The following is a 57,201-nucleotide window of genomic DNA, read 5'->3' on the forward strand; positions in this document are numbered from 1 at the left end:
ACCCAGCCCCGGGACCCAAGCTTCTTGCTGAACTCGGCGCTGAAGCCCATCCAGGATTGAGCACTCAAGGTCGGCGGGTAATCGGCCAGCGTGTCATGGATGAACGCCCGCACTTCTGCACGAAGCGCTTCAGCCTCGGGGGGGATGTTGCTGTAGGTAAATTGACTGATGGCCATATGCGCTCTCTAACGCTGAACACAGGCGCAATCGCCTCGAACGAAGCGACCACAGAACGGCAACCGCTCCTGCAGTCGCCGATGGCCGGCGACTGCAGGAACAGCGGCAACTTACAACGCGGTTTGCGCGTCAGCCTGGGCGAACATCGCATTGATGTCGCCGGAGGTAACCGGCTTGTTGTCGTGGCGACCATGATCGGCACCACCCAGGCCCAGGGCCGGCTCGATGCTGACGTGGGTAGCCTGGGCCCGCAGCGCGCCGACTGTGCAGTTTTCTCGACCGTGAATGGAGAACGGATCGAAGGAGAATTCACGCATCGCGTTCAAGTGAGTGACCTTGTCGATCATCTCTTTTGGCAGGTGCTGCAACCCTTCCCACGCTGTTTCCGGCGAGTTTGGCCAAGTGCAGTCAGAATGCGGGTAGTCGCTTTCCCAGGTGACCATGTCGGCGTTCAAGTAGTCGAGGTTCTTCAGGCCGAAGTTGTCTTCGATAAAGCAGGTGATGAAGTGCTTGTTGAAGATGTCACTTGGCATCTTCCCGCCGAAGTTGGAGTTGGTCCACGCGTTGTGATGACGGTGGGTGAAGTCCGCGCGCTCCAACAGGTAAGGAATCCAGCCGATGCCGCCTTCGGAAAGCGCCATGCGCAGGTCCGGGAACTTCTTCCACATCGGTGCCCAGATCCAGTCCGCCGCGGAGTTGGCGATGGAAATCGGCATGGAGGTAATCCAGGCGTCGATTGGCGACATATCCGATGCGTGTTGGGCTTTCACACCGGTACCGATATGACAGCAGATAACCACTTTATTGTCGCTGCAGGCCTTCCACAGTGGATCCCAGTAATCGCTATGGATCGACGGGTAACCGTGAATCGCCGGGTTATCCGACAGCGACAGCGCGTGCACGCCCTGTTTCGCCAGACGCGCCACTTCGGCAGCGGCGGCTTTCATGTCCCACCACGGCACGATCATCAGCGGAATGAAGCGGCCAGGCGCTGCGTTGCACCAGTCGTGCAAATGCCAGTCGTTGTAGGCCTGGATGGCTGCCATCGACACATCGCGGTCAGCGTGGACCTGGAAGCGTTGCCCGGCAAAGCCCGGGAAGGTTGGAAAGCACAATGAACCGAGCACGCCGTTGGCGTTCATGTCGTCGACACGGTCCTTGATGTTCCAGGTACCACGGCGCATTTGGTCGTAGCCCAACGGCTCCATGCCGTATTCCTCTTTCGGTCGACCGACCACGGAGTTGAGGCCCATGTAGCCAGTGGCCTGCTCCTCGAAGACCCACACGTCACGATCGCCTTTCTTGACCACATGAGGTTCACGCCCCTTGAAGCGCGCAGGCATGTGGCGAGCAAAAGCATTCGGTGGCTCGATCGCGTGGTCATCGACACTGACGAGAATCAGATCTTCAACTTTCATTGTTTTCCCCTTCGCATTCGGGCTTGTTGTTGTGCCTGAATCATAGTGCACATCTCGACTTAATTAAACACATTTTTTGAATGTGTTCATATTAATTCCGTTGCGCGGGAAAACCCTTGAGGCAGAATGCGTTGAACCGCGGCAGGCGCAAGACCTGTCGCGGTTCAACCAGACGATTTACAAGAGGGTTATGGACGCCGTTCAGTCCCATAACACATGCAGGTAATGCGGACCGCGCAGCTGTGCACCGACGATCTGGGGCCCCGGCTTGTCTGGGTCAAGGCGGATATTGGGCATCAAGTCGAGGATCGCATTCAGTGCGCAATTGATCTCGGTCTTGGCAACGAATTGACCGATACACATGTGTGGGCCGAAGCCGAAGCCAAACGAAGGTTTTGGTTTGCGGTCGATGTCAAATTTATCGGCGTTTTCGAACGCGTCTTCATCGCGGTTGGCGGAGGTAACGATACATTGCACCATTGCCCCTTTGGGGATCGGCACACCGCGAATCTCCAGATCCTTGGCGGCCTGGCGCACCTTGAAGGTGGCCACGGGCTCAAAACGCACCGCTTCATCAATGGCCTTGTTTACAAGGCTACGATCATTGCGCACCCGCTCCAGCACATCCGGATTTTGCAAAAGCAATGTCATCAAGGTTCCGAAGGTGCGGGTCGTGGTTTCGCTGGCAGCCGGGAGCAGTGAGCGCACGAAGGTGGTGATCTCATGATCGTCCAGGGAACGTCCCTGGTACTCGACGCCGATCAGCCGGCTGATCAAATCATCCCCCGATGCACCCGCAGCCCGACGCTCCGCCACCACCACTTTCACTACGTCATACAGCGCTTGCGCGGCGTCCATGGCTGCGCCACGGGCGGCGGCGGCCTTCTGCGGGTCGACTTGCGGACCGGCCAGGATTGCCAATGCCCAGGCGGCGTATTGCTCGATTTGCTCAGGGCGATCCTCAGGAAAGCCGATCAAGGAGTAAATCACCCGGATCGGGAAATACAGGGCGAAGTCCATCAGGTCGGCGCCCTTGTTCGCCACCATCGGCTTGATGTATTCCTCGCGAATCACGCGGTCGATCCTGGTTTCTTTCCAGCGATTGACCGTCTCCGGCATGAATACCGGTTGCAGCAGATTACGCATGCTCTTGTGAGCATCACCATCCATTGCCGTGAGGATCAGGCCATCGAAAAACGCCCCCAGCCCTTCGGCGATAAAACCACTGGTAAAAGTACCGGCGTCACGCATGACGGCCATGACATCGTCGTATTTGAACAGGGTAAAGGTTGGTCGATTGGCATCCAGGCCGGCAATCGATGGCACGCCCAGACGGGCCATGAAGTTGTCCTGGAGCACAGGCGAATTGGCGCGCATCTCGCTGTAGGTCGCGTGAAGATCGATATCACTGGTGCCGCGATAATTGCTAGCGACGTCGGTAAATACCTTGGTCAGGTCGCTCTGTACCGGTGTGGACATGATCGTCTCCGTTGTTATTGTCATTATTTTTTGAGTCAGCCTGCAGAAGGCTATACCTTTCGGCTAATAATAGGCCTGAGCAGGACAGTATTAGACACTTCTCAATAATTCGATCAACTATTTTAGATGAGCGACCTGCTCAGTAGGCCTGCTGCACCAATGTCATGCGGCCACCCGCCAACATCAGCGCGCAGTACATTCCAAGCTCTACCACTTGGGCGGTGGAGAAAAACGCGCCCAGTTGAGTAAATTGCTCGTCATCGATGCTCAGGTAATCGCTGGCAAACAACTCGGCGTAGCGCAGCGCTGCACGCTCGGCTGGCGTGAAGTACTCGCTGTCCGTCGCCATGCATGCAATATCCTCATCCGTCACACGGTCGGATTTGCGCGCCAGCTGGCAGGCCTTGCAGGTGGTGATGCTGGCAATTTTCAGCCGCACCAGTTCGCGCAAGCGCTCATCCAGCAGACTGTCGCTGTGCAGGCTCTCCATTAAGCCCAGCCAGGCCAACGCCACCTTTGGTCGATGTGCCCAGACCTGCACCGGCGTCGTAGAGCTGAGCATGCGACTGCTCTGACCACGCTCGACCGCGTCTTGCAACGCGGCAGGCATGGCATCCAGGGGAATCAACGGCAAGCGAGCCATCTCAATCGAGCCGTTCGATGATGGTCGCCGTGCCCATGCCACCGGCGCAGCAAATGGCTTGCAACCCATAACGCCCGCCACGGCGCTCGAGCTCATTTAACATCGTGGTCATTAAGCGAGCGCCGCTGGCCCCCAATGGGTGTCCGAGGGCAATGGCGCCACCATTGACGTTCAACTTACTGTGCGGCACACCGGTCTCCTGCATCCAGGCCAGCGGCACGGAGGCAAAAGCTTCGTTGACCTCAAACAGATCAATGTCATTGATACTCAGTCCTGCCTTGGCAAGTACCTTTTGAGTAGCGGCAATCGGGCCGGTGAGCATCAATGTCGGGTCAGAGCCGACTGTGGTGAAGGCCACGACACGCGCTCGTGCTTTGAGGCCGAGCTTTTTCGCTGTGTCGGCACTCATCAGCAGCAACGCTGCCGCACCGTCGGAGATCTGCGACGAGTTACCAGCGGTGATGCGCCCGGTGTCCGGACGAAAACTGGTTTTAAGTGTCGACAGTTTTTCCCGCGACGTATCACGACGAATGGTTTCATCTTGACGCAACACACCAGCGGGTTCCGACAGCTCTTTTTCGCGGAGTTCTTCAACCACCACCGGTATGGTTTCATTATCGAAATAACCGGCATCGCAGGCAGTCGCTGCACGCTGGTGACTGGCGAAAGCGAAATCGTCCAGCGCATCGCGGCTGAGCGCCCACTTGTCAGCCATACGCTCGGCCGCCTCCCCCTGACTGGTCAGCTCATAACGTTGCGCCGCCATCCAGCCAAACGCCGCGCCGTGGATCTCACGGTTACTGCCCATGGGCACGCGACTCATGTTTTCCGCGCCACCGGCCACCACAATATCGGCGGCACCCGCCGCGATGGCGCCAACGGCCATATGCACAGCCACTTCACCCGAACCGCATTTACGGTCGATAGTCAGCCCCGCAACGGTGACCGGCCAGCCAGCGCCGAGTAACGCCGTGCGGGCAATATTGGCGGACTGTTCGCCAATTTGCGTGACATTGCCGAAGATCACGTCATCGACCAACGTCGGCGAGACATCGACCCGCTCCAGCAAACGGCTGATCACCAACGACCCAAGGTGATCAGCGCGTACGCCGGCAAGGCTGCCGCGGAACTTGCCGATGGGCGTACGTACCGCATCAACAATGACGATGTCTTTCATAGCGCACTCGCCTTGAGCCCCGAGCCCGGTACTTGCTTACCCTCTTCATAGCGGTAAACCCCGTGTCCTGACTTGCGCCCCAGTCGTCCGGCGGCGACCATTTTGATGATCAGCGGGCAAGGTCGAAATTTTTCGCCCAAGGTCTGGTGCAAATAACGCAGTACCGACAGCCGCGTGTCCCAGCCGGTCAAGTCTCCCAATTCCAATGGACCCATCGGGTGGTTGAAGCCCAGGCGCAGCGCCGTGTCGATGTCCTCGGCGGTTGCGGTGCCTTCCTGCAGCATCCACATCGCCTCGTTGCCCAGCAGCGCAGACATGCGACTGGTGGTCAGTCCTGGCGACTCATTGACCACGATCGAGGTTTTACTGATCTGCTCGCACAGGGTGCGAGTGCGCGCCACCACTTCATCGCTGGTGGCCAAACCACGCACCAACTCCACCAGTTTCATTTTGTGCACGGGGTTGAAGAAGTGCATGCCGATCACGCGATCGGCACAGTCCACCGACGCCGCAATCTCGGTCACGCTGAGGGCCGACGTATTGGTGGCAATAATGGCATCCGCCGCCAGCAGCGGCGCCGCCTGGCCAATCACCGCCTTCTTCACCGCCAACTGTTCGGAGACCGTCTCCACCAGCCAGTTGGCCCCCATCGCAGCTTCGCTCAAGTCGCTACACGTCAGCAGATTGGCCAGCGATTGCTGCGCTTGTTCTTCGCTGACCTTGCCCAGACGCACGCCATCGGCAAGGATCTTTTCGATGCTTGCCCGGGCGTTCGTCAACGAGACGGCATTGGTATCGACCAACAGCGTATTGAAACCTGCGCTTGCGAACGCATGGGCAATACCGGTGCCCATCAGACCGGCACCCACCACGACTACTTTTTCTTTATTGGCGTTCATGTTTGGCTCTCGATTAGGCGCGGTTCTTTTTACTGACCACATTGCGCAACGTGCCAATGCCTTCGACGCTGGCTTCGACCACATCGCCTTCCTTGAGGAACAGGCCGGTGCCCATCCCCACTCCCGCCGGCGAGCCAGTGAACAGCACGTCGCCACTGGCAAAACTCGAACGCTGCTGCACGAAGCGAATCAGCTGGCCAACATCCCAGGTCATTTCACCGGTTGAGCCGTCCTGACGCACTTCACCATTCACTTTCAGGGTCAGGCGCAAGTGTGGTGAGCCCTCGGGAAACTCATCCTTGGTCACGATCCAGGGCCCAAGACCGGTGGTCTGGTCCTGGCTTTTGGCGGCGAAAAGGTCCATGCCTATACCTGCCGGCCCACTACGCTGCAGGTCGCGCGCGCTGACGTCATTGCCGACGGTGTAGCCGAGCACGCAAGCCAGTGGGTTTTCCAAGTCGATTTCTTCGGTGCCGATGACGGCCACCAGTTCAACTTCGTGATCGAGCTCTTCAGTTAACGGCGGGAAACGGATCGGGTCATTGGCGCCAATCAGCGCGCCATAGGCCTTGAGAAAAGCCACCGGCTGTACCGGCGCCTGCAATCCGAATTCCACCAGGTGCTTGGCGTAATTGGCACCCGCCACTACCACCCGATTGATCGGTTCAATCGGGGGCAGCAGGCGCACCTTCGACAACGGCAGCGATGGCCCGGCAAAACGCACCGAACTGATACCGCGCCCGGCGGCTACCGCCGGTGCCCAATCCTTGAAATCACCGGAAATGGGTGTCACTTGATCTTGAGCGACATCCACCACGGCCCAAAAAACGCCGGTAGAAAAATACTCACATCGCGCCAGTTTCATCAGCCACCTACCTTGCCCAACTTGGCAGGATCCAGGTGCAGCAAGCGGCATGCGTTTTCATAACGGATCTTGCGCATGTCCGCATCGGACAACTGCAGACCGTGTGTCAGATCGTGGCGCACGGCATCGCTGCCGCCGAAGTTGCTGCCGTACAGCACATGGTCCGCACCGATAATGTCGACCAGAGCCTGGCGCATCGGCACTTCATGCAGCTCTACGTCGAAGTAGAAGTTTTTCATGTACTCGAGCAGTGGCTTCTTGTTGTATTTAACGTCGAGGTTTTCATTGGTCTTGGCCAGGCGACCGAGCTGGTACGGGACATAACCGCCGCCGTGGGTGATGTAGACCTTGAGGTCAGGGAAGCGATCCAGAACGCCGCCGCAAATCAGGTTCCAGAAACAACGGGTTTCGTCGTATTGCATGCCGACGATAGCGGTGGTTTCGTAGCGGTCGCTGTTAGCGTTCTTGCCCCAGGTAACGGACTGGTTATAGCCGTGTACAAAAATCGGCAGATCCAGGTCACAGAGGGTTTTCCACACCACATCAAGTTCCGGCGAATCGAATTCCAGACCGCCGAAGTTGGCACCGCCAGCGACCAGGCCCTTGGCTCCCAGCTCTGTGCAAGCGTGACGTATTTCAGCCGCCGCCGCTTCAGGTGCATTGAGCGGTGCATGAGCCCAGAACATCAGGCGATCAGGGGCTGCGGAGCAGTATTCGGCCAGCGTGTTGTTGACGGTGCGGGCGAATGGCACGGCGAATTCGGCTTCAGTCCAATACATGTAGCAATGGGACGGGACGGAAACCACCTGCAGGTTCTGCCCTGCGGCATCCATACCGGCCAGGCGCACTTTTGGGTCAGCCCAGCGTGAAAAATATTCCTCAAGCTTGGGACCATTACCGGAGCGCACGGCAGCCTTACGCTCTGGCGACCCGAGACCAAGAATCCAATCACCTACACGCAGCTTGATATCGCCGTCGGCGTGTTGCTCGAAGAACGGCCCCCAGTGCGGGTGCTGGTTGTAATAGCCAGGGTGGGGTGCGTGGGCGTGTAGATCGATAAGCATGTCTAGGTACCTCGAAGTTGGCACTTTTTTATTGGTTATTGGCGCAGAGCCTTCACGTGACCAGGATCAAACTGCCGCGAAAGGGGAAGCCAGGGGCTCACTGCTAAGACCAGAGCTTAAATTTAAATTGAGCAGAAATCAAAAATCTGTTCAGTTTATTTTCAAGACGCGTGAAAAAGCCCGAGCCAGAGCCTTCGCCAGATGTCAAAAACACTTCGCAGAGTCAAAAAATGGACGCAGAAAGGAAAAATCGCGGCACGCAGGCGAGAGAAAATTATCAGGCGGAAACGAAAAGCCCCCGAAATACGGGGGCTTTGCCTATAGCGCAAGGGTGTTGGTCGGCAGTTAGCGACGAGTGCGGGAGGTGGAACCCATGATCAAGGCACCGAGCAGTTTTTTCACCCGTACCGGGAACAAACGTCGCCCCGCCGCTTCCGGCACCAGGATTTCACTCAACACGTATCGAATGATCATTTCGCAGATCAGCTCACGGTCAAGACGGACCCCGAGGCGCTCATCCCAATCGTCGAACACGATGCCCAGGCCATCCTGAAAGCGCACGATCGAATCGTGGAAAATCCGCCGAAAGAAGCCCAGTGCGTAGTCAGGTGCAACCACCAGCAACCGCCGGGCTCGACTCTGCTCGAGGTAGTTGTCGAGATAGGCAAACAGCGCGTTGAGGCGTGCTTCCGGGTCGCTGATATGGCCCAGCTCCTGGGACAGCGAACTGTGGAAACTTTCGCGTTTATGCCGGGAAAAGGTGTCGAGCAAGTCTTCCTGGGAGGCGAAATAGCGATAAAAGGTACCGCGCGAAACACCGGCCACCTGGCACACATCCAGGATCGAAATACGATCCGCACCCGACATCAGCACCACTTCTTCAGTGGCTTTAAGAATGTTGGCAATGGTCTCTTCCGAACGGCGGTTCGGCTTGACCTTGGGGCCTGCCACGCCATTGGCGGCGGTACGTCGCTCCACCGGTTTTACCGGAGTCATCCCTGCATCAGGCAGCGATTTTTTTTTCGTTTTGGAGGCTGGCGTCGGCGCTTCTGCTTTCTGGGATGCGGCTTTTGGCATGGATTGACGGGCTCATTGAGAGTAAAGATAGATCAACACTAGCACAGGATCTGTGCATAAATAAGATTTCATGTTCAACTTATTGCTAAAGACATTTCCATATTTTGTATTTAGAATCAAATTCTCTCATCAAAATAAAATCAGGCAAACCAGCAGCTTTAGGCGCCTAAAAGGAGAATATTCATGGGCAGCAGTGGCAATCCAGAAACCTGGGCAGTGGGAGAACGAGACACTGTCATCGAAGCGCTAAGTCGTGCAGTAGCAAGGCATCCAGACAAGATTTTGTTGGATTTCAGTGGTGAGTTATACACTTATGCTCAGGTTGACTCACTATCAACAAAGATGGCCAACGCCCTCGCTACCCTGGGCGTGAAAGCCGGTGAAACCGTGCTGACGATGCTCGATAACAACATCGACGCTGTCACCACCTGGTTGGCCATCAATAAGCTCTGCGCCGTGAGCGTGCCGATCAACACCGCGCTCAAGGGCGAGTTTCTGCGTCACCAGATCGCCGATACCGGCACTGCAGTGGTGATTTGCGAAGCAGCCTACCTGCCACGCATCACACCGCTCGCCGAGCAACTGCAGGACGTCCAGCACATCCTTCACCGAGGCACGGTCGATGCGATCCCCGAATGCCGAATTCGCATTGCGCCACTGGATGAATGGCGCGGCCATGACGCCACTCCACTCGTCAATAAACCGCAACCTTCAGACCTTGCCTGCCTGATTTACACCTCAGGCACCACAGGCCCTTCCAAGGGTTGCATGATCAGCTACAACTTCATGTGCAACCTGGCACGCTTGCAATTGCGTGCCGGTCCAGCCAGTGCCGATGACGTGACCATCACGCCATTGCCGCTGTTCCATATGAATGCGCTATGTGTATCGATCATCGCCAGCATTCTGGTGGGCGCGCGCGCCGCCATTCTCCCGCGCTTCTCCGTTTCCAATTTCTGGCAGGAAGTGGAACGCTCCGGCGCTACCATCGCCTCGATCCTGGGTGGCATGGGCGGTCTCCTCGCCCAGGCGCCGGATAACGAAGCGATGCTGCGTTGTGTCGGGCAGATCCATACCGCTCGAGGCAACCCTTACACCGAAGAAACCAAAAAGATCTGGCGCGAGCGTTTCGGTACCAAGCTGGTGGGCGGCAATGGCTATGGCCTCACCGAAGCCTGCGTTATCACCTCATTGGCTGCCGGCGAGTACGCCGCACCGGGCTCTTCGGGTAAACGCATTGCGGATTTCGATGTACGCATCGTAGACGACCTCGATCAGGAAGTTGCGCCAAACAGCGCCGGCGAAATTGTGGTTCGTCCGCTGCGTCCGGACATCATGTTCCAGGGCTACTGGCGCCGTCCGGAAGACACCCAGAAGCTGATGCGCAACATGTGGTTCCACACTGGTGACATTGGCAAGTTCGATGACGATGGCTTTTTCTACTTCGTCGATCGCAAGAAGGATTATCTGCGCCGCCGAGGCGAAAACATTTCCAGCTTTGAAATGGAAGCAGCCTTTGCTGTTCACCCGGCATTGGCCGAGGTCGCGGTACATGCAGTGCCATCGGATAAAGGCGAGGACGATGTGAAAGTCACAGCGGTGCTGCATGAAGGCGTGACCCTGGATCCGGAGCAGCTGTTCCATTGGGCCACCGAATCGGTGCCTTACTATGCCCTGCCCCGCTATATCGAATTTCGCAGCAGCTTGCCGAAGAACCCCCAGGGTCGGGTGTTGAAATATTTGCTGCGCGATGAAGGAAAAACCGCGACCACTTGGGACTTGGAAACCACATCGATAGTGGTCTCCAAAAAATAATAGTCTCTAGCTGGCTGCAGTTGGCCATCCAACATAGAAAAGCCCGCTTTGAAGCGGGCTTTCTCGTCCATTGGGCCTGGTGTCGCCGTTGTAGGAGTGAGCCTGCTCGCGATGAACTTAAGGACAACGCGCTCTACAGAACGTACACGTTATCGTTAACGTCCATCGCGAGCAGGCTCGTTCCTACATTGATCTGTTGAATTCAATACTCACGCACAGGAATGCCTTTGGGACGGGAGTTATAACCCGGCAGATGCAGGCCTCCGTCGACGTGAATGGTTTCGCCCGTGATGAAACGCGACATCTCGGACGCAAGGAATACCACCACTGGGCCAATGTCGGCTTCAGGCTCGCCACAACGGCCCAGTGGACGCATGGAAGCAGACATCTCGGCAAAGCCGGGGTTCTCTGCGGCGAGCTTGTGAAAGGTGGCACCCATTGCCGTAGGAGCGATGGCGTTGGTGCGGATGTTGAACCGCCCCCACTCGGATGCAGCACTGCGGGTCAGCCCGACAATGGCCGACTTCGCCGTGTTGTAGTCGCCATGCAACCAGGCACCGATTTCGATATCGATAGAGTAGAAGTTGATGATCTTGCCACCGCCCCGCGCCTTCATATGAGGCAGCGCGGCTTTCATCGCCCACCATGCAGCCCACACTGTAGAACCTAGGGTTTGCTCCAGCATGGCATCGGTTTTTTCTTCCAGGAGCACATTGGGGGTGGGCGCAAAGGCGTTGTTGACAAGGATGTCCAGCCCCCCGAATTGATCGACGGCCAATTGCACGGCGGCCTCGATATCCGTTTTGCTGCACACGTCTGTCTTGATGAATACAGCCTGGCCACCTAACGCTTTCAGTTCGGCGACTACGGCCTCTCCACTGGCGACATCCAGTTCGGCGACCACTACGGCAGCACCCTCTTTGGCAAAGTTCAGCGCAATACCGCGCCCAATCCCGCCGCCTGCACCGGTAATCAGCGCAACCTGTTCATTTAGCAGTGCCATAGCCACTCCGTTTTTTGTTTTTTTGTGAACATTATTGGTTATAGTGTCTAAATATAGCGTATTTTTTCAAGCTAAACAGTATTGGAACAAGGATATTGAGGATGACTGTATTTCGTCGGCGCATAGACATCATTGCTCACCCTGTCGATGGCACAGGTGAAGTCCGCGCGGCTCTGGAAGATGACTTTCACCACTTCCGTGTATGGGTTCGCCACCACGAAGGCGAAGTGACTGCCATTGGCGGTGAAGCGCTGCGCTACCCCTTTTCCATGTGCCCACAGGCTTGCGGCCCATTACAGCTGTTGTTAGGCATGAAACTGGACCGGATAGCCCACTCAGTCACCCGGCAGGCCGACGCCAGCCATCAATGCACCCACCTGTTCGACTTGGCGGGCCTTGCCATTGCAGCCGCCGCACGCGGCACCCACCAGCGACGTTATGACATCAACATCGGCCGACGCATCGCCAATCGCACCCGCGCAACCTTGATATGCGATGGCGTTGAAGATCTGGTCTGGGACGTCGATGGCACATTGATCGAAGGTCCGATGCCCTATTCCGGCATCAATCTTCGCGAAGGCATGGCTCGCTGGGCACTCAATACACTCAACGAAGAAGTCGCCGAAGCGGCCCTTTTACTTCGTCGCTGCACGCTGATCTCAATGGGGCGCGCCTTCAACCTTGATGAGGAGATTCACGCCGCAAGCACCGCGCTCTGCTACAGCCAACAGCCCGTACGCGCCGAGCAGGCACTGCGAATGAAGGGATCTACCCTGGATTTCACCCATGAACAACTCAAGTTGTGCGCCGAGGACCAGGATTGGTTGAGACAAAGGCCTTAACCAGGCTGCTTCTGGCGCAAGAGCTACACGACCGACAACTGCCAGGCCCGACGATCCGGGTTCGCCCCGGACCGCCGATATGACTTAGAGGAAGACGGCCAGGTTGGGTGTGCCGAGCACCGCCTGGTCGAGGATGACTTCACGCCGGGAAAGCTTGAACCCCGCCTCATGCAGACGCAGCACGTCACGTCGCTCACCACTGATGACGTCAACATGGTGATCGTTGAAACGGCTACGGGTCAGTAGCAGGTAACTGGTCACCACAAACTCATCGCTCTTGTCGGTTTCTTCGACAAACACGTTGGTCACCAAACGCCGGGTACGCGAGGGAGGATCTTCCGCCCAGGCGCTTTTACCGGACAGGCGCAAAATGCGGCCCATGATCGAACGGTAGTCATCGTGATAGTGCTGGACACTGCGCACAATGGTGGTTCTCAACTCGGACGCCACGCGAGTCTGGCGTAGCGGCACGGTGTACACCAGGTCGGTGTCCAGGCGTTCGGCCCACTCCTGCAGGCGAATCTGGTCGAGCAGCGTGGCTTCCTCGTAGAGAAAGGTCACCACATCGTTGTAGATTGGCGAGCCCACCGGCACCCGCTTTGTGCCGACTGGGGAACCCGGCTGGATATCCTCCACGCCGCGTTGTTGAACCTGAGCCATGAGTCACTCCTCACTTTTATTCTTGTGCTTGTAAATGCTGTATCCGGCGACTGCGGCCCGCGGGGGCCGCTTTCGAACCAGGCCTGGCGAACGCTTATTGGTCGTCCGAGGCGGTCATCAGTTCGTGCCAGTACAACCACCAGTGCCACTGGGTATCGTCCTTGGTAAACCCTTCATTGACGATGCCGGGGCCTGGCCAACCCTCAGGTGCTCCGGTTTCAAAGCATGCCTGGTATTTCAGCGTGCTCTTGCGGCCCATCGCGCCTTTGGCGGCCAGGGTCATGTGCGGCCAGGTATCGGAGTCATCCTGCTCGACCATGCCCGAGGTGCCGAACAACTGGATGGTTTGCTTGAGCATCTTGTCGCGCAGTTCAGGGGATGCGTCTTTCTCGGCAAACACCCAGTTGACGAACTCTAGCTTGTCCGGGCCGCGCGGCACGTAAGCGTGCAGGGTCATCGACCCGACTACGCTGCCGTCCGGCTGCGGAATGTAGACGAAGCCGAAAAGAATGTTCGGGAACATCCCACCGACTTGCGGCGGCATGCTGGTCAGCACTTTCAACTGGTCTTCCGACAAATTGCGCGCCAGCTGCTCGACCATGTCGGCAGTCATGCCCGCAGGCGGCAATGCTTCCAGTTTTTGCTGCACGGTCAGTTCGGCAGGGTCGAGGCCGGTCAGGCGCTTGATCTTGCGCGCCAGGTCGATGCAGCGCAGCGCATGGCCGTGGGGCGAGCTGATTTCGACGCCGATCATTTCCGGGCTGAGATCGGCGGTTTCACCCTCGCCCTTCTTGGCGTAGTTGCCCACTTCACCGAGCCAACGGTGCAAGGTCAGCGTGTGGAAGCCATCGGCCGCCGATTGCTCGCCCGCGGTTTTCCAGTTGGCATTGACGACAAAGCGCTGGGGTGGACCGAGCACTTCCATGCCCTTGTCGGAACGACAGAACAACATGTCGTAATACCACTTGGCATCGCCCAGGAACTCGTCAAACGACGGTCCTTCGATGTTCCAGGTGGCAAATACCAGACCGCCATACAAGGTGACCCGAGCCTTTTTCAGACCCAGCTCTTCCTTGGGCAGCATCTTGCCGTGCATGCATTCGCGCTCGACCGGCGAGCCGATGAAATCACCATTGGGGCGGAAGGCCCAGCCGTGATAGATGCATTTATGAATTTGCGTGTTGCCGCAATCGGCGGTGCTGATGCGCATGCCGCGGTGCGGGCACACGTTGAGGGTGACGAACACCTCGCCCTGCTTGCCACGGGCAACAATGACCGAATCAGACCCCATGTCACGGACCATGAAGTCTCCGGAATTGGGGATTTCCGACTCATGGCCCAGGAGTACCCAGATCTTGCCGAAGATTTTCTCCATTTCCAGCTCGTAAATTTCGCGGTCGGACAACACGCGCATTTGTACTTCACGGCTGGATGGATAGATCAGGTCCGAGACCTTGGTTCCATCAGACAATACGGGGCTTGTTCTTGTTAGCATGATTGCCTCCTAATCAGAGCGTCACGACAGTGGTCGCAACGAAATATAAGACACTTTCTTTATTTTTGTACATAGAATTCACTTTCTACTTGTAAGTGAATTCTTCAACATTCGTGTAACGTCAGTTCTTGCCAGTCGCGGTGCCCACCTGGGTGCGCAGCACGCCAATACCGTCGATCTCCAGCTCGACCACGTCACCGGGCTTCAAATAGCGCAATTGCTCCAGTCCACAGCCGTTACCGACCGTGCCGGAGCCGAGAAACTCACCGGGGTACAAGGTTTCCGAGCGGGACACGTGGGCGATCACGTCCTCGAAGCTCCAGCGCATGTCGCGGGTATTGCCGCGCCCCCACTCCTCCCCGTTGACCCGGGCAACCATGTTCAGGTCGTAGGGATCACCCAGTTCGTCTGCGGTCACCAGGCACGGCCCCATGATGTTGGCTGTGTCGAAATCCTTGCTCTTGGCCGGACCGAGCATGCCGGGCATTTCCAGGGCCTGTGCGTCGCGCGCGCTCATGTCGTTGAAGATGGTGTAACCGACGATATGCGAACGGGCGGCTTCACGACTGATGTCCTTGCCGCGCTTGCCGATGTAGCAACCGAACTCCAGTTCGAAATCCATTGCCCGACTGAAGCTCGGCCACTGGAACTCATCATCGATGCCGATCACCGCGAAACGGTTGCCCTTGTAGTAGATGGGCTGCTTGTTGAAAGTCTCGATCACCCGGTCGTCGGCGCGAGTGTTCATCGCCTTCAAGGTCGCTTCCGGGTCTTCGGTACGCAACGCCCGGGCGCGCCGGGCCGCCGCGAAACTCTGGCGCAGGTGCAACTCGAAGCAGGAGCAATCGCGCATCTGCGGTGGCGGTTGGATCGGTGCGCGAAGTTTCACACTGGCGCGCTCCAGCACTGCCGCCGAGGGGGCCTTGGCCACCAGGGAGCGGGCCAACTCCAGCGCCGGCTCACCGGCTTCCACCAGGGACAGAATACTGCTCAGTGCCGGGGTTTCGCGGCTTTCCAGCAAGCGGTAGGCGATTTGCAGGTCTAGCACCTGTTGGTCCTGGTTGAGCAACGCACCCGCTCGATCAAAGCCCTCGGCATCGGTATAGGTCACCAGTCTCATACGCGGCCACTCACAGGCAGCAGCGCACCGGTTACCGCAGCGGCTTCGTCGGACAACAGGAACGCCACTACCGCTGCCAGCGCTTGCGGCGTCACCCAGCGGCTGCTGTCGGCATCAGGCATGTCGGCGCGATTAGTGGGTGTATCGATGATGCTTGGCAGCACGGCGTTGACCGTGACACCACGATCTTTCAGCTCTTCGGCCAGGGCTTCGGTCAACCGGGCGACACCGGCCTTGGAGGCTGCATAAGCCCCCATACCTGCCGCGGCCTTGACCGAGGCCAGCGCGCCAATGTTGACGATGCGTCCTGCCGTGGAATCCAACAGATGCGCCAGCGCCGATTGAGAACTGACCACGGCGGTACGCACGTTCATCTGGTAGAGACGATCCCAGGTCAGCAGGTTACCGCCTTCGACCGTCTCCCAGGCAAAACCGCCCGCGACGTTGACCAGACCATCAATACCGCCCCACTGCGCGGCGATCTGCTCGAACGCAGCACTGGCCGACTCGGTCGAAGTCAGGTCGACACCGCCCAGGCACAGCAGGTTTTCCGTGTCCAGCAGGGAGGCAGGCGCCTCGCTGCGATCCAGCAACGCAACCCGGGCGCCACGTGCCAGCAGAAATGTGCCAAGTGCGCTGCCGAGGGCTCCAAACCCACCGGTGACGACTACCCTTTTGTCCAGTAACGACTGGGACATCGCGAAATCCTCTTGTTGTTGTTTTACGGTGCGAAGGTTCGATTCGCGCCTTCGTCGGTACAAATATATGACACTTTTATAAAATATGTTCAAATGATACCGTATGACTTCAAGTCAAACACTCACCTGCGGACCGCTGATGCCTAGAAAACTTCCTGCACTCAACGCCGACAACCTTGCTTTCTGGCAAGGCGGCAAACAGGGCGAACTGCTCATTCATCGCTGCGCGGCCTGCACCCAGTATTTCCATCCGCCCGCGCCGCTCTGTCCGCATTGCGCAAGCTTTGACGTGGCGCCAGAAGCGGTGTCCGGAAAAGGCAAGGTGCTCAGCTACACCATCAACCACCAGGCCTGGACCCCTGACCTTGTGGAGCCTTATGTGGTGGCAATCGTCGAGCTGGTGGAACAACCCGGCTTGCAATTCGTGAGCAACGTGGTGGGCCTGCCGGTCACGGATGTGCATATCGACATGCCGGTACGAGTCAGCTTCCTCAATGTCGAGGATGTCTGGTTGCCTCTGTTCGAGAAGGATCAGTGATGTTCGATCATCGTTATGAAAAAGACGTAGCCATCACCGGCATCGGCCAATCGGAAGTCGGCCGACCGTCGAACAAGTCAGCCATGCGCCTGACCCTCGAAGCCTGCCTGGAAGCGATAGCCGACGCCGGGCTGCAACGCAGCGATATAGATGGCGTGGGCTGCTGGCCGGGTGACAACAACAATGGCGACGCGTTTTCGCCGGTCGGCCCCAGCGCACTGAAAAGCGCTCTTGGACTCAACGTCAACTGGTTCGGCGGCGGTTACGAAGGCCCCGGCCCCCTCACTGGCGTGATCAATGGTGCCATGGCGATTGCGGCGGGCCTGTGCAAGCACGTACTGGTGTTTCGCACCATCACCGAAGCGTCGGCCCGCCTGGTCAACAAGCAAGCGAGTGCCCTGACCAACAAAACCCAGGGGCGCGACAGTAGCTACGCCTGGCAGTGGTTCACGCCTTTCAATGTGTTATCGGCGACCAATCTGATGGCGCTGTATGCCCAACGCCATTTCCATGAATACGGCACCCGACCGGAGCAGCTGGCACAGATAGCCCTGACCTGTCGCCAGAACGCCATGCGCAACCCCAAGGCGGTGTTTCGCACGCCGATGAGTATGGAGGACTACATGGCGTCGCGGATGATTTCCACTCCGCTGCGCATGTTCGACTGCGACGTGCATTGCGATGCATCGACTGCCATCGTCCTGTCGCGCCGGGATATCGCCCAGGATCAACCCAACCAGCCGATCCGCATCGAGGCCATGGGAGCTGCATTGAACCAGCCCTGGTCCTGGGACCAGATCTCCCTGACCAAAATGGCTGCCTTCGATGTCGGTCAGATGATGTGGGCACGCACTGACTACAGCCCGCAGGATGTCGAATCTGCGCAGTTGTACGATGGGTTTTCGATTTTGACCCTGATCTGGCTCGAGGCCCTGGGCCTGTGCCCCGTCGGGGAAAGCGGCAGGTTTGTCGAGGGTGGCACACGCATCGCACTGGATGGCAGCTTGCCAATCAATACCAACGGCGGACAACTATCCGGTGGACGCACCCATGGCCTGGGTTACGTGCATGAAGCCTGCCTGCAACTGTGGGGCCGTGCCGAAGGGCGGCAAACCCGCGAGCACCGCGTCAGCACGGTAGCCGCAGGGGGCGGCCCGCTGGGGGGCAGCCTGCTGCTGGTCCGGGAGTAACGGCATGGCTCAGTAAAGTACGCCGGCCACTTCGCTGCAGAACTCGATCAGTGCCTTGCCCAGTTCGGCAAGGCCCTCTTCATCGCGCTGCCCGCGGAACATCACCGCGGAAACGGTGAAGTCGATGCTGTGGGTCGGTGAGTACACAGGCGCCGCGACGGCAAGAATCCCACCCGAGAAATGCCCGTCGTCCACTGCCCAACCACGCTCGGCAGCGACCCGGACTTCTTCCCGGAAAACCTCCAGCGACAGCGGCTGGGCCCAGCGAATGGTATCGAAACTGCTTTGTACCTCGGGATCGTCGAGGTCGATCTGAGTGGCGAACAAACGCCCGCTGGCGCCCATCAGAATCGGCAGGCGCTGACCTTCGGCCATGTCGATGCGCACATCAGTCGGGCTGGCAGCGGAGCTGACAATGACGATGCGGTCGGGGCTCATCTTGCGCCAAAGGGTGATGGTTACCCGCTGGCGCGCGGCCAGGTTCTGCAGCAGGGGTTTGGCCATCTGCACGCGGTGGCCCTGGGTGACCAATTGCTCGACCAGACGCGCCAGGCCCAGGCCCACGGAGTAACGCTTGGACATGGCACTGAAGTCGACCACGTCCTCTTGCACCAGCGTGCGCAGGATGTTGAAGCAGGTGCTGGGATTGATCTTCAGTTGTCGGGCGATGTCCACCGAGCGTTCCGGTGTGCCCACCTGGCTGAGGTAACGCAGGATGCGTATCGCGTTGGAAACGGGTTTGACGAGTGTTGCGCCGGCTGATTTGTTGTTGTCGTTGACGTCGGTGAAGTCCATGCCCAATCCAGTCACTTTATAGTGTCGCCATTCTAGCCTGAGAATGAATCGCGCCGTAAAGTTTTGTCTGGGAATTATTCGAACATTTCAGCCCGGTTGTCTGACCAGAGGTTGATGGATCAGCCGGCGGGTTTTCAGGTCCTCGCGACGAAAACGTTCGATGAGACGCTCCTGGATATGGTCTGCCTGAGTCACCCGCGTCTGCTGGCGCAAGTACTCCAGCCAGGATTCGACAATGAATCGCTCGCTGTAGAGCTGCGGGTTGGCCATGTCGCGGTACAGTCGCCAGTTCTGCGCACCGTTGCGCCGGCGCGCCTTGCCTACTGCGTACACGGCAGCCAGGAAGTCATCGCAGTCCGGCGCCGTCACCTGGTACACGATCTCTACCGATACCGGTCCATCGGCATGGGACACTGGGCTGGCCAGCTGAAGTTTGTCGGTCAATTGCACTTCGGCGAAATCTGCCTCCTGACCCAGCTCCACACGACCGTTACGGGTCAACAGAATGCCGACCAGCAACAAAAGCGCAGAAAGCAACAGGCTCTGGCTCAGTCCCACGTACTCGGCCAGCGCCCCCCAGATCGCACCGCCGGCGGCCATCGAACCCATGAGGATCAACACATAGACCGATGCGACCCGTGCGCGAACCCAATTGGCGGCATACGTCTGCACAACCGTGGAAATGGTCGCATTGACCGCCATCCAGCCAAACCCTGCAAGCAAGATCATTGCGCAGACCCCATAGCGGTTATGGGACAGCGCGGCGGTGAGGGTCGCGAGGGCAAAGGCGATGGCACCGCACACCAGCAGATGACGCATGCTCATGACTCGATACAGACGTGGCAAGTTGAGCGCCGCCAGCACGGCGCCCGCGCCAAGAAACGCCATGAGCAAGCCGTAACCGCCGGCGTCCATACCCAATTCCTGCTTGGCTACCAGGGGCATCAATGCCCACAAAGCGCTGGCGCAGCTGGTGAATACCAACACCTGCTTCATGGCGCTGAACAATACCGCCGAATGACGGATATAACGCAGGCCGCTGCGCATGCCTCCCGTCAGGGTTTCCGGTGGCAAGCCCACGGCTGGCGGGTTGGGTACCAGGCGAAAGAGGAAGAGCAGCACCAAGAACATGCACAGCGCGATGACCAGAAACACCGAAGTGGTGTTCCAGTAAGCAATCAACGCACCGGCCAGCGCTGGCCCCAAAGCGCGGGTCGCGTTGATGGAAATGCCGTTCAAGGACACGGCCGCAGGTACCTGATCGCGGGAAAGTACACCGACCATGGTGACCATCCACGCCGACATCCCCAAGGCACTGCCGGTGCCCAGGACAAAGGTAAACGCCAGCAATCCCCAGGTTTCCAGATGTGCGCTGTACGCCAGCCCGCACAGCACCAGCGCGGCGAACAGCATCATGCACTGGGTAATGATCAGCCAGTTGCGACGATCGACCCGATCGGCAATCACGCCGCCCGGGAAGGCAAACAGGAACACCGGCAGGGTCACGGCGGTTTGCACCAGCGAGACCATCGCCGCAGACGTGGTCAATGTGGTCATGATCCACGCCGCGGCAACTGTCTGCATCCAGATCGCCATATTGACCACTGCGCCTGCCAGCCATAAGCCGCGGAATGCTTTGTTGCTGAACGGCGCCCACGCCGACCCCTCGCTCATCATCAATCCTCGGCGTTTGTATCTGTAGAAATCTGCGCTTAATCAACCAGCGGTTGGCCCAGTCGCCCCACCGAACGCGCAGGGCTAAGCCGGCGTGGATGAGCAATGGTGTTGCGCAGTCGGCCGATGCCCTGGATCTCCGCTTCGACCCGATCACCCGGCCGCAGAAAACGCCCGCTCTCCAGCCCCACACCGTGGGAGGAACCGGTAAACACCAGATCACCCGGACGCAGACTGATCCGCGCATCCAGATAGTTGAGCAGCTCATCTAGGGCAAAGATCATCTGCCGGGTGTTGTCCTGCTGCCGCGTTTCATAGTTGACGCTCAGGCGCATATCCAGTGCGGGTTGCCCTGACACACCCAACTCATCTGCGGTCACAATCCATGGACCTACAGGCGTGGTGCGGTCCATGGCCTTCTGGGTCAACAGGTCCAGGCGCCCAATCTGCTTGCCGGCATCCCGCGCACTGATGTCATTTCCCACCGTATACCCCAGCAGACAGGCACTGGCATTGGGCTCATCCAGCAACGGCCGGCCCACGACAGCGACCAGTTCCACCTCGTAATCGAGCTGGGTGGTCAGCGGCGAGTAATCGATCTCATCATAAGCACCAACCAGCGCCGACTCAGGTTTCATGTACGCCAGCGGGTGCGCCGGCGCATCACTGCCCAGACGCTTGAGGTGGCTCAGGTAATTGAGGCCCACACCAAAAACCCGACTGCCCGGTTCCAGCGGCGCAAGCAGGCGCGCAGCCGACAAGGGCAACCATTCGCCAGTCAGGTCAAGGGCATCCGGCGCGAGCTGCACTCCCAGCCCGGCCCACTGGGTGAATGGCGCATTGATCCGCCGCAGGCGATCCGACTGCGCATCCAATAACGCCCAGAACGCCTGCCCGGCTACCTCGACCCGAGCCAGACGCATCTCAGCGTCTGGCCAGGTAGATGGGCAGATATTCGGCGTCGAGCACTTCTTCCGGTGTCTTGACGCTAGCCCCGAGAATCGGACCGACCATTTCGTGGCCCCACAGGCTGAGCTTTTCCGGATTCAACTCGTAAGGGTCGCCTTGCCATGGCTCGATTTCCGCAATGGTCTCGAAGGCAAAGCCTGACGGGTTGAAATGGTAGAACGACAGGTGCGGATCCTGGGCATGCTGACCGAGGGTCATCATCATCGGCAGTTCGCGCTGGCGCACGATGTCGTAGGTTTCACCGACATCACGCACGTTGCGCACAAATAGCCCGACATGTTGCACGCCCATGCGTCCCGGGCCGTGGCCGTAAGCAATGTCATGACTGGTGTGGTGATTGAGTTTGGAACGGAAGAATCCGGTGCGCCCTTTGCCCGCGCCGGCGCCATACCAGCTGAAGCCCATGACGTTGAGCAGGAAGTCTTCCAGTTCCGGCGTGTAGTCCGGGGTGATCAGCACCACGTGGCCTGCCCCACGTTCGTCGGCCAGGAAACCACTGTGTGGACGCCCTGGCTGGAACGAGCGCGGCAGCCATTTTTGCCCGTAAAAGAGTTCGTGCTGATACCCAACCGGGTCGCGGAAGCGCACCAGCTCGCGAACACCACGTTTTTCACAGAGTTGTGCATCGCCACGGGAGTATTCGACATTGGCCGCGGCCAACTTCTTGATGCCGTCCTCGAACGCCATGCGCCCCACCGCTTCCCAGCCGATATAAGCAATTCGGTCAACTTTGCCCGGATGGAATGCGAAGCGGTGACGGCGATCGTCGATTTTGAAATACAGCGACTCAGGGTCACTCTCGGGATTCTTGCCGATACCAAAGCCCATCACCTGCGGGCCGTACTCACGCCACGCCTCGAGATTGGGGGTTTCGAAGCCCATGTAACCGATACCGATGATGTCCACGTTATTCACCTTGTTATTGTTCGAGATGAAAGGGTGCCAGTGGCACCTGCCCCGACGCTGCGTGTGTCAGACCGCCAGTAACCCGCCGTCGATGACGAAGTCAGAACCGGTAATGAACGAAGCCTCATCCGACGCGACGAATACCGCCATGGCCACCACTTCTTCGGGTTCGCCGGGACGGTCCATCAATACACCGTCCAGCAGCATGGCGCGCATTTTCGGGTCGTCCAGAAACGGCCGGGTACCCGGCGTGGCGACAAACCCCGGGCTCAGGCTGACCGCACGAATACCGAACGGCGCACCCTCCACGGCCAACTGGCGAGTGAAGGACACCACGGCGCCCTTGGCGGCCGAATGCGCGGCTATACCGGCGACTTTCGAACCGCCCCAGGCCGCGGTAGACGACACGTTGATGATCACTCCTCGCTGCTCGGCCAAGTGCTGCCAGGCGTACTTGGTGGTATAGAACAGCAGGTCGATTTCGTTGCGCATGGTGAACTGCCAATCTTCGATCGACATCTCGCTGACCAGCCCGAAACGTGCGGCGGAAGCGTTGTTGTAGAGGACGTCAATGCGCCCGTGCTCAGCGACGGCGGCATCGATCCAGGTCTTAGCCTGTTCGTGATCGCCCAGGTCGACGGGCGCCGAGCCATACAAGGTGAACCCCTCGGCTCGCATCAAGGCTGCCGTCTCTTCATGTCCTTCGGCATTGAAGTCGCAGCCGACCACAATCGCCCCTTCGCGAGCAAAACGCAGCGCCGCAGCGCGGCCCTGGCCTCCGCCGGTCCCGGTAATCAATGCGACTTTATTGTTTAAACGTCCCATCAGCACATCCTCACCTCAGTGGTTATCACGTTGCGGCTGACGCTCGCACCATTAAACGGCTTCGTCTTCAGGGGTGATGGGTTCCAGCCAGATGGCCTCTGCCGGGCAGGCAGCAGCCCCTTCACGGGCTTCCTCCTCCAGTTCTGGTGGTACACGGGCATCGTCCATGTACACCAGGCCGTCGGCATCAAGTTTGTACAGGCTGGGGCAGATCGCGGCACACAAACCGTACCCACAGCAGCGGCTACGGTCCGCCACGGCTTTGAATTGCGCTTTTTCTGAACTCACTTTTTTTCTCCTTATCAGGTCCAGTCACAGCAAATTATGAACACTTATTTATTTTATGTGCAATTAGTTTTTAACGCAGATATGCTGGAGTCACCTGAAGGACCTCTGTGCCACACATGGATTCGCCGGGGGAGCGGGCTCGCTACCCCCATGTTGAACACGGCCGGACCAGATTGATTCAATGGTAAGTGTTTCGCAGGAAATTCGTTTGTCCGTGAGTCAGATAGCAGTGCTGGACAAAGCGGAAATCCTGATTTTATTCTGAATAAAAAACCAGATTCTGTTCAAAGAATCTGCTGGCGGTGGTCCACATCACCATCCAAAGCAGTGCTTGGCTCAACAAAACCTATAAGGAAGCCAACTTCATGCACCCGTCCAAAAACGAAGCGGCCATTGATCTTCATGAATTCCGGCAAAGCTGGAAGATCCTGATTCTGGCTGTCGCCGGTGTCGCCATCAGCATCAATGCCGCCCTACTCTATGGCTTCGGCACCCTGGTCGTGCCGCTGGGCGATGCCTTTGGCTGGAGTAAAAGCGAACTGCAGGCCTGTATCACCTTCCTGTTTGGTGGCGCCGTGGTGTCCTTGCAGTTGGTGGGTTGGTTCAACCTGCGCTACGGCATGAAGCGCGTCACGGTGATTTCCCTGCTGTTGTTGTCGCTCGGCTACCTGGCGACCACTCAACTGACCCAATCGATCTGGTCGATGTACATCGCCTTCGCGTTGCTGCCCATCATCGGCATGGGCGCTTTGGCGGTCACCTGGACGCAATTGATCAGCCTGTGGTTCGACAAAAATCGTGGCCTGGCACTGGCCATCGGGCTGTCCGGTACTGGCGTCACCGCCGCAACCATTCCCCGCCTGATGGCGTGGGGCATTGAACAATGGGACTGGCGCGCGGCCTTCGTGATTCTCGCGCTGCTCAACCTGTTGGTGCTGCTGCCGCTGATTCTGCTGTGGTTCAAGCTCCCCGTTGCCCAGGGCAACCGTGATGACGCCAGTGCGCTGGAGCAATTGCCCGGCATGGGCTTTCGTGAAGGCATGGGCTCGCTGAAATTCTGGACCTGCAACCTGGCACTCGGCCTGGTGATTTCTTCGATTGTCGGCATGGTCACCAGCACCGTGCCCATGCTGCAAGCCAGAGGTTTGTCCGCTGCGCAAGCCGCCACCATCTTCAGTGGTTTTGGTATCTCGCTGATCTTCGGCCGCATGTTGATCGGCTACCTGCTCGATCGGTTGTGGCCGCCAGCGGTGTCCGCGCTCAGCCTGGTTTTGCCCGCCGTCGGGTGTTTCATCTACCTGAGCCCGACCAGCGAATTCGCCCCCCTGCTGCTGGCGGCCGTACTGGTCGGTTTTGGCGCCGGGGCAGAATTCGACATTGCCGCTTTCCTGATTGCCCGCTACTTCGGTTTGCGCGAGTACGGACGTCTGTTTGGCGTCCATCAGGGTTTGAACACCGTAGCCTCGGCGCTGGCGCCGCTGCTCTTCGCCTATCTGTTGGCACGCACCGGCTCATATACCGCGATGCTGGTCTACAGCGCCGCTTGCTGCCTGATCGGCCCTTTGTTGTTACTGACCCTGGGGCGAGTGCCGCGTTTCAACGCACAAACAGTTCCCAGTCAATCCTGAGTTCCCCAACAAGAATCGGAGCAGAACATGCCCACATTGACGTTTATCGAACACAACGGCACCGCCCATCAAGTCAAAGGCGACATCGGGCAATCGGTGATGCAGGCCGCTACCTTCGCCTCGGTGCCGGGCATTCCTGCCGATTGCGGTGGTGCCTGCAGCTGCGCCACCTGCCACGCCTATGTCGACGAGGCCTGGCTGAACACAGTCCAAGCGCCCGAAGGCATGGAAAACGACATGCTCGAGTACGCTTTCGAACGCCGTGACAACAGCCGCCTGAGCTGTCAGTTGATCATCAGCCAAGAGATGGACGGCATGGTTCTGCACCTGCCGTCGTCGCAATTCTGAATGTGCTTGAAGGAGCTCCCATGACCCTCGCCTCAGTCGTTATCGTCGGTGCTGGCCAGGCCGGTTTTCAGGTCGCTGCCTCCTTGCGTCAGGAAGGCTATGACGGGCGCATTACCCTGATTGGCGATGAGCCAGGCCTGCCGTACCAGCGCCCCCCCTTATCCAAGGCCTACCTCCTGGGCAAGATCCAGGAGACCAATCTGCTATTCCGGCCAGCCGAGTTTTATGCGACCCAGCGTATTGAGCTGTTGCATAACCAGGCGACAGCCATTGATCGAGTGAACCGTCGCGTGGTTCTAGCCAGCGGTGATGCAATCAGTTATGACCATCTGGTCCTGGCCACCGGGGCGCACAACCGCCCGTTGCCGGTGCCAGGCGGTGAGCTGCCGCAAGTATTCGGCATCAAGACCAAAGCCGATGCCGATGCCCTGGCACCGCTGGCGAAAGCCGCGCGCAACGTGGTGGTGATTGGCGCGGGTTTCATCGGCCTGGAGTTCGCAGCAGTGGCAGCAGCACTGGGTGCTAACGTTCATGTGCTGGAGCTTGCTGAGCGGCCAATGGCGCGTGCGGTGTCGAGGGAGATGTCAGAGCTGTTCCGCCAGGCACATGAACAGTGGGGTGTGCATTTCGACTTCCGCCAGGGCTTGAGCCGCATCGATGGCGACAACGGCAAGGTCTGCGCCGTGCAAACCGCTGACGGGCGCGTCCTGCCCGCCGACCTGGTGGTGTTCGGTATCGGAGTGATCCCCAACGCGCAACTGGCGACCGAAGCGGACCTGGCCATCGAGAACGGCATCAAAGTCGACGCCAACCTGCTCACTTCCGACCCGCGAATCTCCGCCTTGGGCGATGTTGCCAGTTTCCCTTGCCTGCAAAACGATGAACAACATACCCGCCTCGAGTCGGTGCAGAACGCCATCGACCAGGCCCGCGCAGTGGCCTCAAGGTTGATGGGCAAGCCGGCGCCCTACAGCGCCCTGCCCTGGTTCTGGACCGATCAGGGCGACCTGAAGCTGCAAATTGCCGGACTCTCCCACGGCTACGACAGCACGGTGGTCCTTGGTTCTGCCAAGGACAAGCAGCTTTCCGTGCTGTGTTTCCGCAATGATCGACTGGTGGCCGTGGAGTCCTGCAATCGCATGGGCGATCACATGGCCGCGCGCAAGATCCTTGCCCGGGCGCCCAAACTGACGGCAGCCGAAGCCGCCGCCGACGGTTTCGACCTGAAAGCCTGGGAAGCGGCCAACCGCGACTGAGCGCGCTCGGCCAGGTAAAGCCCACAGCCGCGCCCGCCTCCAAGCTGACGCGGCATTTTTTTTGCACAACGACTGGAGCGATGCAATGAATAAAGTCTGGTTTGTTACCGGTGCGGCCCGCGGCCTGGGTGCCGCCATTGCCAAAGCCGCATTGGCCGACGGCGACCGCGTGGTGGTCACTGGCCGTCGTGTCGAACCGCTGGAAAAGGTCTTCGCCGAATACGCCGGGCGCGTTTTAGCAGTGGCCCTGGATGTGACCGAAGAAGCCCAGGCACTGGCTGCCGTAGAGACTGCGGTCGCACGTTTTGGCCGAATCGATGTGCTGGTGAACAATGCCGGCTATGGCCAACTGGCTCCCTTTGAAGACAATTTCGCCAGCGATGCCGACAAGCAGTTCGCAACCAACGTGTTTGGTGTGTTCAACGTCTGCCGCGCCGTGTTGCCGGTCATGCGCAAGCAACGCACAGGTCACGTCTTCAACGTGTCATCGATGGGCGGTGTGGTGGGGATGGGTGGAGCGGCGCTGTACTGCTCGTCGAAATTTGCCGTGGAAGGCTTTTCCGAATCCCTGGCCTTGGAAGTGGCTCAGTTCGGCATCAAGGTCACGCTGGTGGAGCCGGGGGTTTTCCGTACCGACTTTCTCGACCCCAGCTCCGCGGTCTTTGGCACACGCACGCTTGAGGACTACGCCGCATTCACCGCCAAGGTCAAAAGCGCCTCGGCCGCGTATAACCACCAGCAAACCGGCAATCCGGCGAAACTGGGGGACGCGTTGGTGCTCCTGGCCAATAGTGAACATCCGCCGTTGCGTTACCTGGCAGGCTCCGACGCCTATCAGCAAATCAGCAACAAGCTCAACACCATGCTCGCGGAAATCGAACTGTGGCGACAGCTTTCCTATTCCACCGATGGCCTATAGGTCGCCAGTGCGCACAGCCTTTTGACAAGGCTGTGCGTCCCCCATTACTGATTGATGAAGTAACGAACAAACAGCTTCCCTTCTTCGAACCGATACAGCTCGATCGTCTCTATGCCTCCTTCCTGCTCGCGAAAGGCATTCAGGTGATGGCACGCAGCTTCATCGCCATTGACAATGCACTGTCGCACCTCGACGCGAATCTTCGGTTGCTGTTGCGCCCACATGCCTTCCAGGACCTGCCAGGCATCGTGCTGTGATTTGCCGACGTATTCGATACTCAAGCCATTGGCCGAGACGCTGCGGTAATGAGCGAAAAAGCCCTCTTTGTCGCCTCTGTTCCAGCAGTCGATCTGACCGTGCAGGAAGTGCTCGATTGCGTGTTTGTCCATGCTCATCTCTTGTTCATCCTCGGGTAGGGTTCAGGCGTGCTGCCGTTGCTGCAGGTTCTTGACGTGCCAGGAATGCCGGTTCCATCTTCAGCCACAGCAGAATGCTGGGGCCAATGATCGCGCAGCAGAAACAGCACACCAGCACCGCTGAATAGCTGCCGTATACGTCGTAAAGATGACCGAACAGCATGGGCACCAGCCCGGAAACGATGGTGATCAGGCACAGGTGCAAGCCAAAGATCCGCGCGTAGTCCTTCAGGCCGAAATAGCGTGCCATCAGGAAGGCCGCCAGATCGAATTCAGCACCGGCGCTGGCGCCGATGCACAGGGTGGCAAGTACCAGCAGCAGTGTGCTCTGCGCCCCACCAAATAGAAAGATCGCACAGCCCAACGCAGGCAGCGCCAGACTCACCGCAGCCACCAAAGAAGGTGAAAAGCGGTCCAGCAGGTACCCCACTAACAACCGCCCGCCGATGATGGAAATGCCGAACGTACTGAAAATCTGCGCGGCTTGCTGGGCACTCAAACCCTTGCTTTGCAGCATCGGCACGATGTTGGTGACCATGCCCACCGTCAACGACACCGACAGTATCAAGGCGACGTTAAAACCCCAGTACATCCCTGAATGCAATGCCTGTTTGAAAGACATTCCGCTCAGCTCCGGGAGCTCCTTCTGCGCGCTCGCATTAGTGTTGAGGGGTTGTGCCGGCATGCGCAACCACATCAACGACAACGGCAGCGTAAACAGCAAGGGCATCGCCCCCAGGGCAATGAATCCAGCTTGCCAGCCGTAGGCGGCAATCAGCCGCGACAACAATGGCGGCAGGATCATCGCCATCAACCCCGTCCCACACAGGATCACCGCCAGCGCCAGGCCACGGTTGCGTTCGAACCAGAGGTTGACCAACTGGGTCCAGGTAATCGCAATCGTGCCGGCACAGACGATCGGCATGCTGAAAAATGCCAGGTACAACCAGCCAATGGAACCCTGGATCCGGGTAATGGCGAAGTAACCGACTATCTGCAGCACGATAGAAAAAATCGCGACTCGTCGCAGGCCGTAGCGGCGGTAGAGCGGACCGACCAACTGCGTGGAGATCGCCACGCCGGCGAACAGAAAGGTGATTGAAGCCTGCAAGTCGCCACGGCTCCAGCCAAAGGCCTGTTCCAACGGAATCACCAAGGTGCCGAAGGCATACAGCAGCGCGGCGGTGATGCTGGTGCAAATGCCAAACAGCCCCAGCAGGACAACGCGCCAGCCACGCTTGAACTCGGAAAAATCATTGCCACCATGGACCGTATTGTTGCGTGTCTCGGTTGTCATCAACTCACTCCCGGCGCAGGCCGCCTTCGCGGATGCGCGACATGATTAATGGCCCTTGAGGATTTCTTCGACTTTGGGCAGTGCGATCATGGTGGCGCCGCCATCCACCAACAACGACGTGCCGGTGATGTAGGAGGCCTCGTTGGAGGTGAGAAACATCACGGCATTGGCAATGTCGGCGGACTCGCCCAGGCGCCCGACCGGGAAATGTGCGGCGAGTTTGTGCGGCAGTTCATCGCCCAGGGTTTCCAGCATGTGGTCAGTGCCAATCAGCCCGGGCTCTATAACGTTGACCAGAATATTCATGGCGCCGAACTCCACCGCCAGGCCGCGGGCAAAGGCGTTCATGAAGGCTTTGCTTGAGCCATAGGCAATCAGGCGTGGTGTGTACTTGCGGTTGGCTTCACCAGAGGAGATGAAAATCAGCCGGCCTTTGTCCACCGCTTTGGACAGGTAGGGCGCGCTGTCCTTGGCCAGCCAGAACAACGACTGGATATTGCTGCGCACGATGTGATCGAAGGTGTCATCGGCCATTTCGGCGATCAGCCCGTGACTGGTGTCAGCGGCGCAATGCACCACGATATCTAGGGAGCCAAAATGTTCTACGCCGCCCTGCACCATTGACTTGATCGCCTCGCGATCGGCGATGTCGCCACCGACCAGGCAGGCTTCACCGCCCAGGGACTTGATTTGCTCGATTGTTTCTTTGCCGTATCGAGGAGTGCGTGCCGACACCACCACTTTGGCGCCCTCGCGGGCATAGGCCAGGGCAATGGCGCGTCCCATGCCTCGACCGGCACCGGTGACCAGTACGACTTTGTCGCGGAATTTCATCGTGATTCCTCTTTATTGTTATGCCCTGTAGGAGCGAGCCTGCTCGCGATAAACCTGAGAACACCACGGGGTGTCAGACATCACGCGGTATCCTTCACGTCCATCGCGAGCAGGCTCGCTCCTACAGGGGGTTCACAGGTTTACAGGTCCTTGCCTGGAACGTTACGGGCCGAGCCGTTACGCCGGTCCGACTCGCCCCAGCCCAGCCAGTGCGAAGGCTCGCGGGTATCGCCAACCCGACGCCAACGCCCTTCCTGCTGAGCCGTGACAGGGAAACCGCCAACGAAGTCGATCATTTCGCCCTTCTCGTCAGGCAGGAATTCCCACTCTTCCTTGCCTTCCAGCACGATTTTGGCCGACTTCAAGAAGTAGCTTCCGTCCTTGTGCTCGGTGTGCCCTTCGATATCGGTGGTGACCCGCACCTCGCCTTTTTCATTGTTGAAAATGGCGTAACCCAGGTGGTCGTGACCGACCATGAAAGAACCGGTATCCCACGTGCCGTCTTTATAAACGGTGACAAAGGACCACCAGATCACATGCTTGTTGTTGTTTACTACCAGGTCTTTCTTGAAGTGGATGGCGCCGCCTTCAGCCATGTAGAACTGGTCCAGCGCCATGGCGCCTTTTACCGGACGCCCCTCGCAGACACCGGCGATATCCCACAACTGTGAAACGTAGAACGTGCCCCACTCCACACCCGGCAAGTACCACTGCAAACCCGGTCCGAGCAGACGACCTTCGAGGTGAAACAAGCCTTCTTCTTTCCAGGTCAGGCGTTCACTGCTGGCCGTGATTTCCCAGCCATTACCGGCTTCACCCGGTTGGCTGGCCCAGCGTGCGGTATCACCTTCCAGGCTATGCACAGGCAGTGGCGTCAGCGCCTGGCGGGCCATTTTTTCGTGGTCCATGCGCAGGTGGACGTTGTCGACGTGGTTGTTCAGGTAGTAGAACTTGGTCGGGTTCGGCGTGCCATTGGGCGCCATCAGCGACCGCACAAATGAATAGATATTGCCCTGCTCATCGCGCACAGAGCCGAACGGCGAGCTCTTGCTCAAATGCAGGCCGAAGAAGCCGCGCTCGGCAGACATCGAAGCGCCAGTGACCTTGTGCGGCCCGACCAGTTGCTGGAAGCCGAAATCACCGCGTTCTGGAATGGTTTTGAACGTTCTCATACTGCCCTCTGTTGTTTTTATCAAGGCCTGGAAACGGATTTGAATCGTGGTTCAGTCCCAGATCACCGGGAGCGTCGACACGCCACGCAGCTGTGCACCGCCGATCTGCGGTACGGGCTGGGTCGGGTCGAGACGCAAGTTGGGGAACAGATCGAGGATCGCGTTGACCGCGCAGCTGATCTCGACCTTGGCAACGAACTGACCGATGCACATGTGCGGGCCAAAACCAAAACCAAAGGATGGTTTTGGCTTGCGGTCGATATCGAAGACATCCGGGTTTTCAAACGCTTCTTCGTCGCGGTTGGCAGACACCACCATGCACTGGACGAATGAGCCCTTGGGAATCTTCACACCGTGAAATTCCACTTCCTTGGCGGTTTCGCGCACTTTGAAAGTGGCTACCGGTTCAAAACGGGTAGTTTCGTCCATCAGCTTGCCGATCAGTGAGCGGTCGGCCTTGACCCGCTCGAGCAAGCCGGGAGTTGTGAGCAGCAAGGTCATCACCGAGCCGAACATGCGCGTGGTGGTTTCCCCGGCCGCCGGCAACAACGAGCGAGTAAAGGTGATCACTTCATGGTCATCCAGCGTGCGCCCTTCGTATTCCGCGCGCAGCAAACGACCGACCACGTCATCGCCCTGGCTGCCCTCGGCGCGACGTTGCACCACGACTTCGGCCAGTGCGTCGTAAAGACCCTTGACGGCGATGCCGGCCTGACGCCGCGCTTCGACCATCTTGCTCGGGTCGATCTGGTTGCCGCCGACAATGGCCAAGGCCCAGGCCGCATATTGTTTGTACTTGGACGGTTCATCCGAGGGGAAGCCCATCAAGGCGTACATGATGCGAATCGGCAGCTCGAGGCCGAACTTCATCAGGTCGGCCTTCTTTGCCGGCAACATTGGCTGGATGTACTCCTCGCGGATCACCTGGTCGATCTGCGGGCGCCACTTGTTCACGGTCTCGGGCATGAATGCCGGTTGCAGCAAGGCGCGCACCTTGCGGTGTTCGTCACCGTCCATGGCCAGAATGATCAAGCCATCGAAAAACGCGCCCAGACCTTCGGCAATAAAGCCGCTGGTGTAGGTCGCACCATCGCGCAGAACAGTCATCACGTCCTGGTATTTGAACAAGGCGAAGGTCGGGCGAGTGCCCTGCTGGGTACCGGCATTGGTTGGCACCCCGAATTGAGTAATGAAATCGCCTTCATAGATGGGTGACTTCAACCGTTGCTCGCGGCACACCGCATGAATATCCAGGTCAGTGCCGCGATACATTTCCGATACGGCGGAATACGCGGTGGCCAGGTCCAGTGCTGCGCTTTCGTTGCTCATCAGGTTCTCCTGTCTTGTTTTTATTGCTCTTGCACACCAAGATTGCCCGGCTGCCAATCCATGGTATGCGGTTGTGTCTGCACCGGTACTGCGCTTCGTTTGACTCTGGGTCAAACGATGGCGCCCGGGTATATGCTTCAAGGTGTGACCCCATTCAACAGGAGGAGTACGAGGTGGCGGTGAAGGCAGGAGAAGGTGGCGAACAGGGCAAACGCAATACGATGAATCGCCTGCTCGCTGCTGCGCGCGTGGAGTTCGCTAAAAAAGGCCTGGCCGGTGCGCGCGTGGAAGAAATAGCCCGGGATGCCGGGGTCACCAAGCAACTGGTCTACCACTACTACAACTCTAAGGAAGGGCTGTTTGTCGCGGTACTGGATGAATCTTCGGACAACATCATGTCCGAGCTGGTCAACCTCAAGGTTGAAGAGCTGCCACCGCCTCAGGCGATGCGCACCGTGCTCAATCACTTCTTCGACCAATACCGGTTTGACCCCTTCCTCGGCAGCCTGGCGCTGGAAGGCATTCGCTACCACGACACCCACGAAACACCGCGTAACCATTTTCTTGAAATGGCACCGAAGCTGATCGCCAAGCTCGACGCGATCCTGGTCCGCGGAGCCGCCAGTGGTGATTTTCGTGCGGACATCAACCCGCGCTTGTTGCTGGCCAGCGCCTCACTGGTGACCACAGGCTGGTTCACCAACCGCTACTCCATGTCTGCACTCGCAGGCCTGGACACTGACTCGGCAGAAGGCATGGCCACCTGGCGCCAGTACTCGGCAGATTTTGTCCTGGCGAGTATTTCGTTGGGTGCAAAAAAAAACGCTGACAGCGTTTAACGACTATCAGCGCGTTGCATAAACACGATCTCTTTGTGGGAGCGGGCCTGCTCGCGAAGGGACAGGTACCTCCAGGATCACCGCCACCTGACACTCCGCCTTCGCGAGCAGGCTCGCTCCCACAGGTTTTATCTATCGACGGCTCAGTTGCCTTTTTTACTCAAGTACTTGCTCACCCGCTTGGCCGCCAACCGCCCTGCCATGCCGTTGACCCCACCGCCCGGATGTATGCCGGCGCTGCCGAAATACAGCCCGGCCACCGGTAAGGTATCGCCGCCCAAACCGTACGCTGGGCGCATGGTGCTCGAACGCATGGAGGTCGTGTCGATATGCACCACGCAGCCATTCACCGTGTTCAAGCGCGCGGTAAAGTCCGGGGCGGCCTCGATGTGACGGCCAATCACCTGCCCTTCGATCCCTTCAATGTAGTCATACAGCTGTTCTTGCACTTGGTCGGCTACCCGTTCACGCAATGCGTCCCAACCCTCGTTGGGGTTCACCGGCATGACCGGCGGATAGATGTACAGTACATCCTGGCCGGCTGGCGCTTGTGAGGGATCGGCGGCGCTCGGTGCGGCCACGGTGATGTAGGGCAACTTCGGTACCTCGCCTCGGGCGCAAGCGGCGAAGTTTTCCAGCACCGCCTCTTCGGTGCCGATCAACATCACGGTTTTACGCAGATCCACACCGTCGCCGCGAATGGCAGCAAAACGTGGCACGGAAATCTGCCCACGCAAGGCAAGATCCACCTTCAGTGGTCCCGAGCCCTTGCCGTTGGCTGGTGCCATGGCGATGCGGGTGAGCAAGTGTTGGGGGATTTCACCACGGGTGACCATATCCAGCGCAGGCTTGGGGTGACAGCCGGCAATGACCGCGCGGGCCATGAACTGGCGACCATCCGCAAGTTTCACCCCTTTGATCCGGCCATCCTTGGCAACGATTTCACTGACGCTGGCCGACACCAGCACCTGACCGCCCAGCTCTTCCAGACGCGCCTGCATGGCGTTGCTCAACTGCTGCATGCCCCCAAGGACACGACCCACACCAAAACGATGGAGGAAACCGAGCAAGGCGTAATAGATGCCACCGCCATCGGCGCTGATATCACCTGCCAGACCGGTCAGTGCACACATCGCGGATATGGTCACCGGATGCTCGAAGCGCTCACGCGCCGCTTGCAGCGCGGATCCCGTCATCAGTGCCATCAGTTCGGGCTTCAAGGCTTTGTGTTTGATCGCGGTGCCGAGCATCTTCAGCTTCACACCCAGGTTGGTCTTCGCCGGGTCGACGCGCATCATCGGCAGCGCGATATCGAGGAACATGTCGATGACCTTCATGAACTCAAGAAACGCCTCGGCGTCCTTGCTGCTGAAGCGGCGAATCTCGGCAGCGGTTTTCTCGCGATCACGCCAGAAAATCAGCGACTGTCCATCTGGATGCAGGTACACATACCCCGGCGCGAGCTCCACCGATTTGAAACCGTGGCGCTCCAGCCCGAGCTCCGCCGGCACGTGGGAATGCACACGCATCGACATCATGTCCAGGGCACAGGGGTGGACCAGGTGCTGCGGTGCTTCGGGTATCAGATAGCCCGATGACGCCATGCCGCCGACCTTGTCCAACGCTTCGAGCACCAGCACTTTCTTGCCTTCCATGCCCAGGTAACAGCCAGCCGAAAGGCCATTGGTGCCACCGCCGACGACGATCACATCGAAGTCGGTGTTTCCCGCTTTGTGGTTCTGATTCATCACTTGCTTCCATGACGTAATTCAACCACGGCGGCGCGCGGCGGCTGTGGTGGCGAAGTACAACCCCAGCGCACCGGACGGTGCACCGAGGCAAAGGTTACATGCCGGTGCGACCCATCTGCGCGAACAACGCGCGCATCGCAACCAGGGATGGCGTGTGGCTGCTGAAACCACCGTCGGCGACCAGAGTGGTACCCGTGACGAAGGAGGATTCGTCACTGGCCAGGAACGCCACCACATCGGCGATCTGCCGAGGTGTACCCAGCTCGGCGGTGCAGTGGTTGTCGCGCAGGATGTCGAGCAAGGGTTCAGGCATGGCGTGTTCCGAAGGCGCCAGGCCGATCTGCACGGCATTGCCGCGAATGCCTTGCTTGCCGTACTGCGAGGCCACCATGCGTGGCAGCATCATCAGCCCCGCCTTGGAAGTGGCGTAGCCGGTCAGGGACATATCGCCCTGCATGCCCAGACCCGAGGTGGCGAAGATGATCGAGCCCTTGCCGTTCTCCAGCATGACCGGAATCACATGCTTGGTGCACAGCACGGCGCCACGCAGGTTGACCGCGATGGCGCGGTCCCAGGCCTGCATGTCGAGGTTGACGAAATCACGGTCCAGCTGGCGTTGCTCGGCATTCAGGATCGCCGCGTTGTTGTGCAAGATGTCGATACGGCCAAAACGCTCTTTCACCTGGGCAACCATTGCCCGCACGTCGTCTTCCGAGGACACATCGGTGGCAATCGCCAAAGCCTGATGGCCCTCGGCGACCAACGATTGGGCAACGGCTGTCGCCCCCTCGAAATTGATATCGATTACGGCAATACTCGCGCCATGGGATGCCAGTACCCGTGCGCATTCGGCGCCCAGGCCGCCACCGGAGCCGGTAATAATGGCCACTCGTCCTGCCAGTTTTCCTGTACTCATGCCCTTATCCTTTTTGTTTTAGGGAGTGGCGCTTTATTCGCCGGTAAAACGCGGTTCGCGCCGTTCGCTGAAGGCCTGGGCCGCTTCGCGGGCGTCCTTGGTCGGGGCCAACAAGGCGAACAGATCAAGCTCCAGGTCCAGGCCACGCTTGAGATCCATTTCCAGTGCCGCCCGCGCAGCCTGTTTGACAAAGGCCGACGCGGTGGGTGGTTTGCTGGCGATGCGCTGGGCAAAAGCCCGCACTTCTTGCACAAGGTTGGCACTGTCACTGGCCAGTCGACTGACCAGACCAATGCGCTGCGCCTGCTCGGCGCCCACCCTGTCACCGGTGAGCAACATGTCCAGTGCCTGACCCGGTGCCACCACTCGGGAGAGTCGTTGCGTGCCGCCGCCACCGGGGATCAGCCCCAGACCGGTTTCTGGCAGGGCGAACACGGCATCGGGAGCGGCGAAACGGATGTCACACGCCAGCACCAATTCCAGCCCGCCACCCATGCAGTAGCCATGAATGGCGGCGATCACCGGTTTGGTGATGCCGTCCAGGGTTTCGATCCAGCGTACGTTTTCCATGCGCTGGCGAACTTGCAAGCTGGACTCTGGGCCGCGGCGTTCCTTGATATCGGCGCCCGCACAAAAGCCCCGTTCGCCTTCCCCGCGAATCACGATCACGCGAATGTCCGGATCCTGCTGCAACAACGCCAGTGCCTGCGGTACGCCCTGGCGGATCTCGTCGTTGATGGCGTTGATCTGTCGGGGACGGGTCAGTACCACCCAGCCCACCATGGCATCGCGCTCCAGGCGCACAGCCTCGTTGATCAGCACGGGGAGTTGCGGATTTTGCGCTGTGCTCATGCAGGGCACTCCTCGAACTCGAAGACCTGACCATTGAGTTCTTGTGGATCGATCTTGATCAATGGACGACCGCCAACGGCCTCCGAGGATTCGATCCACTGGAACCGCGTGCCGCGTGCGCGCAGATCTTCGGCCTTGGCGGCCAGGTCGTTGACGCCGATACGGATGTAGTACGGCCCCGGGCCCCAGTTGTTGACGTAGTGGCCGGCGTCGGTGTTCCAGTAGGTCGCCTCGAGTACATCGAGGGTTGCACTGTTAGGCACGGTGAACCCCATGTGCGCACGGCGGTAGCCTTCGCTGCGGATGTTCTCCACCGGCCCGCTCGGTTCCCAGTCGAGGTTGGTCGACACCTTGCGCAGGGTTTCGTCGAGGTCACGGACCAGGAAGCCACGGGCCGTCACGCGTACCATGTCGCCGGGTTTGAGATCGCGTGGTTGCACCGGTGGCAACTGGTAGGTTTCCGGCGGCATCTGCAATGGCTCGGTCGGCATGATTTCAATGCAAAGGCCACCGTCCACGGATGGCTGGTAGTACGGCTGCTCGGGAGTCGCACCGAGCCACAGGCGGTCGAACGGCATTTCCGGGGTGCGCTGTGCCATGCGGAACGGCAAGCGCCGGCGCATCAGTTTGTCCACCAGTGCGTCGAACTTGTCCCCGTGCAGGGCCAGCACGATGGAGTGAGTGATCATCGGCCGATGATGCCCCTGGAAATCTTTCAGGCTTTCCAGAAAGTCATGGAACAGCGGATCGCCGGGGTTCGGTCGATCCAGGTGCCACTGCGGTTCGATGCGTGTTGGCGACACCGCCAGGGATTTGTGTACCCGCAGAAAATGCGCGATGTACGGGTGATTGTCGAACGCCTGGCGCCAGCGTTCGTGCTTGTAGATCCCGAGCTTGTCGACCAACATTTCCGTCATGCCGTCCGGGTCCGGAACCATCATGTCGGCACTCATCAGTAACTCGAACATACTTCTCTCCTTGCAATTGCCAGCCTGGGCCTGTGCCCGGCTATTAGTCAGCGGGCACGCCGGGGTAAGGCGAGCTCAGTCAATGAGTGGGTCGGTGCGCCGGCTGCGGGCTTACGCGGTTCCTGCTGCGCGCGGGCGTCTTCGAGGTCCAGGGTCACTCCGGCCTTGGAGTTGCCCTTGGGATTGAGCAGGTAATGCGACAGGGCCGGGATCAACACCAGTGCACCGAGCATGTTCCACAGGAACATGAAGGTCAGCAGAATGCCCATGTCGGCCTGGAACTTGATCGGCGACCAGGCCCAGGTAATCACCCCGGCGGCCATGGTCAGGCCCACCAGTGCAACCACACGGCCGGTGAAGTCCAGCGAGCGGCGATAAGCCACCGCCAGGCTGCCACCACGCTCCTGCACCGCCAGTTGCACACTGAGCAGATACAGCGCGTAGTCCACACCGACACCGACCCCCACGGCGATCACCGGCAAGGTGGCCACCTTGAGGCCGATGCCCAGCCAGACCATCAGTGCCTTGCAGATAATCGTGGTCATCAGCAGCGGAATCAGCGCCACCAAGGTTGCGCGCCAGCTGCGGAAGGTCAGCAGGCAGAGCAACGCCGTGGCGCCATACACCGCCAGGTACATGGTGATGATGCCCTTCTCGACTTCGATATTGGTGGCGGCCTCGATGCCGGCATTGCCCGCGGCCAGGAGGAATTCCACCGGCTGTTCAGCGCCGACGACACTGTTGTTTTCCTTGGCGAATTCTTCTGAGACCTGCAACACCCGGCTCAGGGTGTCGGCCTTGTGGTCGGCCAGATAAGCAATCATCGGGGTCACCGAGCACTGCTGGTTGGTGATCCCCGGGGCGGAAATCATCGCTGCATCCACCGCCGAGTTGGTGATCGCCTGGTCACGGCTGATGCTCAGCCATTTCGGGCTGCCTTCGGCCATGCCGGAGCTGATCATCCGTACGGTTTCGGCCAGCGACTGGGTGGTTTGTACACCTGGTGTCTGACGCAGGCGCCAGGCCAGCTTGTCCATGCTTTGCAGCGACTGGTACAGGCGGCAGCTGTCTTCGTTGGTCTTCATGATGACCACGAACTGGTCACTGGAAAGCCCGTAATGGCTGGTGATGTAGGCGTTATCGCGGTTGTAGCGCGAATCCGCACGCAGCTCCGGTGCACCGGGGTCCAGGTCACCGACCTTGAGGTGCATCATCACCACACTGCCCGCCAGGGTCACCAGCAGCGACACGGCGATCACCGCGGTGGCCATCGGCCGTTCGGTGAAGCGGTCGAGGCCGCTCCACAGACGCCCTAGGAAACCTTTGTTTTCTGCGCCGGCCTGGTCTTTGGCGATGGCGATACGCGCGGCTTTTTTACTGACACCGAGGTACGACAGCGCCACCGGAATCAGCAGCAACTTGGTGAAAATCAGCACGGCGACACCGATGCTGGTGGTCAGTGCCAGGTCGCGGATCACCGGAATATCGATGATCACCAGCACGGCAAAACCAACGATATTGGTCAGCAGTGCGGTAAGGCCCGTGAGGAACAAACGGCGGAAGGTATAGCGCGCGGCAATGTATTTATGGGTGCCACGGCCAATGTCCTGAAGGATGCCGTTCATCTTCTGCGTGCCATGGGAAATGCCGATGGCAAAAATCAGGAACGGCACCAGGATCGAGTACGGGTCCAGCTCGTAGCCGAGGATTTGCATCAAGCCCAGCAGCCACACCACGCCCGCCACTGCCACGCTTACCAGCAACAAAGTGCTGCGCAGGCAACGGGTGTAGAAATAGACGAACAGCCCGGCGATCACCACGGAAGCGCCAAAGAACAGCATCACCGAATACAGGCCGTCGATCAGGTCGCCGACCAGCTTGCTGAAGCCGACGATGTGGATGCCGACCTTGTCGCTTTCCAGTGAGCGAATCTGTGCTTCCAGTTGCTTGGAGAAATCCCCGTAGTCCAGTGGTTTACCGGTCTGCGGATTGGTATCGAGCAGCGGCGCGACAATCATGCTCGACTGGCTGTCGTTGGCCACCAGGTTGCCGACAATGCCGGCGCGCATGATGTTGCGGCGCAGGGCCTTGATCGACTTGTCGCTGCCGTCGTAATCCGAAGGCATCACCGCACCGCCATCGATGCCCTCCTCCGTCACTTCTTTCCAGCGGACGATGGGCATCCACAGCGACTTCATCCAGGAACGGTCGATACCCGGGATGAGGTACAGGGTGTCGTTGACCTTCTGCAGCGCCAGCAAGTAGTCGGCGTCGTAGATATCACCGGTCTTGTTTTCGACCACCACGCGAATGCTGTTACCCAACCCCGGAAGCTGGTCTTTATAGGCCAGGTAATTCTTGATGTAGGGGCTGGAGCTGGGGATCATTTTCTCGAAACTGGCATTCACTTGCAGCCGTGTAGCAAAGAAGCCCAACACCACGGTGGCGAGCAAGCAGGCAATGACGACCAACATGCGATGCCGGAAAATCACCCGTTCAAACCAGCCTCCGGAGCTCTTGTCAAAGTCCTCCAGGTTGGCAATCACTGGCATCCCGCTGTTGAATTTTTGCTCGACCATTTTTTCTTTCTCGTAGGGGAATCGTGCCGACGGCGTCAGTTGGCCTGGGCGATATCGATGACCTTGGCGCCGCTAAAGCGCGTGACAACCAGGCTCCCAGCCTGGTTGGTGGCACTGGCTGCATAAACCTCACCCATTCGCGCATCCGCCAGCGGCGTGACTTGCAAACTCTGGCGATCAACGCTGACCAGTTGCCCGCCCTGGCTCACGACGATCAAGGCGTTGCCCTGCTCGACGATGCTGACCAGACTGCTATTGAGGTTGGTTTCCACGGCCTGCCATTGCTGCCCGTCATCGCGGCTGGCGAACAGATTGCCGCGCAGCCCGTAAGCCAGCAGCAAATGATCGTAGGCGCGGACGCCGAAGTAGGTGCCGGTGTAGGGCGTTTCGATTTTCACGAAACGTTGTTGCTGACGATCCAGGCGCATCAACAGCCCCTGTTCGCCGCTGATATAGAAAGTGCCCGCTTGCTGAGCCAGGCCATACAGGTGCATGCGCCGCTCATTGTCACTGCGCTCGATCCACGGCTCCCAGTTCTGGCCGTTGTCAGTGCTGTGCAACAACAGCCCGAAGGCACCCACGGCAAAGCCGTTGCCTTGTTCATCGAACATCACATCCAGAAAGGGTGCGGCCAATACGCCCGGGGTCGCCGAGGTACCGGCGGCCATTGCCACTTCCCTGACTACCAGGGCCGCGGATTCGTCGCCTTTTTCGGACCGCGGACCGTAGTAGGCATTAAGCAGTGTCAACAGGCGGCGCCCGTCGAGCTGCACTTGCCAGCTGTGACCGCCATCAGTGGTGTGCAGCACCAGGGCATCGTGACCGACGATCCAGCCATTTCGCTCATCGCGAAACCGCACTTGCACCAGATCGCTGGACACCGGACTGTCGACCTGCTGCCAGGTTCGTCCCGCGTCGGTGGAGCGCTGGATCAATCCGTGGAGACCGACGCTGATCATCGCATCGCCAGCCCTGGCGACCGACAACAAGGGTGCGGGCAGCCGCTCGTCCACCCGTTGCGCCGGTACGTCCAGCGTATCGGTGGAAGGCGCAGCCGCGCAATAAGCAGGCATCGCCACCAACGAACTGACACCTACGGTCAACGCAACCGCAAGCAGTAGGCGCGACTTGGAAAAAAGAACAGAAGCAGGGCAAGGGCTAATCATTATTTTTATTCCTTAACCATCCCGCATGGCAGAACCCACCTGTTCTACCCGCCAGGCTTGATGCGCAAACCGACGGGCAGGACAGGCGACTCACATCAGCGTTGAGTGACCCGGGCTACGATGGCTTCAGGGTTCATGTCGCGCTCGCTGAGCGGTTTGTCATAGAACTTGTAACCACCTTTGAGCCCATCGTTGAGCAACGCGTACATGCCTTTGTTGAAGTCATAAACGACGTTTTTCACGTTGTAGGGAATGTTCTTGTCGTAGAGCTGTACGCCACTGAGGAAGATCGAGCGATACAACGCGCCGCTCTTGTCCCAGGCGTCATACAGGCCTACACCGAAGGTGTCTTCATCCAGGTAATAGGTACGTTTGCTGTAGACGTGGCGCATGCCCGGCTTCAACGTCGCCTCCACGACCCACACCCGATGCAGCTCCCAACGCTCGTTGGCCGGGTTGGCGTGGTGCGGCATGAACTGATCTTCCTGCTTGGTACCGAAGTAGAACTTGTAGGCGTTGTACGGAATGTACATCTCTTTTTTGCCGACCAGTTTGTAGTCGAACCGATCCTGGCTGCCGGAGAACATTTGCAGCTCATCGAACAGTGTCACACCGCCCTGACTGGCCACAGGCGTATCGAAGGCGAACTCTGGCGCCAGCTTGACGCGACGCTGACCCGGGGAGTAGCTGAAGGAACGACGAGCCTTGGCCTGTGGGTCGAGGAAGTCGGTGAGCACCACGACTTCACCGGAGCGGCGCGCCGGATAGTCATTGCGCGAGAACACTCGGGCATACATCAGTGAATCACGATCGGCCTGGGAGACCTGGTAGTACGGTGTCTCTTCGAAGGTCGCTTGCTCAGCGGTCTTGGTGATCGAGCCATTGGCGTCCACCACCCAGCTGTTCGAAGAGGAAGTGGTTGAGTAACCGGTGCCGATCTTGTAGCGCACCTGCTGGTTCCACATCACTTCGTTGCCGGTCTTCGGGATCGGGAACGGCAAGCCGCCACGGCAGGACGGATCGACCGCCAGGCCGTCTTTCTGAATCGTGCAACTGCTGGCGTTGCGGACGGTGGCATCCAGCACGGCCTGGGGATAGGCGGTCGTACGGTGGCTTGGATAAATGTCGATGTAATACGTCGGGTACTTCTTGATGAGGGTTTTTTGCCCTTCACTGAGCTTGTCCGCGTACTTGTCGACGTTTTTGGCATCGATACGAAATAGTGGTTTTTCATCCTTGAACGGATCGACCCAGAACCCGCTGTCGGGTACGAAGCCGGCCGGTGCCTTGGTCAGGCCACCGTCATAGGCAGGGATGGTGCCCTCGGCGTTACCCGCCTTGATCGCCCCGAACGGGGTGAGGCTTTTGCCCAGTTCGGAAGCGTCACCGCCTGCCGCCAGGGTGTAGGTCGCCATGCTCATCAGGGCAATGGATAAGGCAAGTTGTCGTTTCATGAACACATTCTCCGATTCTTGTTGGATTTATCAGAAGGAGGTCTTGAAGGTAAATGCCAGCCAGCCGCGGTCGGTACCACCGACCGGACCGTTACCGGCTACAGTGCCGTTGGCCAGATGCTTGGGTTGGGCCTTGGTGTCTGCGTAACGCAAGCCGAACTCATAGAGTTGGGCATAAGTGGCCTTCAGGCCGACTGAGTAGGACAGCGCGCCTTCGTTACCGCCACCGGCAGTCGGGGCGTTGCCATGCAGGCCGTAGTTGACAGTCATTGGGACATCCAGGTCCCAGGAAGGCAGGACCTGAATGTACTGTGGCGTGTAGTTGACGGCAACTGCGTAGTAGTTCTTCGACGAGCAACCATCGGACTCATCGCCGGAGCCGGGGCTGCGAGGGTTTCTGGCATCGGTACAAGCATTCTCGCCAACCCCTTTGTACAACTCTTCGTGCTCGGTCACCCGATCCAGATGGCTGTACGCGAATTCACCAACCAGCGTGCCGTTGTTCGAAATAAAGTTACGCGGCACGCCGTAAACAGCGTTGGCAATGAAGTGGATGGTGTCACCGCGAGGACCTTCATCGTCCAGGGCACTGACGCCGGTGGCATTCAATGCGCCGTTCATCCGATAGGACAATTCGGTACCGACCGCCACAGTGTTGAAGACCCGGGCGAAGCTGAGGCCCGCGAGCTTCACGCCACGTGGGTAAATCACCCGATAGGAGCCCGCTGCTGCCTTGATTTCCGGGGCCAGCCAAGGCTGGTAATCGTCGAACTGACGGTAGTAGGCGCCGAAGGTCGATTCGATTTCTTCGACGTTGAGTTTGCCCATCACGCCCCAGTTCTTGCCATCACGCCCGAATTTCGAATCCTGACGTTGCAGGGTCGAGCCGTTGGCGGCCAACGGTAGCTGGTCCGGGCCTTCGAACAATGGGTCGGCACCACCAAAGTACGTGCCCCCGTAAGGTATGCGAGTCGGTTCCCATTCGTAGAAATACTGAGCGGCAACAGAGAGATGGTCGGTGAGTTGCGCCTTGGCCGATATTTGCCCGACTGGCAGGAACACTTCCTTGGTTTCGATACCAGGACTGGTCGAGGCTTTCACGCCATCACTTGGCGCCTGGGAATAAGACACGGCATGCGCGCCGATGAGCAGGCCCTCACCCCAGTAGTTGGTGTGGCGACCGGCTTTCACGTTGACCGGTATTTCGCCGACGTTGAAGTTTTTCCAGAGGAACGCATCGAGAATTTCGCCCGAAGGACCGTTCATGTAGCGGTCCACTTCACCGCTGTACTTGTTGTTGTGGTAGCTGGTCGCGAACCCTGGAATGTTGCTGTGGACTTTGTCGTCATCGTAGGCCTGGTCATACCAGCCGGCAGCACTGAGACGAGCACCCCAATCGTTGAGATAGGAAAAATCGAACTCACTAAACAGATCGAGACGATTTGTCACGATCTCGTTTCTATCGAACTTGCCGTCCGACTCGTCGTAGTTCGGCGTATTCATGATGTGGCTGTCTTGACTGTCGGTCCGCATCCCCAGGTTGTAACGGACCGTATTGTCCCAACGCACGCGGTAGTCTGGGTTCGACATGTCGAACGAGGCCGCCATCAAACCCTGTGCACTGCCAACCATCAACAGTGTCAGAGCACCTTGAGTCAGCACCCGCCGACCCTGTTTGGTCTTCTCTTTCATACACACTACCTTTTATTTTTATTTTCTGACGTTAAGTGCGTTCAAACAGTCATTCCAGCGATCTGCGAAACCCCACAGGATCGATGCATGTCCCGCCTGGACAGTCCGCTCGAGAGGCCTGGCACGCATCCAGGACCACTTCCCTCCTCAGCTGAAAGCCACCGTAACGGATCGCAATGTAAAATTCCACATAAAGATTGCAGTTCTCTATTCAGAATTTTAACCGCGATTCCTTGGCTATCTGTTTTAGCCAACGGTGTCGCCCGGGGCAATACTGCACACAAAACACATAAACGTTCAAATAATCTTTGACGAATGACCTCTTTGGGCTTTCAATAGTCCGGGCAGACCCCCTGAATACGGGGGTCAGGCAGGAAAACCCGCAAGCGGACCGGCAGAAAAAAAACAACAGGAGCCAGCATGAACATTGATTTGAGTGCAAAGCGCGTGATCATCACGGGTGCTTCCCGGGGCATCGGCCTGGCCATCGCCCGGGCTTTCGCGGCTGAAGGGGCGCGGGTAGCGATTTGCGCCCGCAGTGAGGCAGACGTCCGCGAGGTGGGTTCGCAGCTCGCGGAACACGCCCAGGCGGTCATTGCCCGAGCGGTTGACGTGACCGACAGTGAGGGAGTCAAGGCTTTCGTCGCCGAAGTTGCACACGCCTGGGGCGGTGTCGATGTGCTGGTCAACAATGCGGGTCAAGGACGCGGCGGTAATCTCGATACCCTGACGCCGGAGGCCATCCTCGAACATGCCAACATCCTGCAGATGGGGCATTTTCGTTTCGTCCAGGCCGTGGTGCCGTTCATGCGTGAACAGCGTTGGGGGCGAATCATCGAAATCAACGCCCTGGCCGGCGCGATTCCGACGCCAGACGGCATTCCTTCGGTGATCAACCGCGCGTCGTGCATCGCCCTCTCCCGCTCGCTGGGCATGTCCCTGCCCAAGGACAATATCCTGGTCAACAGCCTGAACATGGGCTGGATCGATACCGGCCAGTGGGACCGTCATTACAAAGAGATGGGGCCGGGCGTGAGTCGCGAGGAGTTCGACGCCATGGTGATGAAAGTCGTGCCGCTCGGACGCTACGGCAAGCCTGAAGACGTTGCCGGCATGGCGCTGTTCCTGGCCAGCGAATATGCCAGCTTCATCAGCGCTGCCTCGATCGACATAGCCGGCGGCATGGGTGGGCAGATTGCTTACTTCCCGACGCTCAAGCGCGACTTTGCCGCTGCCATTGCCGCTCGTAACGCTGCCAGCGAATAACGCGCACACGCAGTCCGGCATTCACTGATCGCCGCGAAAGCGGCCTTGGTCCCGGTGCGCCCGGCGCACCCTCAACGTTGGCGCACCCTGATGAATCTGCTGCTACCCGTCCTTGCCACGCTGATCTGGGCCGCCAGTACGGTGGTCAACCGTCTGTCGGTCGGGGTGATCGACCCCGCAGCCATTTCCTTCTATCGCTGGCTGACGGCGCTGCTGGTGTTGTCACCGGTGTTGTTGCCCAGGGTATGGCGCTTGCGCCGTCAGATTCGCCCTTATCTGGCCAAGCTGTGGCTGCTGGGATTGCTCGGCATGTCGCTGTACCAGTCACTGGCGTATTTTGCGGCACACACCGTCAGCGCCACGTCGATGGGCCTGATTCTGGCGACCATGCCGCTACTCACCGTGCTCCTGGCCTTCCCGGTGCTCAATACCCGGCCCACCGCGACATTGCTGGTCGGCACCCTGGTTTCGTTTGCCGGACTGGCCTGGTTGCTGGCAGCAGGCGACTTGTCTTCACTCTGGCAGCATGGGGTCGGGCAAGGTGAGCTGATGATGTTGGCGGCGTCGCTGTCGTACGCGCTGTATTGCGTGTTGGTGAAGCGCTGGCAGATTCCCCTGCCAACCTGGGAAAGCCTGTATATGCAAATTATCTGCGGCACCCTGCTGCTGGTGCCGCCTTTCGTGCTGGCACCGTCGATAGCCCTGACGGCAAAGAACATCCCACTGGTGTTATTCGCTGGCCTGTTCGCCTCGGCATTGGCACCCGGCCTGTGGATGCGCGGCCTGCAAACCCTCGGCGCAGAAAAAACTGCCGTATTGATGAACCTGGTGCCGCTGTTTACCGCGGTATTGGCGATCGTGCTGCTCGGGGAAACGTTGCACCTGTACCACGCGGTGGGTGGCGGCTTAATTTTGCTGGGGATCGGATTGGCGCAATGGAAACCGGCCCGGGTCATGACCCGCGCCGCGACCTAGGCGACCAGCAAGGTATCTCGCAATGCCTGCAAGCCCGTGCCACTCAAACCACTGAAACGCTGCAGATAGCGATCCAGGCCACCGTATTCAGCCTCGATCACCGCATAAGCGGCATTCAGGTATTCAGGCCGGGCATCCACTACCGCATCGAACGCCGCTTCGCTGACCGGCTGGCCCACCATCCGGCCCACCGCATGACTCATCGCCTGCTGACGCTCTGCACTCAACTGACTGAAACGCCGTGCCGAACGCAAATAGTCGGTCAAGATGTGTTCTGGCGTGACACCAAGGGCATGCAACAGCAGCATGACCGCGATGCCGGTGCGGTCCTTGCCCGCCGTGCAGTGAATCAGCACCGAGCCCTTGCCTGCAGAAAACAACTCGAACAGCGCCGGCAACCGGGGCGCCAACATTCCCGGTAGCCGCCGGTAAACTTCCAGCATCATGGCCCGTGCACCCTCCGCCACCGGATTATTCGCCAGCATGAGGGCAAGGCGTGGATCGGCCCGGACATCGCCTATGACCTCCAGGTGCAACTCCCGGATTGCGTTATTGGGCAAGCGGTTCGGGTAACGTTCACGCTCACCCGCGCTGCGTAAATCGCAGACGGTCTGCAACCCCAGGCGCTGAAGTGTCTGCCAGTCTTCAGCAGTCAGCCCATGCAACTGGTCTGCGCGCAAAAGAATATCGCCGCCAATGCGGCGACCACAATGGGAGGGAATGCCTTTCAAGCTGCGAAAGTTATCCGCGCCTTGCAGACGCAAATCTTCCTGATTGACCACGCTCAACTCTCCAATAAATGTTGATACGCTTGCGTCAACGGCCTTGCGCCCTGCCCCAATATCGGTGTGCGGCGTGGCTTACGGCCGTGGGTTAACAAGCGCACAGTATCAAAATCTTCTGCGGCGGCGAAAAACCGCTCCACCATTGGCAGTCCGGCCTGCCCCCAATCATCCATGTTCGACATCCAGGTCTGCATCCCCCAGACCGGCCAACGCCGTACTTGTTCCCAGGCCGCGTCCTGACCCAGCACGCCTTCGGCTCCCAGGCTAATCAGTTTTTCACGGTAAACACGCAGCAAACGCAGCGCTTCGGCGCGGCGCTCCTCCACGGTCAACGCGCCGAGCATGAAATAGGCGACATCGCGCCATGGCCGGCCACGTCGGGCCAGTTGCCAATCCAGCCAGATACGTTGACCGTCACTGCGCAAGAAACTATTACCCTGATGGGAGTCACCATGGATCAAACAACAGGGTGAAGTCTGCTCCAGTTCAAAAGCTGCCAATTCATCGAAGGCATGGCTAAACAACTCCGGTGATTCGTACATCCATTTCGGCAGCAGCTGCTGGTACTCGGGTTTACGCAGATTGACCTTGATGTAGTTGTACATGCGCAGCAGACCGTCGCTGTCCACCGGGTTGGCCATCGACACCGGCAACCAGCGCTGCTCCTGCAACTGCGGACTGTTCCAGGTAGCAGCATGCACCGTCGCCAGTGACTCGAGCCCCTGAGCAACACCGTCCAAGCCAAGGTGATCGGTGCTATGACCAAATTGCCCGGCAGCCAGACCGAGGTCTTCCATCATCACCACACCTCGACCGCCACCATCGGCGTCCCAGTCGGTGAAAAATGTGGTCGGCAATGGCGCATCGGTCCAGCCGCGCGCCAGATGATACAGGCGCGCTTCCAGCTCACAGATATCGCCGCTCTCGAAACCTTCGGACCAGTTCGACTTCAGGCACACATGCGCAGGAATACCCGCGCGCTGTCCGACCTCGTTCAACTCAAGCCTGGCGCGCAATTTGGTGGTGTGCCCGTTACGGACCTCCAACGCCGTCAGCGCCAGGACCTCGATGCCTGGATAACGCGGCTGCAATAGCTGCGTGAGCCAGGCTGCGGATATCTCACTCAGTTGCCGAGGCAATCGCCCGCTGCGCTGCGGGTATGGCCGCCCGGCGGCCATGTCCAGCAGGCTGTCCGTCACGACGTCAGCACCCGGCCAGCGTTGGCCGGAACCTTCAGCTTGAGGAGTTCGATCGCGTTACCGCTACGAATCCGTTCACGGTCTTGAGCAGACAAACCCAGCCCCTCGGTCAAGTCGCCATGATCATAGGCGCCACCAAAGTTAGTGCCGTATAATAGACGCTCCGCCCCAACCACCTCGGCGACACCACGACGCAAGCCGGGCGCATGCACGTCGAGGTCGAAGTAGAAATTATGCATGTAATCCATCAACGGTCGCTGGTTGCGCGAGTCAGGTGCCATTGCCCGATTGAGCTCGCTCAAACGCCCCAACTGGAAAACCGCCATGCCACCGGCATGGGTGATGTAGGTTTTCAGGGTCGGGAAAACATCCAGTGCGCCGCCGCAGATCAGGTACCAGAAGAACAACGTTTCATCGACGCAATCACCCACGATCGAAGTGGTTTCGAACTTGTCGTCGGTGTGTTTTTCGCCCCAGTAGATCGACTGGTTGAAGCCATGCACCATGATCGGCACATCCAGCTGGGTGAGCTTTTCCCAGACGGGGAACAGGCGTTCATCGTGAGCTTCCAGACCATTGAAATTGGCCCCACCGACGCACACGCCCTTGGCGCCTAACTGAGTCACGGCGCGTTCGATTTCCTTGGCTGCGTTCAGTGGGTCCGCCAGGTTGGCGTGGCACCAGAAATCGAAGTGGTCGGGATCGGCCCGGCAAAATGCCGACAGCTCGTCGTTGCACAGGCGCGCGTATTCGTTGGCGAAATCACCTGCCCAATACATGAAACAGTGGGACGGTGTGGACATCACCAGCTTGTCGACACCCCGTTCGGCCATCAGCTTGCGCCGGCTGGCGTGGGTCATGCGCGCGAGGAGGTTGGCCTGCGCCTCAGCGTCAGTAGCGGCTTTGGCCGGTTGCTTGGTACCGAGGGAAAAATGCCCCACGGTCAGCCCCTGCACCTTCATGAACGGCCCCCAGAACTCGTGGCGGTTCAGCATACCCTCAGTCAGCAAGTGGGCGTGGACATCAATCAGCATGGCATTCTCCTTGTTGTAATAAGCCAGCAGGTCGAACGCCTCATTTGACAGGGCGTTCGGACCGGTTTGAGGGATAACTGCACCGCCAATAATATAGACACTTTTTCTATATGTGTTCATTTATTATTGAAGCTAGAGAAGGTTTTTGGGGTGTGCCTTGTGTGGAACGGGCTTTTGCGGATTGGAAGAACCTGTAGGAGCGAACATGCTCGCGATGGAGGCCCAGACAACGCGTTCATCCAGACAGGGCGCGTTATCGTTGACGTCCATCGCGAGCAGGCTCGCTCCTACAGGGGTCGGCTGTCAGGCCGCCTCAAATGGATATGTACGCCAAAAGAATCCAGCAAAAAAAAAGCGGCCCACTCAGGCCGCAAATGCGTGTCCATTCGATGCAATCAGCGTTGCGTTTCCTGGGAAACAATCGATTCAGGTTTCATGTCGCGCTCCGACAGCGGTGCGTCGTGTACCCGGTAGCCGCCCTTGAGGCCGTCGTTGAGCAACGACCACATGCCCTTGTTGAAGTCATAACTGACGTTTTTCACTGTGTACGGAAGGTTTTTGTCGTACAACTGAACGCCGCTCTGGAACAGCGCGCGGTACGGGGGTTGCCCGCTCCACCTTCTACGCGCACTTTCGCGACAAGGAAGACCTGATCGTTGCCGGGTATGAAGCCATTGGCATGCCCTCAACCAAGGTCACCGAGGTAGGTGGCGACCGTCGTGTCCTGCTGGACGTGTCAGCCTGGCTGTTCAGCGCTACCGAACGTCATGCGGCACTGACGACGTCATTTTTCAGCGGTCCCGGCCAGAGCGTGATTCTTGCCCATCTGGAAAATATCCTGATCATCCAGGTGCGGGAACACTACCGAAAACAGGGTTTGTACCAGGTGGAGCACATGCGTGGCGAAGCGGCGGTACGCTGTTTCGTGGGGGCCTTGATCGGGCTGTGGCTGTGGTGGGTACGCCACGACTATCCGAACTCGGCGCAAGAAATGACCGAGACCTTCGACAGCCTGATGAACAATGGAACCTGGCCGCCGGCCAACAACGCTCGGCAGTAGCGGCGTCACGATGCGGGTCGACCCCCAATACACCCGGCAAAATGGCACCGCCCCTGTCTGCATCCCGCACAAGACATTGCTCAAATGAGCTATACCAAAATCTCCCGTACTACATTTTCGGAGCACAGGAGATTTATCATGAATTTGAGAAATCAATCGGCGGCGCTGATGGCCACTGTGATGATGCTCGGCTGTACGCATTCATCAAACCAGACAGTGACCATTCCTCTGCTTGCTACGCCACAGAACACCGGCGAGATTGCCAATACGACATTGGCCAACCAAGGCAATGAAACCGCCTTTACCTTCATCATTGGCGGGGTTCCAAGCGGAACCCTCAGTCCCTTGAACCTCTATACGTCTATCCATAAAGGGAGCTGCAAACAACCCGGGCCCGTTGCCTACACAATGAATGACCGGATCAACACCAGCCGTATTTCCGATATCGGTGGCTGGACCTATTCACGAAGCGCGCCTGTCGCCATGTCAGAACTGTTTTCCACCGGCTACTCCGTGGTTGTGACAACCACGCCGGCCGATGGCAACGTCGATATTTTCTGCGGAGATATCAAGCAAGCAGCGAATTGAAATTGCGATACCACCCCTGAATTCTGTCCTCTGCGAAGACGCAAAAAAACCCACCTGTGTTGCAGTATCTGAATATCCAATACCACTGCACAGTTTTCGCGATTTACGATCCCCTCCTCACTCGACTCCGGCAAATAGCCAGTCAACGCTGCGCGCCAGCTGCAAGGCTACGAAGCGCAGGCCATGATCAAAAACTGCCGGAATGCCTGGGCCGATGCTGACAAACGGGTATCTGGCAGCCAGATAAGTCCGAGCTCCATGGGGGGAATCACGTCTACCAGCGGGCGGATCTCAATTTTCTTGCCCTCCAGGGACCAGGCCCGGTAGACCATGTCCGAGAGAATGGTCACGCCGAAACCATGCCCCACCAACCCGCGCAATGCCTCCATGGATGAGGTGCGAAAAGCCACCTTGGGCGCCAATCCACGGGATTCCCAGTAGCGCGAAGTCGAAGCCTCCCCCTCATCGACCGTGGCGAGGATATAGGGATGCTCGGCGACGTCTTCGAGATTGATCGAGGTGGCGGACATCAAAGGGTGCTGACTGGCCAACCAGAGTTGGCGGCGAGAACGAATCAGCACCTGGTGAGCGAACCCCTGCAGGTTTGGTGTGTTGGAGACTATCGTCAGGCCCAGGTCGAGATCGCCATTGCCCAGGGCTTCCTCAATGCTGTGACGGTCCATGTCGATCAGGTCGATCTCAACCTGAGGGTAGCTACGTTTGAAGCGCGCCAGCAGCGCAGGCAGAAAATAGCCCAGCACCGTGTAAGAGGCGCCCACTCGTACGGTGCCTTGCATGGCGTGACCGAGAAAAAGCGGTTCACTGAGGGCGTCCTGCAGGGTGTCGAGGATGTGCCGCGCATGCTGGGAAAACTTGTTGCCTTCAGCGGTCAGTGACACGCCATGGGGCAGGCGGTCGAACAGGCTGACGCCCATGGACTGTTCCAGATGCAACACGGCCGCCGTAATCGCCGACTGCGATACATGTGCCTTCAGCGCCGCTTGGGAAAACTGTCCGGCGTCCGCGGCGGCGACAAAATAACGCAGCTGGCGCATTGAAATATCTCTGCCCTTTGTCATCTGATTTTCTGATACCTACGGTCTGAATATATGAAACAGCTTGGTCCACAGCCTCGGTACACTCGAGACCGGGTAGCTGCTTTGCCGTATTGCCACCCTTCGAATTTCAGCACCAACAATAAAAAAGGCTGAAGGTTGAAAAATGAACGCGATCCACTACAGCGAGTACAACTGTGAAGCGTCAGGTAATTTCCTGACCGAAGCTTCACTGGCCAAACAAGGCTTCGATCTGCGCGTTGAACAGGCGCAATGGTCGTGCTCCGGCACGGCCCTGATTGAAACCGGCAACAGTTGCCTGATACGCCTGATGCTGCCTGCCAGCGTTCAAAGCAAGCCTAACTGCGGCAGCTTTGCCAGCCACGGCGCGCATCAATTCCAGCCCTTGGGCAAACTGCTGTTCATTCCCCATCGCACCGAATTCCATCTACGCCACGATGCCAGCAAGCAAAAGGCCCTGGTGTGCCTGTTCGATCCCTCCTCCCTCGGCGCCCTGGGCAGTTATCGCTGGAACTGGAAGGAGAACGTCAGCGAAGCCATGCTTGACCTGCAGAGCGGTTACCTGCACGCGTCCTTGCAACGGCTGGCCGAAGAGGTGAGCAATCCCGGTTTCGCCAGCGAATTGCAAACCGAGTGCCTGCTCACCAGCATTGCCCTGGACCTGCGCCGCGAGTTCATCGACGTTCCCGTCGTTGCCGCCGTTCCCTTACCCGACACTGAAAAACTCAGCCCTCGGCAATTCAACATCCTGCGTGAACTGCTCGATACCACGAGCGACGAAGGCCACTCTTTGCGCCACTTGGCGCAGGCCTGCGAGCTGCCGTTGCGAACTCTGTCCAGTCGCTGCAAAAACACGACTGGCATGACATTGCGCCAATACGCAGCACAACATCGCCTGCGAAAAGCCATGGCGCTGCTGGCCGACACACGGTTACTGATCAAACAAGTTGCCTATCAGGCCGGCTTCAACAATGCAGCAGCCTTCAGTGCCGCATTCCGCAAAGAACTCGGCGTTACACCCGAAGAGTTTCGCCATCAGCGCCGACGCTAAAAGGCACCCGAACAAGGGCACCTTTTAGCGACAGGGGTTTCAACGACGAATCGTGGCAGTGATTTTTGCGTGTGGCCCATTGACCTGCGCGGCCCAGGCTTCAGCTGCCTGATCCAGGGTGAAGTCAAGGTAATCCACCTGAATCTGCTGCTCTTTGGCGATCTTCAGCAGACGCAGCCAGATTTGCTCACGGTCTGCTGGCGCGCGCTGGCCGGTGCCGATGCACGACAAGTTGCGGAACAATAGATCGGCAATATCCAGATTGAGCTGGCGTCCGGCCCCCGTGCCAATGGTCACGATACGGGCGCCCCAATTGGTGGCTTTCAGAGACGTCAACATGGGTTGACCGCACACCAGGTCCAGCACCACGTCAAATCCACCATCGGCCGCGTCCTTGAGAGCTGCGACATCATCGCTACCGCCTAGTGTCACCACCTCATCGGCGAGGCCCCGCGACTTCAAACGGCCCAGCGCTTCACCCGACCGCGCAGCACCGACCACCTTGCCCGCACCCATACCGCGCGCCAGTTGCAAGGCGATCTGGCCGAGGGTACCGGTCGCGCCCAAAATCAGGACTTTTTCACCCTTCTGAATTTCGGCTTTTTCCAGTGGAACGATGGCACCGGTAGCCGCAATGCCCATGCTGATCGCGGTTTTATCGTCCACGTCGTCCGGCACATTCCACACTTCGGCTTGCGGCACCAGGGTGCGCTCTGCCCAGGCACCAAATGGCAGCACCGAGCGTTCCCCGAAATACACCCGACGGCCATCCGGCGCACGGCCTACGCCTTCGCCGCGAATGACACAGGGGTACTCCACTCCGAGACGGTAGGCGCCGAGTACATCCCAGCCCCCCAGGCCAGCGGTATCGACATCGATCAGTACCGCGCCGTCTTGCGGCTTCGGCTCACGAAACTCGTCGACTACCGGCAGCGCATTGCGCTCGGAAATAATTGCTGCACGCATGGCATTCTCCTTGTCTGTTTTATTTTAAGGCTGCACTTAGAGCAGTAGTTGAACACAAATCAATTATTTGTCCATATGTTTAGCTCGAAATTCCACTAGCGGGTCGCCAATGACTCGGCCTGATAACGCGGATACCCACCCAGCGTCAGGAGAAGCAAGGGTCCGACGACAAAGCAGATGAAGCTGAACAACAGCATGGCCGAGTAGCCACCGGTCAGCTTGAACAGTCCCGCAAACAGCAATGGCGAGATCGCGGCACCGGCGGTAATCAGGCCCAGATGGGCACCGAACAAGCGACCGTAGTCGCGCATGCCGAAGTAGCGGGCGATCAGGAATGCCGCGATATCGAATTCGGCGCCCGCACCAACACCCACCAGCAATGTGGCGAGGGTGTACAGGGCAATGCTGGAGTCGCCATAGGCAAAAATGCCGCAGGCAAATGCCGGCATCAAAAGCGCCAAAGAGGCGACACCGGGGGCCCACAACCGGTCAATCAGGTAACCCACCAGCAACCGTCCGAGAATCAGCGACACGCCAAAGCTGCTGAAAACCTGGCTGGCCTGCAGGGCGCTCAGGCCTCGATCCTGCAGCAGTGGCACGATGTTGGTGACCATGCCCACCACGCAGGACACCACCAATGTCATCGACAGGTTGCACACCCAGAACCGCCACGAACGCAGCGCTTCGCGCAACAGCAGCCCGCCGGATCGTTCGCTGACGACCGCAAGTGGTGATGTGCTGTGGCTGACAACAGCGGTCGGCATTAACCAGCGTAACGCCAGTGGCAATGCCAGCAGTATTGGCAACACGCTCAATGCGATAAAACCCGCCTGCCAATTCCAACGGCCGATCGCCCAGGCGGTGATCAGCGGCAGCATGATGGCCGCGAGCCCGGAGCCGCTGAGGATGATCGCCAACGCCAGGCCTCGGTTTTCCTCAAACCACAGGTTGACCAAGTGCGACCAGGTCACCTGCAACGTACCCAGCCCGGCCAGCGGCACCAGGAAAAAACCCAGGTAGAGGGTCCATATCGAGCCACTGACACAGCTCAGGAGGAAGACGCTCACGGACAACGCCAACAAGGACAGCAACGTGATCAGGCGCAGGCCATATCGCAAATTGAGCCAGCCGGCCAATTGCGACGCGACAATGGTGCCCAGCGACAGTGCGGTGATCGCCGCCTGTAACTCCGCCCTGCCCCAGCCCATGGCCTGTTCCAGGGGAATTACCAGGGAGCTGAAGCTGTACAGCAGCAACGAACTGGAACTGGTGGCGACACCCACGAGAGCCAGAATCAGCACCCTCCAACCGCGTTTGAATTCTGCGTTATCAAAGCCTTTCATGGTGTGTGACCTCAGTCGTTGCCGATGAACACAGCCGCTTGCGCGCTCTTGCTCAGCACGTGTGCACGGCGTGCCGGGCCAGGCGCATTGGCGAGCTGTTCGAGGGTGTCTTCGGGGTGTATCAACGTCGGGCCATTGCCCAGCTCCTGAAGCGCCAGAAGCGCCAGGTCTTCAGCCTTGGGCAACGTCATGGTGAGGGCGTCGGGAATGTTCAGTTTGACCATGGCATCGCGCATGGTAGGGGTGTCCACGGTACCGATGACCAGGTTGAGCACATCCACACCACGATCTTTCCACTCCGCCCATAACGACTCGCCGAGGTTCAGCGCAAACCCTTTGGTGGCGGTGTACATCGCCAGTTTTCGAATCCCGCCTAACGCAGCCTGGGAACCCACCAGCAGCAATCCACCTCGCCCGCGTTCCAGCATGGCGGCACCGAAGGCATGGCTGCATTGCATCACAGTTAGGCAGTTGAGGCGCAGCAAGGCGCCCCAGTCGTCGACCGAAGTATCGAGAAAACGCGTGATGTAGGGGTCGCCCCCGGCGTTGTAGATAAACAGACCGACTTGCCGCTTACCAACAGCCGCCAACAATTGCTCACAGGCATCGGGATGGGACAGGTCCTGGATGAGCACCAGCACCTCAACGTCGTACCGTTGCTCCAGATCATTTTTCAACTGCGCCAAGGCTTCGCCACGGCGCGCCACCAGCACACAGTTAAGGCCACGCTCGGCGAGTGCATGGGCAAATGCGGCGCCCACCCCATGCGAGGCACCGGCGATCACTGCCCACGGACCATACCGATGCTTGAAGGCGTTATCAGGA

General features: G+C 58.9%; 54 protein-coding genes and 1 pseudogene (2 of these 55 running past the window's edge). 14 read left to right on the plus strand and 41 right to left on the minus strand.

What is annotated here, in order from left to right:
- The 9 genes from PG5_RS16220 to PG5_RS16260 all read right to left on the minus strand — a co-directional run.
- Positions 1-176 carry the 5' end (the start) of an acyl-CoA dehydrogenase family protein gene (locus PG5_RS16220; protein ID WP_020798196.1) on the minus strand. Its footprint begins 973 nt before the window's first position, so 176 of the gene's 1,149 nt are visible here — the first part of the coding sequence; it begins with the start codon at positions 174-176; its stop codon lies beyond the left edge, outside the window.
- Positions 177-287: 111 nt separating this feature from the next.
- A complete protein-coding gene (locus PG5_RS16225; protein ID WP_020798197.1) occupies positions 288-1,595 on the minus strand; it encodes an amidohydrolase family protein in 1,308 nt (435 codons plus the stop codon).
- 201 nt (positions 1,596-1,796) lie between these two features.
- Positions 1,797-3,074, minus strand: coding sequence for a cytochrome P450 (locus PG5_RS16230; RefSeq protein ID WP_020798198.1), 1,278 nt, complete (start codon positions 3,072-3,074; stop codon positions 1,797-1,799).
- 139 nt (positions 3,075-3,213) lie between these two features.
- A complete protein-coding gene (locus tag PG5_RS16235; protein ID WP_020798199.1) occupies positions 3,214-3,717 on the minus strand; it encodes a carboxymuconolactone decarboxylase family protein in 504 nt (167 codons plus the stop codon).
- A 1-nt stretch (position 3,718) separates the two neighbouring features.
- Positions 3,719-4,894, minus strand: a complete 1,176-nt coding sequence (locus PG5_RS16240) for a thiolase family protein (RefSeq protein WP_020798200.1) — start codon at positions 4,892-4,894, stop codon at positions 3,719-3,721.
- Positions 4,891-5,793, minus strand: coding sequence for a 3-hydroxyacyl-CoA dehydrogenase (locus tag PG5_RS16245; RefSeq protein WP_020798201.1), 903 nt, complete (start codon positions 5,791-5,793; stop codon positions 4,891-4,893). Before PG5_RS16245 ends, PG5_RS16240 begins: the two co-directional genes overlap by 4 nt.
- A 13-nt stretch (positions 5,794-5,806) precedes the next feature.
- Positions 5,807-6,658 (minus strand): fumarylacetoacetate hydrolase family protein, encoded by an 852-nt coding sequence (locus PG5_RS16250; protein WP_020798202.1) that lies wholly within the window; start codon positions 6,656-6,658, stop codon positions 5,807-5,809.
- Positions 6,658-7,722, minus strand: coding sequence for an amidohydrolase family protein (locus tag PG5_RS16255; protein WP_020798203.1), 1,065 nt, complete (start codon positions 7,720-7,722; stop codon positions 6,658-6,660). Before PG5_RS16255 ends, PG5_RS16250 begins: the two co-directional genes overlap by 1 nt.
- Before the next feature lie 345 nt (positions 7,723-8,067).
- Positions 8,068-8,799, minus strand: coding sequence for a TetR/AcrR family transcriptional regulator (locus PG5_RS16260; protein WP_020798204.1), 732 nt, complete (start codon positions 8,797-8,799; stop codon positions 8,068-8,070).
- A 183-nt stretch (positions 8,800-8,982) separates the two neighbouring features.
- On the opposite strand from PG5_RS16260, the gene PG5_RS16265 reads away from it, so the two are divergent.
- On the plus strand, positions 8,983-10,614 hold the full coding sequence (locus tag PG5_RS16265) for an ATP-dependent acyl-CoA ligase (protein WP_020798205.1): 1,632 nt from the start codon (positions 8,983-8,985) through the stop codon (positions 10,612-10,614).
- 202 nt (positions 10,615-10,816) lie between these two features.
- On the opposite strand, the gene PG5_RS16270 is transcribed toward PG5_RS16265, so the two are convergent.
- Positions 10,817-11,617, minus strand: coding sequence for an SDR family NAD(P)-dependent oxidoreductase (locus PG5_RS16270; protein WP_020798206.1), 801 nt, complete (start codon positions 11,615-11,617; stop codon positions 10,817-10,819).
- A gap of 101 nt (positions 11,618-11,718) precedes the next feature.
- Here PG5_RS16270 and PG5_RS16275 point away from each other — a divergent pair, with 101 nt between their 5' ends.
- Positions 11,719-12,459, plus strand: coding sequence for a DUF2889 domain-containing protein (locus tag PG5_RS16275; RefSeq protein ID WP_020798207.1), 741 nt, complete (start codon positions 11,719-11,721; stop codon positions 12,457-12,459).
- 84 nt (positions 12,460-12,543) lie between these two features.
- Here PG5_RS16275 and PG5_RS16280 read toward each other — a convergent pair whose 3' ends face one another.
- The 4 genes from PG5_RS16280 to PG5_RS16295 all read right to left on the minus strand — a co-directional run bounded on the left by PG5_RS16280 (position 12,544) and on the right by PG5_RS16295 (position 16,432).
- A complete protein-coding gene (locus PG5_RS16280; protein ID WP_020798208.1) occupies positions 12,544-13,119 on the minus strand; it encodes an aromatic-ring-hydroxylating dioxygenase subunit beta in 576 nt (191 codons plus the stop codon).
- Between the two features lie 94 nt (positions 13,120-13,213).
- Entirely contained in the window at positions 13,214-14,614 is a 1,401-nt protein-coding gene (locus PG5_RS16285; protein ID WP_020798209.1) for a Rieske 2Fe-2S domain-containing protein, read from the minus strand.
- Between the two features lie 121 nt (positions 14,615-14,735).
- Positions 14,736-15,734: a fumarylacetoacetate hydrolase family protein gene (locus tag PG5_RS16290; protein WP_020798210.1), complete on the minus strand. Its 999-nt coding sequence runs from the start codon at positions 15,732-15,734 to the stop codon at positions 14,736-14,738.
- Complete coding sequence (locus PG5_RS16295) at positions 15,731-16,432, minus strand: SDR family NAD(P)-dependent oxidoreductase (RefSeq protein ID WP_020798211.1); 702 nt, start codon at positions 16,430-16,432, stop codon at positions 15,731-15,733. Before PG5_RS16295 ends, PG5_RS16290 begins: the two co-directional genes overlap by 4 nt.
- 139 nt (positions 16,433-16,571) lie before the next feature.
- Here PG5_RS16295 and PG5_RS16300 point away from each other — a divergent pair, with 139 nt between their 5' ends.
- Both PG5_RS16300 and PG5_RS16305 read left to right on the plus strand, forming a co-directional pair.
- Entirely contained in the window at positions 16,572-16,970 is a 399-nt protein-coding gene (locus PG5_RS16300) for a Zn-ribbon domain-containing OB-fold protein (RefSeq protein WP_020798212.1), read from the plus strand.
- Positions 16,970-18,160, plus strand: coding sequence for a thiolase family protein (locus PG5_RS16305; protein ID WP_020798213.1), 1,191 nt, complete (start codon positions 16,970-16,972; stop codon positions 18,158-18,160). Before PG5_RS16300 ends, PG5_RS16305 begins: the two co-directional genes overlap by 1 nt.
- A 9-nt stretch (positions 18,161-18,169) precedes the next feature.
- On the opposite strand, the gene PG5_RS16310 is transcribed toward PG5_RS16305, so the two are convergent.
- The 6 genes from PG5_RS16310 to PG5_RS16335 form a co-directional block, all read right to left on the minus strand.
- Positions 18,170-18,955 carry an IclR family transcriptional regulator gene (locus tag PG5_RS16310; RefSeq protein WP_020798214.1) on the minus strand — a complete coding sequence of 262 codons (786 nt, stop codon included), beginning with the start codon at positions 18,953-18,955 and terminating at the stop codon, positions 18,170-18,172.
- Positions 18,956-19,042: 87 nt separating this feature from the next.
- Positions 19,043-20,629, minus strand: a complete 1,587-nt coding sequence (locus PG5_RS16315; protein WP_020798215.1) for an MFS transporter — start codon at positions 20,627-20,629, stop codon at positions 19,043-19,045.
- A gap of 38 nt (positions 20,630-20,667) precedes the next feature.
- Entirely contained in the window at positions 20,668-21,552 is an 885-nt protein-coding gene (locus tag PG5_RS16320) for a fumarylacetoacetate hydrolase family protein (RefSeq protein ID WP_020798216.1), read from the minus strand.
- Position 21,553: 1 nt separating this feature from the next.
- Positions 21,554-22,504, minus strand: a complete 951-nt coding sequence (locus PG5_RS16325) for a 2,3-dihydroxybiphenyl 1,2-dioxygenase (protein ID WP_020798217.1) — start codon at positions 22,502-22,504, stop codon at positions 21,554-21,556.
- 66 nt (positions 22,505-22,570) lie between these two features.
- The gene (locus PG5_RS16330; RefSeq protein WP_020798218.1) at positions 22,571-23,329 is read right to left on the minus strand and encodes an SDR family NAD(P)-dependent oxidoreductase; all 759 of its coding nucleotides are present in this window, start codon (positions 23,327-23,329) and stop codon (positions 22,571-22,573) included.
- Between the two features lie 51 nt (positions 23,330-23,380).
- Positions 23,381-23,617 (minus strand): ferredoxin, encoded by a 237-nt coding sequence (locus PG5_RS16335; protein ID WP_007942510.1) that lies wholly within the window; start codon positions 23,615-23,617, stop codon positions 23,381-23,383.
- Positions 23,618-23,982: 365 nt separating this feature from the next.
- Here PG5_RS16335 and PG5_RS16340 point away from each other — a divergent pair, with 365 nt between their 5' ends.
- The 4 genes from PG5_RS16340 to PG5_RS16355 all read left to right on the plus strand — a co-directional run bounded on the left by PG5_RS16340 (position 23,983) and on the right by PG5_RS16355 (position 27,768).
- Entirely contained in the window at positions 23,983-25,245 is a 1,263-nt protein-coding gene (locus PG5_RS16340) for an MFS transporter (RefSeq protein ID WP_033041598.1), read from the plus strand.
- Positions 25,246-25,272: 27 nt separating this feature from the next.
- Entirely contained in the window at positions 25,273-25,593 is a 321-nt protein-coding gene (locus PG5_RS16345) for a 2Fe-2S iron-sulfur cluster-binding protein (RefSeq protein WP_020798220.1), read from the plus strand.
- A 20-nt stretch (positions 25,594-25,613) separates the two neighbouring features.
- Positions 25,614-26,849 carry an NAD(P)/FAD-dependent oxidoreductase gene (locus PG5_RS16350; RefSeq protein WP_020798221.1) on the plus strand — a complete coding sequence of 412 codons (1,236 nt, stop codon included), beginning with the start codon at positions 25,614-25,616 and terminating at the stop codon, positions 26,847-26,849.
- Between the two features lie 85 nt (positions 26,850-26,934).
- Complete coding sequence (locus PG5_RS16355) at positions 26,935-27,768, plus strand: oxidoreductase (protein WP_020798222.1); 834 nt, start codon at positions 26,935-26,937, stop codon at positions 27,766-27,768.
- Between the two features lie 44 nt (positions 27,769-27,812).
- Here PG5_RS16355 and PG5_RS16360 read toward each other — a convergent pair whose 3' ends face one another.
- The 5 genes from PG5_RS16360 to PG5_RS16380 all read right to left on the minus strand — a co-directional run bounded on the left by PG5_RS16360 (position 27,813) and on the right by PG5_RS16380 (position 32,816).
- Positions 27,813-28,163 (minus strand): nuclear transport factor 2 family protein, encoded by a 351-nt coding sequence (locus tag PG5_RS16360; RefSeq protein WP_020798223.1) that lies wholly within the window; start codon positions 28,161-28,163, stop codon positions 27,813-27,815.
- Positions 28,164-28,170: 7 nt separating this feature from the next.
- On the minus strand, positions 28,171-29,481 hold the full coding sequence (locus tag PG5_RS16365; RefSeq protein ID WP_020798224.1) for an MFS transporter: 1,311 nt from the start codon (positions 29,479-29,481) through the stop codon (positions 28,171-28,173).
- Positions 29,482-29,526: 45 nt separating this feature from the next.
- A complete protein-coding gene (locus PG5_RS16370) occupies positions 29,527-30,315 on the minus strand; it encodes an SDR family NAD(P)-dependent oxidoreductase (RefSeq protein WP_020798225.1) in 789 nt (262 codons plus the stop codon).
- A 140-nt stretch (positions 30,316-30,455) separates the two neighbouring features.
- Positions 30,456-31,487 carry a hypothetical protein gene (locus tag PG5_RS16375; protein ID WP_020798226.1) on the minus strand — a complete coding sequence of 344 codons (1,032 nt, stop codon included), beginning with the start codon at positions 31,485-31,487 and terminating at the stop codon, positions 30,456-30,458.
- Positions 31,488-31,538: 51 nt separating this feature from the next.
- Positions 31,539-32,816: a cytochrome P450 gene (locus PG5_RS16380; protein ID WP_020798227.1), complete on the minus strand. Its 1,278-nt coding sequence runs from the start codon at positions 32,814-32,816 to the stop codon at positions 31,539-31,541.
- A 173-nt stretch (positions 32,817-32,989) separates the two neighbouring features.
- On the opposite strand from PG5_RS16380, the gene PG5_RS16385 reads away from it, so the two are divergent.
- Positions 32,990-33,655, plus strand: a complete 666-nt coding sequence (locus PG5_RS16385) for a TetR/AcrR family transcriptional regulator (RefSeq protein ID WP_020798228.1) — start codon at positions 32,990-32,992, stop codon at positions 33,653-33,655.
- Positions 33,656-33,798: 143 nt separating this feature from the next.
- Here PG5_RS16385 and PG5_RS16390 read toward each other — a convergent pair whose 3' ends face one another.
- The 8 genes from PG5_RS16390 to PG5_RS16425 form a co-directional block, all read right to left on the minus strand.
- On the minus strand, positions 33,799-35,403 hold the full coding sequence (locus tag PG5_RS16390) for an NAD(P)/FAD-dependent oxidoreductase (protein WP_020798229.1): 1,605 nt from the start codon (positions 35,401-35,403) through the stop codon (positions 33,799-33,801).
- Between the two features lie 97 nt (positions 35,404-35,500).
- The gene (locus PG5_RS16395; RefSeq protein WP_020798230.1) at positions 35,501-36,322 is read right to left on the minus strand and encodes an SDR family NAD(P)-dependent oxidoreductase; all 822 of its coding nucleotides are present in this window, start codon (positions 36,320-36,322) and stop codon (positions 35,501-35,503) included.
- Positions 36,323-36,355: 33 nt separating this feature from the next.
- Positions 36,356-37,174 carry an enoyl-CoA hydratase/isomerase family protein gene (locus tag PG5_RS16400; protein WP_020798231.1) on the minus strand — a complete coding sequence of 273 codons (819 nt, stop codon included), beginning with the start codon at positions 37,172-37,174 and terminating at the stop codon, positions 36,356-36,358.
- Entirely contained in the window at positions 37,171-38,142 is a 972-nt protein-coding gene (locus PG5_RS16405) for a hypothetical protein (RefSeq protein ID WP_020798232.1), read from the minus strand. The genes PG5_RS16400 and PG5_RS16405 overlap by 4 nt, the downstream gene beginning before the upstream one ends.
- A 47-nt stretch (positions 38,143-38,189) precedes the next feature.
- Positions 38,190-40,721 (minus strand): RND family transporter, encoded by a 2,532-nt coding sequence (locus tag PG5_RS16410; RefSeq protein WP_020798233.1) that lies wholly within the window; start codon positions 40,719-40,721, stop codon positions 38,190-38,192.
- A 35-nt stretch (positions 40,722-40,756) separates the two neighbouring features.
- Positions 40,757-41,887 carry a YCF48-related protein gene (locus tag PG5_RS16415; RefSeq protein ID WP_020798234.1) on the minus strand — a complete coding sequence of 377 codons (1,131 nt, stop codon included), beginning with the start codon at positions 41,885-41,887 and terminating at the stop codon, positions 40,757-40,759.
- Positions 41,888-41,982: 95 nt separating this feature from the next.
- Positions 41,983-43,341, minus strand: a complete 1,359-nt coding sequence (locus PG5_RS16420) for a DUF1329 domain-containing protein (RefSeq protein ID WP_020798235.1) — start codon at positions 43,339-43,341, stop codon at positions 41,983-41,985.
- Positions 43,342-43,371: 30 nt separating this feature from the next.
- A complete protein-coding gene (locus PG5_RS16425; protein WP_020798236.1) occupies positions 43,372-45,033 on the minus strand; it encodes a DUF1302 domain-containing protein in 1,662 nt (553 codons plus the stop codon).
- A 420-nt stretch (positions 45,034-45,453) separates the two neighbouring features.
- Between PG5_RS16425 and PG5_RS16430 the strand changes: the two genes are divergently transcribed.
- Both PG5_RS16430 and PG5_RS16435 read left to right on the plus strand, forming a co-directional pair.
- Positions 45,454-46,299 (plus strand): SDR family oxidoreductase, encoded by an 846-nt coding sequence (locus PG5_RS16430; RefSeq protein WP_020798238.1) that lies wholly within the window; start codon positions 45,454-45,456, stop codon positions 46,297-46,299.
- A 90-nt stretch (positions 46,300-46,389) separates the two neighbouring features.
- Positions 46,390-47,274, plus strand: a complete 885-nt coding sequence (locus PG5_RS16435) for a DMT family transporter (protein ID WP_020798240.1) — start codon at positions 46,390-46,392, stop codon at positions 47,272-47,274.
- On the opposite strand, the gene PG5_RS16440 is transcribed toward PG5_RS16435, so the two are convergent.
- The 4 genes and pseudogenes from PG5_RS16440 to PG5_RS34205 form a co-directional block, all read right to left on the minus strand.
- On the minus strand, positions 47,271-48,056 hold the full coding sequence (locus PG5_RS16440; protein ID WP_020798241.1) for a tyrosine-protein phosphatase: 786 nt from the start codon (positions 48,054-48,056) through the stop codon (positions 47,271-47,273). The two genes, PG5_RS16435 and PG5_RS16440, sit on opposite strands and share 4 nt — an antisense overlap.
- 2 nt (positions 48,057-48,058) lie before the next feature.
- Positions 48,059-49,258, minus strand: a complete 1,200-nt coding sequence (locus PG5_RS16445; protein ID WP_020798242.1) for a phosphotransferase — start codon at positions 49,256-49,258, stop codon at positions 48,059-48,061.
- Positions 49,255-50,292: an amidohydrolase family protein gene (locus PG5_RS16450; RefSeq protein ID WP_020798243.1), complete on the minus strand. Its 1,038-nt coding sequence runs from the start codon at positions 50,290-50,292 to the stop codon at positions 49,255-49,257. Before PG5_RS16450 ends, PG5_RS16445 begins: the two co-directional genes overlap by 4 nt.
- A 395-nt stretch (positions 50,293-50,687) precedes the next feature.
- Positions 50,688-50,891, minus strand: a pseudogene (locus PG5_RS34205) (DUF1329 domain-containing protein); the annotation flags it as partial.
- An 80-nt stretch (positions 50,892-50,971) separates the two neighbouring features.
- Here PG5_RS34205 and PG5_RS16455 point away from each other — a divergent pair.
- Positions 50,972-51,352 (plus strand): TetR-like C-terminal domain-containing protein, encoded by a 381-nt coding sequence (locus PG5_RS16455; protein WP_020798246.1) that lies wholly within the window; start codon positions 50,972-50,974, stop codon positions 51,350-51,352.
- Positions 51,353-51,490: 138 nt separating this feature from the next.
- A complete protein-coding gene (locus PG5_RS16460) occupies positions 51,491-51,940 on the plus strand; it encodes a hypothetical protein (RefSeq protein WP_020798247.1) in 450 nt (149 codons plus the stop codon).
- 167 nt (positions 51,941-52,107) lie between these two features.
- Here the strand turns inward: PG5_RS16460 and PG5_RS16465 are convergent, their stop codons facing one another.
- On the minus strand, positions 52,108-53,019 hold the full coding sequence (locus tag PG5_RS16465) for a LysR family transcriptional regulator (protein ID WP_033043238.1): 912 nt from the start codon (positions 53,017-53,019) through the stop codon (positions 52,108-52,110).
- 142 nt (positions 53,020-53,161) lie between these two features.
- On the opposite strand from PG5_RS16465, the gene PG5_RS16470 reads away from it, so the two are divergent.
- A complete protein-coding gene (locus tag PG5_RS16470) occupies positions 53,162-54,067 on the plus strand; it encodes an AraC family transcriptional regulator (RefSeq protein ID WP_020798249.1) in 906 nt (301 codons plus the stop codon).
- 39 nt (positions 54,068-54,106) lie between these two features.
- Here the strand turns inward: PG5_RS16470 and PG5_RS16475 are convergent, their stop codons facing one another.
- The 3 genes from PG5_RS16475 to PG5_RS16485 form a co-directional block, all read right to left on the minus strand.
- The gene (locus tag PG5_RS16475) at positions 54,107-55,033 is read right to left on the minus strand and encodes a zinc-binding dehydrogenase (RefSeq protein ID WP_020798250.1); all 927 of its coding nucleotides are present in this window, start codon (positions 55,031-55,033) and stop codon (positions 54,107-54,109) included.
- Positions 55,034-55,128: 95 nt separating this feature from the next.
- Positions 55,129-56,376, minus strand: a complete 1,248-nt coding sequence (locus PG5_RS16480) for an MFS transporter (protein ID WP_020798251.1) — start codon at positions 56,374-56,376, stop codon at positions 55,129-55,131.
- An 11-nt stretch (positions 56,377-56,387) separates the two neighbouring features.
- Positions 56,388-57,201, minus strand: the 3' portion of a protein-coding gene (locus PG5_RS16485) for an SDR family oxidoreductase (RefSeq protein WP_020798252.1). 8 nt of this gene lie beyond the right edge of the window; the window shows 814 of its 822 coding nt (coding positions 9-822); its start codon lies off the right edge, out of view; the stop codon is at positions 56,388-56,390.

Source organism: Pseudomonas sp. G5(2012) (genome assembly GCF_000408945.1).
GTDB classification, from domain to species: Bacteria; Pseudomonadota; Gammaproteobacteria; order Pseudomonadales; family Pseudomonadaceae; genus Aquipseudomonas; species Aquipseudomonas umsongensis.

Excerpts from the sequence above, each read along its gene's own strand:
- PG5_RS16475 (WP_020798250.1), bottom strand. The coding sequence starts at position 55,033 with ATGCGTGCAGCAATTATTTCCGAGCGCAATGCGCTGCCGGTAGTCGAC.
- PG5_RS16365 (WP_020798224.1), bottom strand. The coding sequence starts at position 29,481 with ATGACAACCGAGACACGCAACAATACGGTCCATGGTGGCAATGATTTT.
- PG5_RS16250 (WP_020798202.1), bottom strand. The coding sequence starts at position 6,658 with ATGAAACTGGCGCGATGTGAGTATTTTTCTACCGGCGTTTTTTGGGCC.
- PG5_RS16390 (WP_020798229.1), bottom strand. The coding sequence starts at position 35,403 with ATGAATCAGAACCACAAAGCGGGAAACACCGACTTCGATGTGATCGTC.
- PG5_RS16345 (WP_020798220.1), top strand. The coding sequence starts at position 25,273 with ATGCCCACATTGACGTTTATCGAACACAACGGCACCGCCCATCAAGTC.
- PG5_RS16275 (WP_020798207.1), top strand. The coding sequence starts at position 11,719 with ATGACTGTATTTCGTCGGCGCATAGACATCATTGCTCACCCTGTCGAT.
- PG5_RS16405 (WP_020798232.1), bottom strand. The coding sequence starts at position 38,142 with ATGTTCGAGTTACTGATGAGTGCCGACATGATGGTTCCGGACCCGGAC.
- PG5_RS16235 (WP_020798199.1), bottom strand. The coding sequence starts at position 3,717 with ATGGCTCGCTTGCCGTTGATTCCCCTGGATGCCATGCCTGCCGCGTTG.
- PG5_RS16400 (WP_020798231.1), bottom strand. The coding sequence starts at position 37,174 with ATGAGCACAGCGCAAAATCCGCAACTCCCCGTGCTGATCAACGAGGCT.
- PG5_RS16305 (WP_020798213.1), top strand. The coding sequence starts at position 16,970 with ATGTTCGATCATCGTTATGAAAAAGACGTAGCCATCACCGGCATCGGC.
- PG5_RS16425 (WP_020798236.1), bottom strand. The coding sequence starts at position 45,033 with ATGAAAGAGAAGACCAAACAGGGTCGGCGGGTGCTGACTCAAGGTGCT.
- PG5_RS16460 (WP_020798247.1), top strand. The coding sequence starts at position 51,491 with ATGAATTTGAGAAATCAATCGGCGGCGCTGATGGCCACTGTGATGATG.
- PG5_RS16435 (WP_020798240.1), top strand. The coding sequence starts at position 46,390 with ATGAATCTGCTGCTACCCGTCCTTGCCACGCTGATCTGGGCCGCCAGT.
- PG5_RS16320 (WP_020798216.1), bottom strand. The coding sequence starts at position 21,552 with ATGCGTCTGGCTCGGGTCGAGGTAGCCGGGCAGGCGTTCTGGGCGTTA.
- PG5_RS16340 (WP_033041598.1), top strand. The coding sequence starts at position 23,983 with ATGCACCCGTCCAAAAACGAAGCGGCCATTGATCTTCATGAATTCCGG.
- PG5_RS16420 (WP_020798235.1), bottom strand. The coding sequence starts at position 43,341 with ATGAAACGACAACTTGCCTTATCCATTGCCCTGATGAGCATGGCGACC.
- PG5_RS16315 (WP_020798215.1), bottom strand. The coding sequence starts at position 20,629 with ATGAGCGAGGGGTCGGCGTGGGCGCCGTTCAGCAACAAAGCATTCCGC.
- PG5_RS16450 (WP_020798243.1), bottom strand. The coding sequence starts at position 50,292 with ATGCTGATTGATGTCCACGCCCACTTGCTGACTGAGGGTATGCTGAAC.
- PG5_RS16240 (WP_020798200.1), bottom strand. The coding sequence starts at position 4,894 with ATGAAAGACATCGTCATTGTTGATGCGGTACGTACGCCCATCGGCAAG.
- PG5_RS16290 (WP_020798210.1), bottom strand. The coding sequence starts at position 15,734 with ATGAGACTGGTGACCTATACCGATGCCGAGGGCTTTGATCGAGCGGGT.
- PG5_RS16375 (WP_020798226.1), bottom strand. The coding sequence starts at position 31,487 with ATGAGAACGTTCAAAACCATTCCAGAACGCGGTGATTTCGGCTTCCAG.
- PG5_RS16285 (WP_020798209.1), bottom strand. The coding sequence starts at position 14,614 with ATGCTAACAAGAACAAGCCCCGTATTGTCTGATGGAACCAAGGTCTCG.
- PG5_RS16415 (WP_020798234.1), bottom strand. The coding sequence starts at position 41,887 with ATGATTAGCCCTTGCCCTGCTTCTGTTCTTTTTTCCAAGTCGCGCCTA.
- PG5_RS16280 (WP_020798208.1), bottom strand. The coding sequence starts at position 13,119 with ATGGCTCAGGTTCAACAACGCGGCGTGGAGGATATCCAGCCGGGTTCC.
- PG5_RS16225 (WP_020798197.1), bottom strand. The coding sequence starts at position 1,595 with ATGAAAGTTGAAGATCTGATTCTCGTCAGTGTCGATGACCACGCGATC.
- PG5_RS16480 (WP_020798251.1), bottom strand. The coding sequence starts at position 56,376 with ATGAAAGGCTTTGATAACGCAGAATTCAAACGCGGTTGGAGGGTGCTG.
- PG5_RS16295 (WP_020798211.1), bottom strand. The coding sequence starts at position 16,432 with ATGTCCCAGTCGTTACTGGACAAAAGGGTAGTCGTCACCGGTGGGTTT.
- PG5_RS16395 (WP_020798230.1), bottom strand. The coding sequence starts at position 36,322 with ATGAGTACAGGAAAACTGGCAGGACGAGTGGCCATTATTACCGGCTCC.
- PG5_RS16310 (WP_020798214.1), bottom strand. The coding sequence starts at position 18,955 with ATGGACTTCACCGACGTCAACGACAACAACAAATCAGCCGGCGCAACA.
- PG5_RS16470 (WP_020798249.1), top strand. The coding sequence starts at position 53,162 with ATGAACGCGATCCACTACAGCGAGTACAACTGTGAAGCGTCAGGTAAT.
- PG5_RS16380 (WP_020798227.1), bottom strand. The coding sequence starts at position 32,816 with ATGAGCAACGAAAGCGCAGCACTGGACCTGGCCACCGCGTATTCCGCC.
- PG5_RS16265 (WP_020798205.1), top strand. The coding sequence starts at position 8,983 with ATGGGCAGCAGTGGCAATCCAGAAACCTGGGCAGTGGGAGAACGAGAC.
- PG5_RS16330 (WP_020798218.1), bottom strand. The coding sequence starts at position 23,329 with ATGGGACGTTTAAACAATAAAGTCGCATTGATTACCGGGACCGGCGGA.
- PG5_RS16465 (WP_033043238.1), bottom strand. The coding sequence starts at position 53,019 with ATGACAAAGGGCAGAGATATTTCAATGCGCCAGCTGCGTTATTTTGTC.
- PG5_RS16370 (WP_020798225.1), bottom strand. The coding sequence starts at position 30,315 with ATGAAATTCCGCGACAAAGTCGTACTGGTCACCGGTGCCGGTCGAGGC.
- PG5_RS16230 (WP_020798198.1), bottom strand. The coding sequence starts at position 3,074 with ATGTCCACACCGGTACAGAGCGACCTGACCAAGGTATTTACCGACGTC.
- PG5_RS16410 (WP_020798233.1), bottom strand. The coding sequence starts at position 40,721 with ATGGTCGAGCAAAAATTCAACAGCGGGATGCCAGTGATTGCCAACCTG.
- PG5_RS16245 (WP_020798201.1), bottom strand. The coding sequence starts at position 5,793 with ATGAACGCCAATAAAGAAAAAGTAGTCGTGGTGGGTGCCGGTCTGATG.
- PG5_RS16270 (WP_020798206.1), bottom strand. The coding sequence starts at position 11,617 with ATGGCACTGCTAAATGAACAGGTTGCGCTGATTACCGGTGCAGGCGGC.
- PG5_RS16360 (WP_020798223.1), bottom strand. The coding sequence starts at position 28,163 with ATGAGCATGGACAAACACGCAATCGAGCACTTCCTGCACGGTCAGATC.
- PG5_RS16430 (WP_020798238.1), top strand. The coding sequence starts at position 45,454 with ATGAACATTGATTTGAGTGCAAAGCGCGTGATCATCACGGGTGCTTCC.
- PG5_RS16355 (WP_020798222.1), top strand. The coding sequence starts at position 26,935 with ATGAATAAAGTCTGGTTTGTTACCGGTGCGGCCCGCGGCCTGGGTGCC.
- PG5_RS16255 (WP_020798203.1), bottom strand. The coding sequence starts at position 7,722 with ATGCTTATCGATCTACACGCCCACGCACCCCACCCTGGCTATTACAAC.
- PG5_RS16300 (WP_020798212.1), top strand. The coding sequence starts at position 16,572 with ATGCCTAGAAAACTTCCTGCACTCAACGCCGACAACCTTGCTTTCTGG.
- PG5_RS16455 (WP_020798246.1), top strand. The coding sequence starts at position 50,972 with ATGCCCTCAACCAAGGTCACCGAGGTAGGTGGCGACCGTCGTGTCCTG.
- PG5_RS16260 (WP_020798204.1), bottom strand. The coding sequence starts at position 8,799 with ATGCCAAAAGCCGCATCCCAGAAAGCAGAAGCGCCGACGCCAGCCTCC.
- PG5_RS16350 (WP_020798221.1), top strand. The coding sequence starts at position 25,614 with ATGACCCTCGCCTCAGTCGTTATCGTCGGTGCTGGCCAGGCCGGTTTT.